48 protein-coding genes (1 of these 48 running past the window's edge) are annotated in these 57,671 nt (G+C 30.6%); 24 read left to right on the forward strand and 24 right to left on the reverse strand.

All coding sequences use genetic code 11. The annotated features are described in order from the left end of the window. From BVC87_RS14930 to BVC87_RS14940, 3 genes are all read left to right on the forward strand, one after another. Positions 1 to 1,829 (forward strand): gliding motility-associated C-terminal domain-containing protein (locus tag BVC87_RS14930; RefSeq protein WP_143569795.1); only part of this gene is annotated, 1,829 nt, incomplete at its 5' end. 10 nt (positions 1,830 to 1,839) lie between these two features. After that, a complete protein-coding gene (locus BVC87_RS14935) occupies positions 1,840 to 2,763 on the forward strand; it encodes a PorP/SprF family type IX secretion system membrane protein (protein WP_075343198.1) in 924 nt (307 codons plus the stop codon). 2 nt (positions 2,764 to 2,765) lie between these two features. After that, positions 2,766 to 4,640 carry an OmpA family protein gene (locus BVC87_RS14940; protein WP_075343199.1) on the forward strand — a complete coding sequence of 625 codons (1,875 nt, stop codon included), beginning with the start codon at positions 2,766 to 2,768 and terminating at the stop codon, positions 4,638 to 4,640. A 148-nt stretch (positions 4,641 to 4,788) separates the two neighbouring features. Here the strand turns inward: BVC87_RS14940 and BVC87_RS14945 are convergent, their stop codons facing one another. Continuing rightward, a complete protein-coding gene (locus tag BVC87_RS14945) occupies positions 4,789 to 5,274 on the reverse strand; it encodes a CAP domain-containing protein (RefSeq protein WP_075343200.1) in 486 nt (161 codons plus the stop codon). A 154-nt stretch (positions 5,275 to 5,428) separates the two neighbouring features. On the opposite strand from BVC87_RS14945, the gene BVC87_RS14950 reads away from it, so the two are divergent. Continuing rightward, positions 5,429 to 5,767, forward strand: coding sequence for a DUF4870 domain-containing protein (locus BVC87_RS14950; protein WP_075343201.1), 339 nt, complete (start codon positions 5,429 to 5,431; stop codon positions 5,765 to 5,767). A gap of 44 nt (positions 5,768 to 5,811) precedes the next feature. On the opposite strand, the gene BVC87_RS14955 is transcribed toward BVC87_RS14950, so the two are convergent. Beyond that, complete coding sequence (locus BVC87_RS14955; protein WP_075343202.1) at positions 5,812 to 6,447, reverse strand: TetR/AcrR family transcriptional regulator; 636 nt, start codon at positions 6,445 to 6,447, stop codon at positions 5,812 to 5,814. 94 nt (positions 6,448 to 6,541) lie between these two features. On the opposite strand from BVC87_RS14955, the gene BVC87_RS14960 reads away from it, so the two are divergent. Both BVC87_RS14960 and BVC87_RS14965 read left to right on the forward strand, forming a co-directional pair. Then, the gene (locus BVC87_RS14960) at positions 6,542 to 8,314 is read left to right on the forward strand and encodes an acyl-CoA dehydrogenase family protein (protein ID WP_075343203.1); all 1,773 of its coding nucleotides are present in this window, start codon (positions 6,542 to 6,544) and stop codon (positions 8,312 to 8,314) included. 9 nt (positions 8,315 to 8,323) lie between these two features. Then, entirely contained in the window at positions 8,324 to 9,070 is a 747-nt protein-coding gene (locus BVC87_RS14965; RefSeq protein WP_075343204.1) for a patatin-like phospholipase family protein, read from the forward strand. On the opposite strand, the gene BVC87_RS14970 is transcribed toward BVC87_RS14965, so the two are convergent. The 3 genes from BVC87_RS14970 to miaE all read right to left on the reverse strand — a co-directional run bounded on the left by BVC87_RS14970 (position 9,071) and on the right by miaE (position 10,658). After that, positions 9,071 to 9,559: a CAP domain-containing protein gene (locus BVC87_RS14970; protein ID WP_075343205.1), complete on the reverse strand. Its 489-nt coding sequence runs from the start codon at positions 9,557 to 9,559 to the stop codon at positions 9,071 to 9,073. It lies immediately after the preceding gene. A gap of 10 nt (positions 9,560 to 9,569) precedes the next feature. Beyond that, on the reverse strand, positions 9,570 to 10,007 hold the full coding sequence (locus BVC87_RS14975; RefSeq protein WP_075343206.1) for a DUF4268 domain-containing protein: 438 nt from the start codon (positions 10,005 to 10,007) through the stop codon (positions 9,570 to 9,572). Positions 10,008 to 10,076: 69 nt separating this feature from the next. Beyond that, on the reverse strand, positions 10,077 to 10,658 hold the full coding sequence (miaE, locus tag BVC87_RS14980; RefSeq protein WP_075343207.1) for a tRNA-(ms[2]io[6]A)-hydroxylase: 582 nt from the start codon (positions 10,656 to 10,658) through the stop codon (positions 10,077 to 10,079). Positions 10,659 to 10,801: 143 nt separating this feature from the next. On the opposite strand from miaE, the gene BVC87_RS14985 reads away from it, so the two are divergent. Both BVC87_RS14985 and BVC87_RS14990 read left to right on the forward strand, forming a co-directional pair. Then, positions 10,802 to 16,303: an alpha-2-macroglobulin family protein gene (locus BVC87_RS14985; protein ID WP_075343208.1), complete on the forward strand. Its 5,502-nt coding sequence runs from the start codon at positions 10,802 to 10,804 to the stop codon at positions 16,301 to 16,303. A 177-nt stretch (positions 16,304 to 16,480) separates the two neighbouring features. Beyond that, a complete protein-coding gene (locus BVC87_RS14990; RefSeq protein ID WP_075343209.1) occupies positions 16,481 to 17,794 on the forward strand; it encodes a short-chain dehydrogenase in 1,314 nt (437 codons plus the stop codon). 105 nt (positions 17,795 to 17,899) lie between these two features. On the opposite strand, the gene BVC87_RS14995 is transcribed toward BVC87_RS14990, so the two are convergent. The 3 genes from BVC87_RS14995 to BVC87_RS15005 form a co-directional block, all read right to left on the reverse strand. After that, positions 17,900 to 20,953 carry a GEVED domain-containing protein gene (locus BVC87_RS14995; protein WP_075343210.1) on the reverse strand — a complete coding sequence of 1,018 codons (3,054 nt, stop codon included), beginning with the start codon at positions 20,951 to 20,953 and terminating at the stop codon, positions 17,900 to 17,902. Between the two features lie 178 nt (positions 20,954 to 21,131). Continuing rightward, entirely contained in the window at positions 21,132 to 21,407 is a 276-nt protein-coding gene (locus tag BVC87_RS15000) for a hypothetical protein (protein ID WP_075343211.1), read from the reverse strand. A gap of 80 nt (positions 21,408 to 21,487) precedes the next feature. Beyond that, entirely contained in the window at positions 21,488 to 22,033 is a 546-nt protein-coding gene (locus tag BVC87_RS15005) for an RNase A-like domain-containing protein (RefSeq protein WP_075343212.1), read from the reverse strand. A gap of 360 nt (positions 22,034 to 22,393) precedes the next feature. Between BVC87_RS15005 and BVC87_RS15010 the strand changes: the two genes are divergently transcribed. From BVC87_RS15010 to BVC87_RS15025, 4 genes are all read left to right on the forward strand, one after another. Further along, a complete protein-coding gene (locus BVC87_RS15010; protein ID WP_075343213.1) occupies positions 22,394 to 23,506 on the forward strand; it encodes a hypothetical protein in 1,113 nt (370 codons plus the stop codon). A gap of 22 nt (positions 23,507 to 23,528) precedes the next feature. After that, positions 23,529 to 25,889 (forward strand): penicillin-binding protein 1C, encoded by a 2,361-nt coding sequence (gene pbpC, locus BVC87_RS15015; RefSeq protein WP_075343214.1) that lies wholly within the window; start codon positions 23,529 to 23,531, stop codon positions 25,887 to 25,889. Between the two features lie 506 nt (positions 25,890 to 26,395). Then, positions 26,396 to 26,998, forward strand: a complete 603-nt coding sequence (locus tag BVC87_RS15020; RefSeq protein WP_075343215.1) for an outer membrane beta-barrel protein — start codon at positions 26,396 to 26,398, stop codon at positions 26,996 to 26,998. Between the two features lie 161 nt (positions 26,999 to 27,159). Then, positions 27,160 to 27,357, forward strand: a complete 198-nt coding sequence (locus BVC87_RS15025; RefSeq protein ID WP_075343216.1) for a hypothetical protein — start codon at positions 27,160 to 27,162, stop codon at positions 27,355 to 27,357. 47 nt (positions 27,358 to 27,404) lie between these two features. Here BVC87_RS15025 and BVC87_RS15030 read toward each other — a convergent pair whose 3' ends face one another. Both BVC87_RS15030 and BVC87_RS15035 read right to left on the reverse strand, forming a co-directional pair. Beyond that, positions 27,405 to 28,112 (reverse strand): LytR/AlgR family response regulator transcription factor, encoded by a 708-nt coding sequence (locus BVC87_RS15030; RefSeq protein ID WP_075343217.1) that lies wholly within the window; start codon positions 28,110 to 28,112, stop codon positions 27,405 to 27,407. A 5-nt stretch (positions 28,113 to 28,117) separates the two neighbouring features. Continuing rightward, positions 28,118 to 28,864, reverse strand: a complete 747-nt coding sequence (locus BVC87_RS15035) for a sensor histidine kinase (RefSeq protein ID WP_159439366.1) — start codon at positions 28,862 to 28,864, stop codon at positions 28,118 to 28,120. Between the two features lie 506 nt (positions 28,865 to 29,370). Here BVC87_RS15035 and BVC87_RS15040 point away from each other — a divergent pair. Beyond that, positions 29,371 to 30,213 carry a DUF5694 domain-containing protein gene (locus BVC87_RS15040; RefSeq protein ID WP_234974680.1) on the forward strand — a complete coding sequence of 281 codons (843 nt, stop codon included), beginning with the start codon at positions 29,371 to 29,373 and terminating at the stop codon, positions 30,211 to 30,213. Between the two features lie 126 nt (positions 30,214 to 30,339). Then, the gene (locus BVC87_RS15045) at positions 30,340 to 30,537 is read left to right on the forward strand and encodes a hypothetical protein (RefSeq protein WP_075343219.1); all 198 of its coding nucleotides are present in this window, start codon (positions 30,340 to 30,342) and stop codon (positions 30,535 to 30,537) included. A gap of 155 nt (positions 30,538 to 30,692) precedes the next feature. Here BVC87_RS15045 and BVC87_RS15050 read toward each other — a convergent pair whose 3' ends face one another. From BVC87_RS15050 to argS, 3 genes are all read right to left on the reverse strand, one after another. Further along, complete coding sequence (locus tag BVC87_RS15050) at positions 30,693 to 31,295, reverse strand: hypothetical protein (RefSeq protein WP_075343220.1); 603 nt, start codon at positions 31,293 to 31,295, stop codon at positions 30,693 to 30,695. Between the two features lie 197 nt (positions 31,296 to 31,492). Beyond that, the gene (gene lpdA, locus BVC87_RS15055; RefSeq protein ID WP_075343221.1) at positions 31,493 to 32,881 is read right to left on the reverse strand and encodes a dihydrolipoyl dehydrogenase; all 1,389 of its coding nucleotides are present in this window, start codon (positions 32,879 to 32,881) and stop codon (positions 31,493 to 31,495) included. 110 nt (positions 32,882 to 32,991) lie between these two features. Then, positions 32,992 to 34,764 carry an arginine--tRNA ligase gene (argS, locus tag BVC87_RS15060; RefSeq protein WP_075343222.1) on the reverse strand — a complete coding sequence of 591 codons (1,773 nt, stop codon included), beginning with the start codon at positions 34,762 to 34,764 and terminating at the stop codon, positions 32,992 to 32,994. 95 nt (positions 34,765 to 34,859) lie between these two features. Here argS and BVC87_RS15065 point away from each other — a divergent pair, with 95 nt between their 5' ends. Together BVC87_RS15065 and BVC87_RS15070 are read left to right on the forward strand one after the other, a co-directional pair. After that, positions 34,860 to 35,360 (forward strand): YkgJ family cysteine cluster protein, encoded by a 501-nt coding sequence (locus tag BVC87_RS15065; RefSeq protein ID WP_075343223.1) that lies wholly within the window; start codon positions 34,860 to 34,862, stop codon positions 35,358 to 35,360. 76 nt (positions 35,361 to 35,436) lie between these two features. Then, positions 35,437 to 36,273 carry a sterol desaturase family protein gene (locus tag BVC87_RS15070; protein WP_075343224.1) on the forward strand — a complete coding sequence of 279 codons (837 nt, stop codon included), beginning with the start codon at positions 35,437 to 35,439 and terminating at the stop codon, positions 36,271 to 36,273. Between the two features lie 33 nt (positions 36,274 to 36,306). On the opposite strand, the gene BVC87_RS15075 is transcribed toward BVC87_RS15070, so the two are convergent. Then, complete coding sequence (locus BVC87_RS15075) at positions 36,307 to 36,537, reverse strand: hypothetical protein (protein WP_075343225.1); 231 nt, start codon at positions 36,535 to 36,537, stop codon at positions 36,307 to 36,309. 300 nt (positions 36,538 to 36,837) lie between these two features. Then, entirely contained in the window at positions 36,838 to 37,419 is a 582-nt protein-coding gene (locus BVC87_RS15080; protein ID WP_075343277.1) for a hypothetical protein, read from the reverse strand. Positions 37,420 to 37,483: 64 nt separating this feature from the next. On the opposite strand from BVC87_RS15080, the gene BVC87_RS15085 reads away from it, so the two are divergent. The 4 genes from BVC87_RS15085 (at position 37,484) to BVC87_RS15100 (ending at position 41,212) form a co-directional block, all read left to right on the forward strand. Then, positions 37,484 to 38,200 (forward strand): toxin-antitoxin system YwqK family antitoxin, encoded by a 717-nt coding sequence (locus BVC87_RS15085; protein WP_075343226.1) that lies wholly within the window; start codon positions 37,484 to 37,486, stop codon positions 38,198 to 38,200. 82 nt (positions 38,201 to 38,282) lie between these two features. After that, a complete protein-coding gene (gene mnmA / locus BVC87_RS15090; protein WP_075343227.1) occupies positions 38,283 to 39,470 on the forward strand; it encodes a tRNA 2-thiouridine(34) synthase MnmA in 1,188 nt (395 codons plus the stop codon). A gap of 15 nt (positions 39,471 to 39,485) precedes the next feature. Next, positions 39,486 to 40,256: a hypothetical protein gene (locus BVC87_RS15095; protein WP_075343228.1), complete on the forward strand. Its 771-nt coding sequence runs from the start codon at positions 39,486 to 39,488 to the stop codon at positions 40,254 to 40,256. Between the two features lie 11 nt (positions 40,257 to 40,267). Continuing rightward, a complete protein-coding gene (locus BVC87_RS15100) occupies positions 40,268 to 41,212 on the forward strand; it encodes an NAD(P)H-dependent flavin oxidoreductase (protein WP_075343229.1) in 945 nt (314 codons plus the stop codon). 99 nt (positions 41,213 to 41,311) lie between these two features. Here the strand turns inward: BVC87_RS15100 and BVC87_RS15105 are convergent, their stop codons facing one another. Continuing rightward, the gene (locus BVC87_RS15105; protein WP_075343230.1) at positions 41,312 to 43,765 is read right to left on the reverse strand and encodes a chondroitinase-B domain-containing protein; all 2,454 of its coding nucleotides are present in this window, start codon (positions 43,763 to 43,765) and stop codon (positions 41,312 to 41,314) included. A gap of 226 nt (positions 43,766 to 43,991) precedes the next feature. On the opposite strand from BVC87_RS15105, the gene BVC87_RS15110 reads away from it, so the two are divergent. After that, the gene (locus tag BVC87_RS15110; RefSeq protein WP_075343231.1) at positions 43,992 to 44,807 is read left to right on the forward strand and encodes a hypothetical protein; all 816 of its coding nucleotides are present in this window, start codon (positions 43,992 to 43,994) and stop codon (positions 44,805 to 44,807) included. A gap of 66 nt (positions 44,808 to 44,873) precedes the next feature. Here the strand turns inward: BVC87_RS15110 and ribB are convergent, their stop codons facing one another. From ribB to tpx, 6 genes are all read right to left on the reverse strand, one after another. Beyond that, positions 44,874 to 46,016, reverse strand: a complete 1,143-nt coding sequence (gene ribB / locus BVC87_RS15115) for a 3,4-dihydroxy-2-butanone-4-phosphate synthase (RefSeq protein WP_075343232.1) — start codon at positions 46,014 to 46,016, stop codon at positions 44,874 to 44,876. Between the two features lie 5 nt (positions 46,017 to 46,021). Beyond that, positions 46,022 to 47,494, reverse strand: a complete 1,473-nt coding sequence (locus tag BVC87_RS15120; RefSeq protein WP_234974681.1) for an LptF/LptG family permease — start codon at positions 47,492 to 47,494, stop codon at positions 46,022 to 46,024. 406 nt (positions 47,495 to 47,900) lie between these two features. Then, entirely contained in the window at positions 47,901 to 48,554 is a 654-nt protein-coding gene (locus BVC87_RS15125; protein WP_075343233.1) for a LolA family protein, read from the reverse strand. Between the two features lie 30 nt (positions 48,555 to 48,584). Further along, on the reverse strand, positions 48,585 to 51,059 hold the full coding sequence (locus tag BVC87_RS15130; protein ID WP_075343234.1) for an FtsK/SpoIIIE family DNA translocase: 2,475 nt from the start codon (positions 51,057 to 51,059) through the stop codon (positions 48,585 to 48,587). Positions 51,060 to 51,096: 37 nt separating this feature from the next. Further along, positions 51,097 to 51,480 carry a diacylglycerol kinase family protein gene (locus tag BVC87_RS15135; protein WP_075343235.1) on the reverse strand — a complete coding sequence of 128 codons (384 nt, stop codon included), beginning with the start codon at positions 51,478 to 51,480 and terminating at the stop codon, positions 51,097 to 51,099. Next, positions 51,480 to 51,977, reverse strand: a complete 498-nt coding sequence (gene tpx, locus BVC87_RS15140; RefSeq protein WP_075343236.1) for a thiol peroxidase — start codon at positions 51,975 to 51,977, stop codon at positions 51,480 to 51,482. The genes BVC87_RS15135 and tpx overlap by 1 nt, the downstream gene beginning before the upstream one ends. 90 nt (positions 51,978 to 52,067) lie before the next feature. Between tpx and BVC87_RS15145 the strand changes: the two genes are divergently transcribed. From BVC87_RS15145 to BVC87_RS15155, 3 genes are all read left to right on the forward strand, one after another. Then, the gene (locus BVC87_RS15145; RefSeq protein WP_075343237.1) at positions 52,068 to 53,456 is read left to right on the forward strand and encodes an MATE family efflux transporter; all 1,389 of its coding nucleotides are present in this window, start codon (positions 52,068 to 52,070) and stop codon (positions 53,454 to 53,456) included. Further along, positions 53,443 to 53,667, forward strand: a complete 225-nt coding sequence (locus BVC87_RS15150; protein WP_075343238.1) for a hypothetical protein — start codon at positions 53,443 to 53,445, stop codon at positions 53,665 to 53,667. The genes BVC87_RS15145 and BVC87_RS15150 overlap by 14 nt, the downstream gene beginning before the upstream one ends. A gap of 476 nt (positions 53,668 to 54,143) precedes the next feature. After that, positions 54,144 to 56,195: a carbohydrate-binding protein gene (locus BVC87_RS15155; RefSeq protein ID WP_075343239.1), complete on the forward strand. Its 2,052-nt coding sequence runs from the start codon at positions 54,144 to 54,146 to the stop codon at positions 56,193 to 56,195. Between the two features lie 31 nt (positions 56,196 to 56,226). On the opposite strand, the gene BVC87_RS15160 is transcribed toward BVC87_RS15155, so the two are convergent. Both BVC87_RS15160 and BVC87_RS15165 read right to left on the reverse strand, forming a co-directional pair. Next, complete coding sequence (locus BVC87_RS15160) at positions 56,227 to 57,288, reverse strand: flavin monoamine oxidase family protein (protein WP_075343240.1); 1,062 nt, start codon at positions 57,286 to 57,288, stop codon at positions 56,227 to 56,229. An 89-nt stretch (positions 57,289 to 57,377) separates the two neighbouring features. Then, positions 57,378 to 57,671, reverse strand: partial view of a carboxymuconolactone decarboxylase family protein gene (locus BVC87_RS15165; protein WP_075343241.1) — the 3' portion only. 15 nt of this gene lie beyond the right edge of the window; only the last 294 of its 309 coding nucleotides appear in the window; its start codon lies beyond the right edge, outside the window; the stop codon is at positions 57,378 to 57,380.

Here is a 57,671-nt window from a genome sequence, read left to right on the forward strand (position 1 = left end):
TAAGTCATACTCAATTGGTAAAAGTAAGTGATACCGAAGTTCCTGTTTTTGTTGAGGATTTACCTGCAAGTGAATTGGAAGTGAGTTGTGATGTGATTCCAGTTCCAATTGTTTTAACTGCTACGGATAATTGCGATACTAATATTACAGTGAACTACAGCGAAACAATTAAAAATCAAGAAACAGGATGTTCCTCAAACTATGTGATTGAAAGAATATGGGAAGTTTCAGACTGTTCAGGAAATAGCACAACTCATACTCAATTAGTAAAAGTAAATGATACCGAAGCTCCTGTTTTTGTTGAGGCTTTACCTGCTAGTGAATTGGAAGTGAGTTGTGATGCTATTCCTGTTCCAGTTGTTTTAACTGCTACGGATAATTGCGATACTAATATTACAGTGAACTACAGTGAAGCAATTAAAAATGAAGATGCAGGATGTTCTTCAAACTACGTGATTGAAAGAGTGTGGGAAGTTTCAGATTGTTCGGGAAATAGTAGTAGTCATACTCAATTGGTAAAAGTAAATGATACCGAAGCTCCTGTTTTTGTTGAGGCTTTACCTGCTAGTGAATTGGAAGTGAGTTGTGATGCCATTCCAGCTCCAGTTGTTTTAAATGCTACGGATAATTGCGATACTAATATTACAGTGAACTACAGTGAAGCAATTAAAAATGAAGATGCAGGATGTTCTTCAAACTACATGATTGAAAGAGTGTGGGAAGTTTCAGATTGTTCGGGAAATAGTAGTAGTTATACTCAATTGGTAAAAGTAAATGATACCGAAGCTCCTGTTTTTGTTGAGGCTTTACCTGCTAGTGAATTGGAAGTGAGTTGTGATGCCATTCCAGCTCCAGTTGTTTTAACTGCTACGGATAATTGCGATACTAATATTACAGTGAACTACAGTGAAGGAATTAAAAATCAAGATGCAGTATGTTCTTCAAACTACGTGATTGAAAGAGTTTGGGAAGTTTCAGATTGTTCGGGAAATAGTAGTAGTCATACTCAATTGGTAAAAGTAAGTGATACAGAAGCGCCTGAACTGGTCTCTAGTTTACAAGATATGACGATTACATGTAACGAAATTCTGGATGTTCCAGATTTAGTTTTTCAAGATAATTGCTCTCAAAATGTAACTCAAATCGACTTTACAGAAACGAATACTTTTGATGGAACAGGTTCAGATTATCAAATCATAAGAGAATGGACTGTTAAAGATGATTGTGATAATACAGCGGTTTTTACACAAAAGTTAACTGTTACTATTGAAGTAGTAAAAGAGGAGTTTGATGAAACAGTAGTGAAATGTATTACGGATGGTGATATTAATTTGAATGATTATCTCATCGATCAAAATACAAATGGAACTTGGGAAGTAACAGTTGGAGAAGCTATAATTACAAATGGAATATTTGATCCGTTAAATAGTGATTTGGGAGCGTATGAGTTTACGTATACCTCCGTGGATAATGGTTGTATCAAGGCATTTTCAGTTAACGTAGTTATAAATGAAGATTGTGGAGTATTTCCTTGCGGTAGAAATGATGTTAAAATTTCAAAAGTAGTAACGCCCAATCAAGACCAATGGAATGAATACTTTGAAGTGGTCGATGAATGTAGTTTCATAGCCGATGTACAATTGTTCAATAGGTGGGGAACAAAGATTTATGAGTCTAAAGACTATAAAAATAATTGGAATGGTTTAGCAACGAATACTTCTTTTGGGGGAAGTAAGTACTTACCAGCAGGAACCTATTACTACATAGTAGTTTTAAAAGATAGCGGATTAAAACCATTTACGGGAGCAATTTATTTAGGAACCAAATAATAAATCTAGGATGAAACTTTGTAAAAGCTTACTAATACTGTTAGTATACACAATCAATTCATATGCACAACAATTTCCACAGTTTACACAGTATATGTACAATACTATTTCTATTAATCCGGCATATGCAGGTAGTAGAAATGTACTAAGTGTTGTAGGTATTCATAGAAGTCAATGGGCAGGATTAGAAAATGGACCAGAAACGCAGACTTTATCTGCACATACGCCTTTAAGAAATGACAATTTAGGAATTGGAGCTACACTTATTAGAGATCAATTAGGGTATGAGAATTTTACATATGTGTATGGAGATTTTTCCTATACCATTAGTCTTAATTCTGAAACAAAATTAGCTTTGGGATTAAAAGCAGGCTTTACTCAATATAATTTAGATGAAGAATTATTAGTTTCTGAAGCAGCAGACCCCTTAATTGCTAATCTCACTAGTGGATGGAATCCAAATATTGGAGCAGGAATTTTAGCACATACAGATAAATGGTATGTAGGATTTTCTGCACCAAGATTAATTAATGTAGATCATAATCAATTTAAAATAGGGAATGTAGACTATGCAGTGGTTGATAGATTGGTTTACTTTTTAACAGGAGGCTATGTTTTTGATCTCAATTATACAGTTAAATTTAAACCTTCTTTTTTAGTAAAAGCAACTAATGGGGCACCACTTTCCTATGATATAACGGGTAATTTTTTATTCAATGAAAAGTTTTGGTTAGGAGGTTCTTATAGAATTAATAATAATACTGGAGCATTAGGAGCACTTGTTGATTTTCAAATTAACAAACAGATGAGAGTGGGGTATTCTTATGAGCATCCATTATCAGATATAAATACCTATTCTAACGGAACTCATGAGGTTCTATTAATGTTTGAGTTTAATAAAATTAATAGAGTTAAATCACCAAGATATTTTTAATAATGAAATCAAAAGTTGTTTTTTCAATAGCCTTATTTTTTACGATTACATTTTACGGTCAAAAAAGAGTTGCGGAAATCTTTTATAAAACGTATTCATATAACAAAGCAGCAGAGTTATATAGAGTAGTTTTAAAAAGAGGAGATACTAGTATTTCTGTACTAACAAGGTTAGGAGATTGTTATTATAATAATTCTAATGCTAAAGAAGCGCTGTATTGGTATAAGTTAGCTTCTAAAAATGAAAAGGAGTTTACGGATGAATATATCTATAAATATGTACAAGTTTTAAGGAGCATAGGGAAATATAAAGAGGCAGATACATGGTTTTTAAAACTGAAAAGAAAGTTTAGAAATTATGATCAAACAAATTATTATAACGAGTTAAAGGAATTAAATAAGAATACTATTAAAATTCAGAACTTAAATGTGAATACTAAATATTCTGATTTTGGAGGTTTTGTGTATAATAATCGTTTTTATTTTGCTTCAGCAATGAATGAAAAAAGGGAAAAGTATGACTGGAATGATCAACCATATCTCGATTTGTACGAAGCAAAGCTTATAAAAGACGAAGAATATATAAGTGTTGATAATACAATTCCCATTGTATCAAGCAAGGTAAATACTGATTTTCATGAGTCTAGTATTGCAATGACCAAAGACGGTAAAACACTATATTTTACTAGAAATAACTTAACAAAAAGAAAGAAATTAGATTACGATAAACAAGGAACTTCCAACTTAAAAATTTTTAAAGCTACTTTAATCAACGGAGTTTGGGATGCTATTGAAGAACTACCTTTCAATGATGAAGTATATTCAACAGGTCATCCAGCTTTAAGTCCAGATGAAAAAACGTTATACTTTACTTCTAATAAACCAGGAGGTTTTGGACTAACAGATTTATATAAAGTTACTATATATGAAGATGGAACCTATGGAAAACCAGAAAATTTAGGAAAACACATTAATACAGAAAAAAGAGAAATGTTTCCGTTTATAGCTAAAGATTCTACATTGTACTTTTCTTCCGATGGTTATAAAAATTTAGGACTATTAGATATATTCAAATCAAATTTTTTGAAAGACTCATTAGCTGAAGTAACCAATATTGGAGCGCCATTTAATAGTGGAGATGACGATTTTTCTTTTTTCATTGATTCAGATAATAAAACAGGATATTTTTCATCGAATAGAGAAGGAGGGAAAGGAGAAGATGATATTTATGGTTTTACTACTATCGAACAAAAACAATTCATAAGAGGACAAACATTTGATATACGCACAAAAGAAATTCTACCCAATACGTTGGTTTATTTGATAGGTTCAAGAGGTAAAGTCATAGATTCTTTAAAAACCAAAAAAGATGCTAAATATGAATTTGAAGTTGAGTACAATCAAAAATACGTAGTAAAAGCGAGTAAGAAGAATTATAAAGGAGCTTTAGAAACTGTATACACAAATACCAAAGAAGATATAGAGCAAGATTTGTATTTAACACCATTAATTGTTAATGAAGAAATAGTTGTAAACCCTATATTTTTTGATTTTAATAAATGGAATATTAGACCAGATGCAGCATACGAACTAGAAAAAGTTGTTGATGTACTTAGAAATAATCCTAAAATGATTATCAAAATAGAAGCACATACCGATAGTAGAGGTAATGATGCCTATAATATGAGGCTTTCTAATAAAAGAGTTAAATCTACTAGAGATTATATATTATCACGTAATATACAAACTCATCGAATAGTTAGCGCAATAGGGTATGGAGAAAGTATGTTGATTAATAAATGTGTAAATAATGTTGAATGTACAGAAGAAGAACACCAAGAAAACAGAAGATCTAAATTTATAATATTAAGTAGGTAACTTAAATACATCCCAAACACAAAAAGCGAATTATTTTATTAAATATTCGCTTTTTATTTTTGATAACTAAAACTTTTAAAGTTGATATTTGATAATCAATCAAATTATTAATATTGAAAAGAATAAATCGAATTCACGTTAAATAGTATTACTTCTTAATAAAAATATTTGTAAAATACCATTTTCCATCAGAACTAACTGCAGCAGATACTTCAAAGTAATTATAATCACCTTCAATATTTTCTTTGTGTTTATCACTTGTTAACCATGCTTTTACTACAGATTCAGCAGAAGTATAGCCATAAGCAACATTTTCGCCTACCTCAATAGCATCAACATTATGAACTAAAAACTCCTTTCTCTCATAAAAAAAATCATGTGAAATAGCATTTTTATCTACCATGTAATTAGTATGCTTATGGGTTTGGGTTTTTATAGCATTCAATACATTAAGTGTTGAAAAACCATTTTCAGACCTATACTCATTAATAAGTTGCAGAATTTTTTTCTCTATCGGTTTGTTATTAATAATTGTTTGCACAGATTGATCTATCACTATTTCATCAGAAGATGAGCAAGAAATAAATAATACGACACAAAAAATTACAAATAACTTATTGGGGAAGTTATTCATTTTTTTCGGGGATGTACATTACACAACTGCAAATGTATAGTATTTATTTTTCCTTTTTTCAGGAAAATAACTGTTTTTTAATATGATATGTGTTTTGAGATTGTAACAAAACGAAGAGATATCCGTCTAATATATGTAACCAACAACAAAAAAAATGCAAAAAAATAAAGAATTATTAGCAGTAACACACTTAAGTCAATTATTGGATTTAGTTACTGGTATAGGTGGATTTATAGTACCCTTAATTTTATGGGCAATAAAAAAAGATGAAATAGAAGGAATGGATGAACATGGAAAAGCGATCTTGAACTTTAGAATTACAATGTTTATTTACTTTTTAGTATGTATACCTTTAATTTTATTCTTTGGTCTAGGACTTTTAGGATTTTTAGTTTTAGGAGTTTCTTATATTATATTTCCAATTATAAACGCAATAAAAGCGACTAATGAAGAAGAACCAAACTATCCATTTAGTATACAATTTATACATTAAAAATAAACACATAAAAAAATCCTTCAGGAAACTGAAGGATTTTTTTATGTGTTACTAATTCTATCATATGCAGATGAAAAAGCTTTAATTCCCTTTTTAGTAAGTGATGTGCTAATCATAGAAAATAATAGTTGAATGTAATATTTTGTATGATCCGTTTTAATTCCTGAAGGTAACATGGCAAAAATAGTTTTATCTACTACCCATGAATTAAATATGATTAATAATCCATGGATTTTTAACTTCAACTGTTTTTCATGGATTTCATGCATGTAACCATTCTCAATTAAAAATTGTGAAATCTTTAAAATAATACTGCTGTAAACCTTAGAACGTTCAATAGTTTTAGTTTTTATATCAAGGTATTTTATAGTTACATCATATCCATTTAAAAGAAAAAAACGGTACTTGTAAGTCAAGTTCATCATGTTTTCTAAACTTCTTAACATAAAATCAAACTCAAAAATTTCGCCCTTTAAGTTTAATAACGACTCATCTAACTCATCCATAAAATTTTGATGTAACCTAATTACAATGTCATCTTTTTTAGGAAAGTGATAACACAAATTACCATAACTAATACCAATGTGTTCACTAATTGTTTTACTGGATGTATTAGCATAACCTTCTTCATTAAATAGTTGTAATGAAGCCTCCAAAATTCGCTCTTTAGTTGTCATAAAATCAAAATTAGGCTTTTTAGCCTATTTTTTAAAATTTTTTTATATTTTTGAATTAGGTATAAATGCCTAATTAATCGAAAATCGTATAAAAATGAATGACACTTTAGCAAGAAAACAGGGAGGAGCCTTTTTAATTCAAGATACTAATACAGAAGAATTCTATACCACAGAGTTAATTTCTGAAGAAACAAAAATGATGAAAGATGCTGGAGAATCTTTCTTGAATACAGAAATTGAAAGTCGTTTAGCTTTTTTAGAAACTAAAGAAGCAATAGCTGAATCACCAGCATTAATAGAAAAGTGTGGAGAACTTGGTTTTTTAGGGTTAGAAGTTTCAGAACAATATGGAGGTTTAGACTTATCTTTTAAAGATGTACTTCATTTTACGGTTACTATGAGTAGAGGATATTCTTTTACAGGAGCTTTAGGTGTGCAAACAAGTATAGGTATTGCACCAATTTTTTTGTACGGAACAGAGTATTTAAAAGAGAAATATTTAACGGAAATGATAGCAGGTAAACTCTTATCTGCATTTGCATTAACAGAACCCAACGCAGGTAGTGATGCTAATGCGGGTAAGACAAAAGCAACTATTAATGAGGAAGGGAATTATGTGATAAATGGACAAAAAGCATGGATTTCAAACGCAGGAATTGCTGATTTATTTATCGTTTTTGCTAAGATTGAAGATGATAAAAATTTGTCTGCGTTTGTAGTTGAGAAGGCTTTTGGAGGCATTACTATAGGGCCAGAAGAACAAAAGATGGGATTTTCAGGGTGGAGTACCTGTCAAGTATTTTTTGAAGACGTTGTTGTGCCTAAAGAACAATTACTAGGCGAACGTAATAAAGGTCTAAAAATAGCTTTGAATACTTTAAATACAGGAAGAATTAAACTAGGAGCATCTTGTATTGGTGTAGGAAAAAAGGCGTTAACACATGCAGTAGAGTATGCAAAACAACGTGAACAATTCGGAGTATCTATCAGTAGTTTTGGTGCCATTCAAGATAAAATAGCTAGAATGCAAGCATATATTTTTGCTAATGAAGCCATAGTTTTTAGACTAGGTAATGATATTGATCTATTGAGAGAACAAATGCAAAAGCAAGGCAACGATTTTTCTGAAGCAAAGATTAATTCGCTAAAGGAATTTAGTATAGAAAGTGCTATTATAAAAGTATACGGTTCAGAAGTACAAGATTATATTGTAGATCAGGCTGTTCAGATTTATGGAGGTATGGGATTCTCTGCAGAATCTCCGGTTGAAAAACTATACAGAGCCGTACGAATAAGTAGGATTTATGAAGGAACTAATGAAATCAATAGACTTGTAATCATTAAAGAATTTGTCAAGAAAGGAATGAAAGGCGAGTTAGATATTTTCACGCCATTCATAGAAATTTCAGAAAATTTAGAAGAAGAACTACCAGATTTTAATACGAATGTAATAGATCAATATCAAAGGTTTGTAAAGAGTTTAAAATCGATTTCAGCTTTTATATCTGGTGTTTGCTTTCAAAAGTTTATGAGTCAGCTAGAAAAGGAGCAGGAGATCGCAATGCATATTTCGGATTTATTAATTAATCTCTACGTTTTAGAAAGTACATTATTAAGAATTAAAAAGTTAAAACAACTGAATCTATTGCAAGAAGAATATCATGTAGCGGTTTTAAGAACTATTGGTTTTGATGTCTTTACAAAAGTGTCTAATACTATTAATGAGCTAGTAGTATCTTTTGATTCTGAAAAAGAAGTAGCTACAATTATTAAAGCTTGGGATAAATATATGAAGTTACCTCATGCAAATATTAAAGAAGAAAGAAGAAAAATAGCAAAACATGTTATCACAGAAGGTGTAAATTAATATAAAATAATGAAAGTAGGAGTTGTATTTTCAGGAGGAGGAGCTTTAGCTACAGCACATTTAGGATTATTAAAAGTATTAGAAGAACAAAACATAAAGCCCACTTTTTTTTCAGGAAACAGTGCTGGTGCATTAATTTCTGTATTATATGCTTACGGATTTTCTATTGAAGAAATTCTGGAGCTTATTATAAAAGAAGATTGGTTAGCTGTTCCTTTTCAAAAGTTAAAAGAAAAACGGATTTTAGAAGTAGATGATATGTTTGATAGTTTTAAAAAATACTTACCAGAAACGTTCAAATCAGATAATGTATTTATTTCAGCAACAGATATCGATTCAGGAGAAGTGGTTACGTATAATTCAGGAGATTTAAAAACTGTTTTAAAAGCTTCAGTAGCCTTGTCTTCCTTTTTTAAACCTGTTGAATATTTAGGCAAAAATCTAGTAGATAGCGCTTTGTTAGACAACTTCCACGTAGCACCATTACAAGATAAATGTGATGTAATTTATGGTAGTTATGCAATTCCAATGACACCATATACTTTTGAACAGGAAGCCAATACTCAACAGTTAATTAATCGATTATTTGCAATTAACGGATACCAAAGAGCAAAACAAAAATTTAATAAATGTGATTACATATTAGATCATCAACATCTAAATGAATTTAAGGTACTAGATAAAGACAAACTAAGAATAATTTATGAAAAAAGTTATCAATATTGTAAGCGTCAACTAGAACAAGTAAAGGTATAATTATTTTCGAATAAAAATATTAGTGTAATACCATCTACCATTACTGTTTTGTTTAGCAGTTAAATTGAAATGGGTAAAATTACCTTCAATATTTTTTCGATGTCCATCACTATTAATCCAACCTGTTACTACCGATTGTGCAGTATTATAACCAACGGCAACATTTTCCCCAATATTTTTTGCACCAGCATTATCAGACAAGTATTTACCACGATCGCTAAAATTAGCATGAGAAATAGCTCCGGCACTAATCATGTAATCTGTATGTTTATCGGTTTGTGATTTTATAATGTCCAATACTTCTAGTTTAGCTAAACCTTTGCTAGCTCTATGATTGTTTAATAATTGTAAAATTTGACCTTCATAACTAGCATCGGTTCCTACATTTGTATCTGGATTTTCATTTACTCCATCAATCTGGGGATCTTCAGATGTACAAGAAACCATTAAAAAAACTGAAAAAATAAATAGATATTTACGTAAAATCATAGTAAGGGTATTATATCGCTTGTTTTATAAAATCTTCATATTCATAAAAGAATAACTCAAATTGAGACATAGTATCTACAAAAAACTCATAGCAATCACGCCATGTATTTTTATTATGAATACTAAATTTCTTTTCATGTAAAACGTAGATTCTATGGATATATTTTCCACTTTCTAATTGAAATGCATTATCGAATATAACTTCAGGTAAATATTCAGTTTCTAATATTTTTTTTAGAGAGAGTAACTGATCATATAACAATTCATTAGCCACTTCTTCAGGATGTTCAAAATCTAAACACACAAAAGCCTTTTTTCGATCTGCTTGGAATTTGAATGAAAAACCTTTGATTTTAGTATTATATAATAACCATTTTCTAGGAAAAGACTTCCCAAAGCTGGTCCAAAATTCTTTTCGTAAACGAGCCGATTCTTCCTTACTAAACATATTTTTTCAGTTATCAATTATCAATAAACAATTAGACTTGCGATTGATAATTGTTTATTGATCATTGTACTATCCGTGTACTTTGGCAGAAGTTCCTCTATTTTTCATCATTTCAGCTTCAAAAGCTAACAAGTCATTCCACTTTTGATCTACAATTTCTCTATCCATATACTTTCTAGCATAGCCTAAAAATAAAGTATAGTGATTTGCTTCAGAAATCATTAAATCTTTGTAGAACTCTGATAATTGTTCATCTTCCATATTATCAGCAAACACCTTAAATCGTTCACAACTTCTAGCTTCAATCAAAGCAGCAACTAACAAACGATGTATTAAAGCTTCTGTTCTATCAGGAGTTTTAGGAAAAAAACCTTGTAATTTAAGCGCATAATCGTTTTTTGTAGCCTGACCTAAAACCATACCTCTGTCTACCATTAAATTATGAACCATTCTAAAATGCTCCATTTCTTCAATAGCAATATCGCTCATATCTTTAACTAAAGCGGTTTCTTCAGAGTAATTTATAATAATAGATACGGCATTACTTGCAGCTTTTTGTTCGGCAAAAGCATGATCCGTTAATAATTGTTGTAACCCGTTTTTAGCAACATCAACCCAAGAAGTTTCTGTGTCAAATTGAAGACCTAGCATGAAATTAAACTTTTAAAGTGCAAATTTAGCAAAAGCATAAACGAATATAGAACAGTCTCGGTCAAATTTTTGAAATGTAAAATTAATTGAACATATTTTATTAGCTTTGAATCTATTAATCACACTCAAAAACAATTAAAATTATGAAAAAGCTATGGTTCCTTTGTCTTATAATAATAGTGGTAGGATGTAAGAAGAAAGTAGTTACTGAAGAAAGCGATGTAAATGACTACAGTGAGTATATTAGTGTATATCCTGAAAAAGTAATTTCTGTAATACCAAAACTAGAATTTTATTTGAATAAAAAGGTAGAGACTGAAGAAGTCTCAGATGATGTGTTTACTGTTATACCGAGTGTGAAAGGAAAGGCGATTTTAACAAACAATATATTGACATTTATTCCTGAAGAAAAATTAGAGAATAACAAAGCATATGCGTTAACGCTACATTTAAATAAATTATACGGAACCGTAGAAAAAGAACTAAAAGATTTTACTATAAATCTTAAAACAAAACCATTACAGTTTAGAGTAGCCTTAGACGCACCCTCAATTTATGATAAAAATTGGTATTATGTAGAAGGATATTTTAATGCAAGTGATGTAATTGATAGTAAAAAGATAAAAGAGTTAATCAAGGCAAATTATAATGGTAAATCAGTAAAAATTAAGTTTGACGTTACAGAAGAGTATGCTAACAATATTCCTTTTAAAATAGATAGCTTAGAACGATTTGCAGATGATAAAATAGTAAATGTAAATTGGAACGGAGGAGGAGTGAACTCAGATTCAAAAGGAGAAAGAGAGATTGTTATTACTGGGAAATCAAATTTTAAAATATTATCCTTTGATATCGTAAATGATACTAAACAACGAATTGATATCAATTTTTCAGATCCGATTAATAAAAATCAAAATTTAAAAGGATTAATTCAATTTGTAAATACACAAAAACAGAATTTTACCACTAAAATTAATAATAATGTTATTAGCGTTTACCCTAAAGCTTCGTTTAGAGACAAAGTAGATATTGAGGTTTTTAAAGGAATAAAAAATACTGAAGGTTATACGTTAAAAAATAATGTGGAACAAACCCTTCATTTCAGACAGTTAAAACCGGAATTGAGCTTTATTAAAAGCGGAACTATTTTACCAAACTCGAGTAACTTAAAGGTGAATTTTAACGCAGTAAACTTAAAAGCTGTTGATGTTACGGTCTATAAAATTTATAAAAACAATGTACTTCAGTTTTTACAAAACAATAATTTAAATACTAATGGAAATCTACGTTATGTTGGTCGCCCCACAGCTAAATATACTGTAAATTTAACCAATCAAGGGGTAGACTTATCAGAACAAAATGCTTTTGCTGTGGATCTAGCTGATTTGGTAAAGGTAGAAAATGGAGCTATGTATAGAGTAGAGTTTTCTTACAATAAAGAATATTCTAATTATGTGTGTGATGGTGAGGTATCTTCAAGTACAATTGTATATGGAAAGAAAGAAGTGGATACTAGAGCGTACGATCAACAAAACAGAAGCAGAGGGTATTATTACGACGATGATTATGAATATTATAATTGGAATGAACGAGAAGATCCATGTAAAAGTTCTTTTTATACATATAAAAAAATTAGCACCAATTTATTAGCATCGAACTTAGGAGTAATTGTAAAAAAAGGAAATAACGATAAAACATTTGTAGCGGTTACAGATATTTTAAATACGAATCCAATAGCGAATGCTAAAGTAGAATTACTAAATTTACAACAGCAAGTAGTTTCCTCATCATCAACAAATAATGAAGGAATAGCGGTTTTTGAAGAAACGAAAGGAGGATTTTTTGCTAAGGTTTCTAATAATACAAGCACTACATATATGAAACTTAACGATGGAAATGCATTATCCATGAGTAAGTTTGATGTATCAGGAACAAAACTACAGAAAGGAATAAAAGGGTATATATATGGCGAACGAGGTGTTTGGAGACCAGGAGATCAATTGTTTTTAACCTTTGTTTTGAATGATAAAGCGAACCCAATTCCTGAAAAACACCCAATAAAATTTGAATTAATTAATCCACAAGGAAAAATTATAGATAGAAAAGTATTGCACAAGAACAGTCGAAATGTATACACTTATGCGCCAAAAACAGATGTAGAAGCCATTACAGGTGATTGGAAGTTACGTGTAAATGTTGGAGCAGCAAGATTTCATAAGAATTTAAAAATTGAAACCATCAAACCAAATCGATTAAAGATTAAGTTTACCACACCAGATCAGTTTGTAAAATCAGGAAAATCTATTGATGGAAACTTAGAAGTAAAATGGTTACATGGTGCTATAGCTAGAGGATTAGAATATGATGTAGAATCTAAAATTACACAAACAACAACTTCATTTCCAAAGTTTGGTAATTATACTTTTGATGATGTTACACGATATTTTAATACATCAAATACCAGTGTAGCTTCAGGAAAATTAAATAATGAAGGTAAAGTAAATTTTACTAAAAAATTGACTTTAGGTAGTAGGGCTCCTGGAATGTTGAAAGCTAATTTTATTACAAAAGTATATGAAAACGGAGGAGATTTTAGTACCGATGTTTTTTCAATGAAAGTCTCACCTTATACTTCGTATGTGGGATTAAACATGGCTGAAGAACAACAATCTAAAAACTATTTATTTACAGATCAAGAATACACATTCAATGTAGCTTCGGTAAATGAAGAAGGAAAAGGAATAGCTAATAATTTAGAGGTTAAAGTATATAAATTAAATTGGCGTTGGTGGTGGAGTTCATCAAATGATGGATTATCAAGTTATGATGGAACTACATTTCATGAATATCATACCAATAAAGATGTACAAACTGGAGCTAATGGTAAAGGAGCGTTCAATTTAAAAATAGATAAAAATGATTGGGGTAGATTCTTAATTAAAGTAAAAGATAAGAGAAGTAATCACGTATCTTCATCTGTAGTATATTTTGATTGGCCTTCATGGTACGGAACAAAGAGAGGAAGCCAGGATAAAACAAATGCTACTATGCTTGTGTTTACAAGTGATAAAGATGAATATAATGTAAATGAAAAAGCTACCGTTCGTTTTCCTTCTTCTTCAGATGGTAGAGCTTTGGTGACAGTAGAAAATGGTACGGAAGTTTTAGATCACTTTTGGGTAGATACTGAAGATAAACAGACCGAATTTAGTTTCCCGGTTTTAAAAACATATACACCAAATATCTTTTTGAATATCTCATTATTACAAAAGCATGCACAGACAGCTAATGACTTACCAATACGTATGTATGGTTCTATTCCAATTTTAGTAAAAGACCCTAAAACGAAATTAGAACCTGAAATTCAATTAGCTGATGAGTTAAAACCAGAAAGTACAGCTTCAATACGAGTAAAAGAAAAGAATGCAAAACCAATGACATACACCGTAGCATTGGTAGATGAAGGACTGCTAGATTTAACACGATTTAAAACACCAAACCCTTGGCAAACATTTTATGCAAAACAATCTCTAGGGGTAAAAACTTGGGATATTTATGATGATATTATTGGTGCTTATGGAGGAGAAGTGAATCAAATTTTAAGTATTGGAGGAGATGAAGCGGAAGCAGGAAGTAAGAATAAAAAAGCCAATCGCTTTAAGCCTATGGTTTCATTTTTAGGCCCCTTCACTTTGAAATCAGGAGAAGTGAAAACACATAAAATCAAGCTACCAAATTATGTAGGTTCAATTCGAGCCATGGTAGTGGCTTCAGATATTGTAAATGATGCATATGGTAGCGATCAAAAAGAAGCTTTTGTACGTAAACCTGTTATGGTATTAGCTTCATTACCACGTAAAATTACACCGCAGGAAACAGTTACTTTACCTGTTACTGTTTTTGCTATGAAACCTAATGTGAAAAATGTAAAAGTAACAGTACAACCAAACAAGGCATATAATATTATAGGGAATAATACACAAACTTTATCTTTTGATCAACCTGATGAGAAGATGGCATACTTCACATTAAAAGTGAATGATTTTAAAGGCATTGGAAAGGTCAGGGTAGAGGCAAATTCAGGTAGTGAAAAAGCATTTTATGAAGTAGAAATAGATGTGTTAAATCCTAACCCAATCAGTACTGAAATTAGTGAGATGGTATTAAAATCAGGAGAACAAAAAGTAGTTAATTTTGCTACTTTTGGAACGCAAGGAACGAATTCAGCTAGTGTTGAGTATTCTACAGTACCACCAATGAATTTTACGAGTCGATTAGAATATTTAGTTCAATACCCGCATGGTTGTGTAGAGCAAACTACGTCTAGTGTTTTTCCTCAATTGTATTTTCCAGAACTTTTTGAATTACCTCAAGAAAGAATAGCATCAATAGAAAGAAATATAAAAGCTGGTATTCAACGTTTATCTACTTTTCAACGAGGAGATGGAGGTTTATCGTATTGGCCAGGAGGTTCTGAGTCTAGTGCTTGGGGAACATCTTATGCAGGGCATTTTTTAATAGAAGCCGCTAAAAAAGGATATGCTTTACCTATTGGTTTTAGATCAAAATGGATTGGTTATCAAAAACGTCAGGCACGAAAATGGAGAAATAATAATACATATTATAATAATGCAGCATCTCAAGCATATCGTTTGTATACTTTATGTTTAGCGAATAGTCCAGATTTAGCTTCTATGAACCGATTAAGAGAAACCTCGAATATTTCTAATATAGCTAAAAGAAGATTAGCAGGGGCATATGGATTACTAGGGAAAAAATCAATAGCAAAGTCTATTTTAAATACATTGGGAGAAGATTCATACTCAAGTAGGTATTATTACAACTATGGTTCTGAAACTAGAAATAAAGCAATGGCATTGGAAACTTATACGTTAATTGGAGATGAACTAAAAGCAAGTAAGTTAGCAAAAAATATAGCTGAAATATTATCTAGTAATAAATGGATGAGCACACAAACCACATCTTATAGTTTATTAGCCATAGCGCAATTTGCATTGAAAAACGGTGCAAACGAAGGTTTGAGTTTGAAGTATTCTTGGAATGGAAAACAGAAGAATATAAATTCTTCAAAATCATTATTTGTAGAAGAATTATCATCCTTAAAAAAGGATAATAAAATTGAATTTAATAATACTTCAAAAGGTATTGTTTACATTCGATTATTCAATACAGGAATTTTACCTGTTGGAAAAGAAAAAATCATACAGAAAAACCTAGAAGTTACTACAGTTTACAGAGATAAAGAAAGTAATAGAATTGATATAAGTAGTTTATCACAAGGAACAAATTTTGTAGCTGAAGTTACCATACGAAATACTACCGATCAGAAAGTTGAAAATATTGCTTTAACTCAATATTTACCTTCAGGTTGGGAAGTAATTAATACACGTTTTACAGATTATGGAAGTAATACGAATTCTTCGAATGTAGATTATACAGACATTAGAGATGCGAGTATCAGTAACTATTTTACATTAGATAAATATAAATCTAAAACATTTAGAGTGTTGTTAAATGCATCATACCTAGGTGATTATTATTTGCCGGGCGTGCAAGCGGAAGCGATGTATGATAATGATTATTTCGTAAGAACAGAAGGACAATGGATAAAAGTGATTAAATAATTAATGAATCTTTTATTTTTAAAGGTCATGATTTCAAAGACTTTGAAGTTATTTAATTCCTACTAATTTATACAAAAGTAATGCGGAAATAAATCCAAAATACGTTAATACAGATTTAAGGGAGAATTACGTATGAGATAATTGTAGTTTTATAAGCATCAAATTGAAGTTATAATCATGAAAAAGGCAGTTTTTTTAATTATATTTTTTGGAGTATTTATTGCGTGTACTTCTAAAGAAAAAACAGATGCTGAATTATTAAATTTAGATAAAAGAAAGTTAGATAAAAGTTTAAATTCATATAAAGTATTTCCTTATAAGTTTGCAAAAATAGCGCTTCGATCTGCTGTAGTTAAGGACACAATTTCTGAAGAGTATCAAAAATTCAAAGTTACATTAGACAAAATTTCAAAACGTTTAATGAGTCATGATATAGAAAATCCAGATAAACTATCGATGTTAGATTATCTTAGGATCTACAGGGATTATAAAAAGATGGAAAGTTTTATCATGAAAACAGATGAAGATATTTTTCCAACGATCAGAGATGCACTACAAGTAGCTTACGGAGATTCTATAGCAAAAGCACAGCCGTTTTTTTCTGGGAAACAAAAAAAGATAATAGAAAGTTTTGAGCATTCTGTATTGAGTGCTATAGTAATATTGAGTAAAGATTTTGGCAAAGAAGTATCATTATATGAATGTTCTAAAACAGATCCTGATATACTACCAGATACAGAATTAAGAGCCTTGCTTAGTTTTTTTAGAGGTTTTTTATTTTTTGAAAAGAAACTGTACTATCTCTCTGAAAATGAGATTTCCAGAAACTTAACTTGGTTAGATGTTAATAAAGATGTCAACTTGTTTCATACGCGTGCTATGTTTCAATGGGGAGATTTAAATAATGAAGAAACACATATAGCGTTTCATGCAATTAATCATTTGTTTAGAGGTTTCGATAGGTTAATGATGAAGAGAGACATTGATGAAAAACGAGCTATAAAAGATTTTGAATCGTTTTTAAAAGATGCTAATAAAATTGGACTCAATAATGAGATTACTTGGTCAATAGAAACTTTTTTGTATTTGAAAACAGATGAAAAAGAAAAAGCGATAGCTTCACTAGAAAAACTAAGATCTAGCGTATTATTATCATCAATGGAAAAAGAAAAAATAAACGAATCTATTACCTATCTAAAGAATAGAGAATCAGGGAAGTTATTAAATGGTGTGTACGATAAGTTTTTCATAAGTAAAATAGCCACCAAGTATATGTTTTCGGTATTATCTAAAGTGGATTGGGAGAAACTATTTAAAGAAAACGATGTCCCTTACACAAAAGAGATGTTTATAGTGATTGATAACTTTAAAGAATTTATTGATAAACTAAATACATATGCATCTGCAGATGGATTAAAAGAAGCAGGAAAAGATTTAAAAGACAAAGGAAAAAATCTTTTAGAAAAGGCTAAAGGTTTAATAGAAGATTAAAAAATAAATTATTACAATTAGCGGAAACACATAACTTATAAGTTAATAGATAAAAAAAGCTGTCTAAAAATATTTTAGACAGCTTTCCTTTAATTTTATATTTAATTATCTCTTAATAAAACGCTTAGTTACCGCTTTTCCATTAGAAATAAACTTCACAAAATAAGATCCTGTAGCATATTCAGAAACGTCAATTGTTAATTTATCACTAACCTTTTTATTAGAAGTATACATTATTTGTCCTGTAATAGAGTAGATTGTTACTTCGCTGAAATCACCATTTAAAATCTCTATATTCAAGCTACTTAATGTTGGGTTTGGATATAGCTTAATATTTCTTAAAGATTCTTGAGTGAATTCTATTAATTCTTCATTAGGTGTAGAAACCACTTCTTCTTCTGCTCTTGAAGTACTAGTTACATTATCTCCACTTATAGTAATTAAATCAAAATATACTCTATCTGCATTACCACTAGCATCACAACGTAAACGGAATCTGTTACCAGAGTTGAAATTGTAATCTGCAGCATTTAACGTAATGGTGTCAGTGAAAAATTCTTCATTATTATAATCAACACCAACAACATAATTACCAATTACTTCATAAGATGAACCATTAAAGAATTCTACAAAGAAGTCTTCACCAGTTTCAAAACTATTAATGAATGCATGGAATTCAAAAGTTACAGTATTATTACCTGTAAGGTCTAATACAGGAGATACTGTGTTCGATGTACTTGTATCATCTCTAAGTCTTATAGAAAAACTTCCGTCAAATGATCTAGCAGCATTATTCACACGTGCACAGTCACTTCCAGGGTCACTCCAACCTTGAAGTCCAGTTTCAAAACTATATCCAGCAATTACACCTGGTGTTCCGCCACCACCGGTACTAGTTTCTAAATTGATAGTATAATCTTCAACTTCTCCATAAGTAAAGTTCTCACAAGAAGTAGGGATATCGTTATACTTCATAGAAACTCTCATTCTCACAGAAGTAGCCGAAGTACCAGAAGGAACAGTAAATGTACCACTATTGGTAGGATCTGAAGATGGAGCTTTAGACCAAACTAATTCACCACTATCAGTAAAATCACCATTATTATTATAATCTATCCAAACAGCATATCCTTCATTATAAACAGTTCCTGTCCAAGTTGGAGTTACAGTTATAGTATATTGTTGTCCTTCACTTAGATTTGTAGAAATACCTGAAAAATCCGAATAAAATTGCGCTCCAGAAGTATTATTTATAGTGTTTAAAGTTACATTACTAATAAACTCATCATTTACATTATTACTAGAAGAAGCACAATAAGTAACTTGAGCCACTAATGTTGTAAATGTTGTACTAATACTACCAGAAACATTTCCAGCAGCATCTTGTGCCACTATAGAAGCAGTATATTGTGTAGTTGGAGATAAACCTGTTACATTAAAAGAAGTTGTACCAGATGTACCAACTTGATTTCCATCAATAGAAATAAGGTATCTAGCAACAGCTACATTATCAGTTGCAGCTGTCCAAGTTAACGTAGCTCCAGTATCACTAATGTTTGAAGCAGCTAAGTTAGAAGGATCAGTAGGAGCTTCAGTATCTGGTGGCCCAGCAGGTTGCATTTCAAATGTACCAATAACTCCTTTTCTCCCGTTATTCATATACTCAGTGATGTACCAGAAAGTACTATTATTAGATGGATCTACATCTATTTTACTATAGTCTCCGTAACGTGTACCTGGAATATTTTGATTTCCATTAGCAATTAATCCTTCTATGGCAGTCATTGCACCTAATGGATCTCCATCAGATCTTCCTGTAAAATAAGAACTAACTCTAGTAGTAGTTGAACTTGATGAACTCGATAAAGAAGTATATCCCATACCAATATTTCCACTAGCATCCATTGCTAAACTAGCGTTCCAAGCATGTCTACCGTCAGGAGCATTATAAGTACCTTCTTGGTATAAAGACCAAGGTTGGTTATCACCAGTTTGACGGAATTCCATCCAACGTACACCTGCCAACTTACCTGAAGAAGCATCAGTATCTACCACAAAATTGAATACTGCTGAATTATGAGTAGCAAATTTTCTGAATTGTGCTTGATTCATAATTGTAGCTTGTAATGCATCAATAGTAGGTCCTCCATTAGGTTGAGGTAAATTAGAAAAACTTCCTCCATCAAATACACCAATAAAAGGCGTAACAGGAATTTCAGTTGGGCTAGAAACTGTTGAGTTAGAAGTATTATTCCAGTCAACATCTATTGTCCATACTTTTACATGATCAGTTGAAACACCAGCCCATGCATTGTCTTGCATATATACTACAGTAGCACCTCCAGTTGCTGGTAAATTATTGTCAGTAACATTTAATACTTGAGGACTATAAAAACCGCTAGTAGCAATGTTAGGTAAGTTAAAACCTAAAATACCTGCATTAGTATCACCATTTAACATAGCAGCTCTATCTAAAGCCCAAACTCTATTAGATCCTGAAGTATTATCAGTAATGTAATATCCATCACTCCAAACAGATAACTTTTGATAATCTTGTATTTGGGTAATATTATAGATATACCATCCAGAAGTTAATGGATCTGGGCCATCAGAAACAGCTATTTGTGCACCACCTCCTAAAAAAGATAGTACCCATCTGTCAGCTGCATTATCATAAGAAACAGTTAAGTCACAACATCCACCTGATGGGAAAATAGCTGGATTTGGAGCAGTTTCTCCTAATAATTCATTTCCTTGCTTGTCGTAAATCATAAAACCGGTGTTAAAAACAACCATAACATGGTTTGGTCCTACAGCTAAAGACGGATCTGTAGGTTGTGAGTTTGAAGAGTAAGTGTCAAACACCAAGCCTGCATTGGCCATTTTTACACTTTGCTCTCTTGGATGTCTATTTCTTCTAAAATAGTCATCTTGGGTCTGAGGGTCTTGACCAGGAATGATTACACTTCCCATAGACCTTTTGTCTTTTGCCTCTTTTTGGACGTTTACAAACGGAACTAAGTCTGCAGATCTAGTGGACATAGGAGTGACGTATTCCACTGAAGAAATCGTTCCGCGATAAAAAGGTTTGTTGTTGGTTTCTTGAGCTATGGCAATAATAGCCCATAAGAATAAAACAATGGATAATTGTTTTTTCATAATGATAGGGTTTTGGTTAATTAATTAACATAAAGTTAACTAAAAAAATCTAACAAAAAAAGGTTAATTTGTTGATTTTTAAACAATTGATATTTTAGAAGAATTTATTAGTGTGTGTATTAAAGAGCTACACTGCAATTGAAGAGATTATGATCACATTAAAAGTAGTCAAAAAAAATTACTTAAATGTATTTTTTATCATTTGAAGCCAATCTTTTATTTCATGTGTATTTTCAAAATAACGATTTGCTTCTTTAGCTATAGCTTGAAGTATATATTCATCATCATCTATTGTGTTCAATTTCTCAAGAGTTAGTGTATTGATTTCTTCAGAATTATCAGAAATATATTGTTGGACCACTTCGATATCAGATAAACCATCTAAATCGGCATCAGGAAAATAACCAGCAAAAAAATCAAAAAGTAAGGGATGAGTATCTTGTAATTGTATCATCAGGAAATTGAATTGTAAAAATGAACACTCTAAAAATAATAAACTTCTAGAGTGTTATAGGTATTCGAAGGATTAAAAAATTAATTTGGATAAGCAGTAAGTATTCTGTATCCATATCCAGAGCAATTTCTTCTGTCTAGAACAACTCTAAATCTTCTAGTACTATAAGGATAAGAAGATCCTCTTCTTAAAACTTTACCAATATTACGATGATGTGAATAATCTAATACTAATCTAGAGCCACCATTACCATTTAACCAACTATTAACTCTACTACTATTTCTACTTATCGCATTATAAATGACTTGTCCAGCTTGATTTAATTCATAAAAAGTACTCGCTGCACTAATACTTGATGTATTTAAACGATTACGTAGATAAGCATCAGATTTTTCTATGTGTCTTTCTATAGTATGTCCACCACAATTTTCATGTGTAATTAAAAAGCCAGATCCTCCTCTTGAAGCTACTGTTAAATTTTCAATAGAGTTTGTGTTTTCAATAGAAGTAATTACTTCATTATCATTAGAAATAATTTCTCCATCTTGACATGCACTAAAAGAAGTAGTAACAAGTAATCCTAATAGAAATAATTTGAAGTAATAATTCAGTTTTAAAAGTTTCATAAAATGTATTTTAATGGTTAATTAATGTAGCCAAATGTAACTTTGTAATGAAAAGAAATTATTAGGTATGCTTTAGGATTGTGTTAGTAAATTGTAAAATGAAAAAACATACATTAGGCAGGGAAAACCTTAATTTTGAAATGAAAGTCAGTGAAATAGAAAAAGCGGTTAATTTCTTTATTTATGAAAGAAATATAGATACATACGAAAATGAATGAACAACAATCAGAAATAGGTTGAATAGTAATCAAAAAATAGTAAGCTTTTTAAGTAGTTACTTTTAAATTATATTTTAGCATCAGTTTTAGAGTAAATAAATACGTATGAAAAGACTAATTTTAAAAGAAACCACTTACTAAAATGAAAAAGATTTTTTTTTATATCAGCATTACATTGTTTTCTATATCAATAAAAGCTCAAGTTTATAAAGGAAACATACAATTTAAAACTCAAGAAGAACTTGAAGAAGCTTTTAGTAGTTCAGGGGGTCTGTATAATAGTATAGATATAGATGGTTATATTATAATAGGGGATAGATCAAATAGAAGTAATATTACAAGTTTAAGCTTCTTCTCAAAGATCAGAAGAATAAAAGAAGGAGTCTATATTTTCAACAACCCAGAATTACAATCATTAAGAGGATTACAAGCGCTAAAGAGTGTGTCAGAAATAGAAATAACAGGGAATTCTGGCTTGAAAAATTTGAATGGACTCGAAAATTTAGAGCAAATAGAAAGTTTATGTAAAATCTCTCATAATACTGCTTTGGTTTCTTTGAAAGGATTACAAAGGTTAGAAAAAGTAGGAGAATTTGAGCTATTTTTGAATAAAAGCTTAAAAAGCTGTGAAGGTTTAGAAAAATTAACCACTGTAAAAACAAATTTCAGCATAGATGATAATGATGAGCTATTAAATATAGAAGCATTAAATATCAAAACTATAGGGAATGTGTTAAGTATTAAAAACAATAATAAGCTAGAAACATTAAAAGGCTTAGAGCATATAAAAATACTTAATAACCTCATTATATCGGGTAATAGTAATATCAGTACTCTGAAAGGATTAGATAATTTAAAACGAATAGTAAAAGGAGGAGCTTTACTAAGAGGAAATGATAAATTAATCACCATGGAAGGACTTCATAACTTGATTGAAGTTGATGAGTATTTAGATATTTGGTCTAATAAGAGTTTACAATCTCTATCAGCACTAAAGAATTTAAAAAAAGTGGGAGGAGAACTTCATATAGCAGAAAATCATATATTATACGACCTGCAAGGATTAGAAAACATAAATCAGATAGGAAGTTTGAGTATTCGTGAAAATAATGATCTACAAGATTTTTGTGCTTTGAGTATTTTTTTTAGAAGCATAGCAGTAGAAGATTTTAAAAAGAAGTTTGATATAAAATACAATAAATTCAATCCAAGTATGAGTGCTTTAAAAACGAATCATTGCATTTTGGGTAGATAATTAACTTTTCTTAATAATAGCTATGAGATCGTATTTAAAAACTTGCTTTAATTTTTTAAAAAAACACAAGAAGAAATCTATTGTAGTTATCATACTGTTGATTATATATTATTTTTCACTTCCTAAAGAATTATTTAAAACTCCAACATCTACTGTGGTAGTATCTAGTAATGAAGAATTATTGGGAGCTACTATTGCCAATGATGGTCAATGGAGATTTCCAGAATTAGATTCTGTTCCTTATAAATTTCAACAATGTATTATACAGTTTGAAGACGCATACTTTTACAAACATTTTGGGTTTAATCCAGTATCAATTGGTAAAGCTCTGGTAGAAAACAGTAAAGCTAAAAGAGTAGTTAGAGGAGGAAGTACTATAACACAACAAGTAATTCGATTGTCTAGAAAAAATAGAAAAAGATCTTATGTAGAGAAAATAAAAGAACTATTCCTAGCCACACGATTAGAGTTTAGACATACCAAAGAAAAAATTTTAAACCTGTATGCTTCTCATGCTCCATTTGGAGGTAATGTGGTAGGTTTAGAAATGGCTGCATGGAGATATTACGGTTTACAACCTTCTCAATTATCATGGGCAGAAAGTGCAACATTAGCTGTACTGCCTAATGCACCATCTTTAATTTATCCAGGAAAAAATCAGGAAAAGTTAAAGCGGAAAAGAAATGGATTGTTACATAAATTATATTCTAAACGTATTATTGATAGCTTAACGTATGGATTAGCTATCGAAGAAGAATTACCGCATAAACCTTATAGATTACCTCAAGTAGCTTCTCATTTTGTGCATGAAGTAAAAAAGAAACATAATGGAGAAAAAGTACATAGTTCAATAGATATTTTACTACAAAAACAAGTAAATAATCTTGCAAAGCATCATTATGAATTAATGAAGCAGAATGAAGTATATAATTTATCAGTTCTTGTTTTAGATGTAAAAACAAGAAAAGTATTAAGCTATGTAGGTAATGCTCCAACAGATGTTAAGCATCAAAAGGATGTGAATAATATAATATCTCCAAGAAGTACAGGAAGTACTCTAAAGCCTTTTTTGTATGCCCATATGCTACAATCAGGAGATTTATTACCCGCACAATTAATAGCAGACATACCAACTGAAATAGCTGGATACACACCTAAAAACTTTGATTTATCTTTTGATGGAGCGGTACCAGCTAATGAAGCATTAACACGTTCACTCAATATTCCTGCTGTACGTATGCTGAGAAGTTACGGATTAGAAAAGTTTAATGAAATTTTAAAAAGATATAAAATTAAACATATTAATAAATCTGCAGACTATTATGGTCTATCATTAATTTTAGGTGGTGCAGAAGCTAGTTTGTGGGATTTGTGTAAATTATTTGCAGGATATGCGGGTACAGTTACTCATTTTGAAGAGTTAAAGTATCAATACTATAGTAATGAATTTATAGAACCTATATATATAAATGATATACAAGTCAATTATGGAAATACAGAGGCAAATCCAAATTATATAGATGCAGGATCAGCCTATTTAACGTTAAATACGCTAACAGAAGTAAATAGACCATTAAGTGATCAAGCATGGAAGTATTATGATTCTTCACAGAAAATAGCATGGAAAACAGGAACTAGTTTTGGAAATAAAGATGCTTGGGCCATAGGAACAACAAAAGATTATGTTGTTGGGGTTTGGGTAGGAAATTCAGATGGAGAAGGTAGGGCAGATTTAACAGGAGTAGGAAGTGCAGCACCATTATTATTTAAAGTTTTTGATATTTTACCAAAATCGGATTGGTTTTTAGAGCCTTATGAAGATTTAATAGAACAAGAGATTTGTATAGAGAGTGGCTGTATAGCATTACCTATTTGCAGATCTACTACAAAAAGAGTATCTAAAAATGGAGTTAGAGCAAAATCATGTCCGTATCATAAAGAAGTTTTATTAGATGAAACAGAGACTTTTAGAGTTAATACAGGATGTGAATCTATTAGTAACATGGTAACAAAACCCTGGTTTGTATTACCTCCCTTAATGGCTTTTTATTATAAACAAAAGAATCCTAATTATAAGAAATTACCAGATATGAAGTTAGGATGCTCAACTATTGAAAATAATAAAATTGATTTTGTATACCCAACAAAACTAAAGTCTAGATTGTCTTTAACTAAAGATAGTGATGGAAATACGCAACCTATTATTTTAAAGCTAACCCATAGTAATGCTACAGCAAAAATTTATTGGTATTTAGATGATCAGTATATAGGTATTACAGAAGATTATCATGAATTACCTGTAGTTCCTGTACAGGGTAATCATATAATTACTGTAATAGATGATTTAGGAAACGAGCTAAAAAGATATATTGAGATATATTAAGTAATTATTAATCTTAAATAACGTGAGTTCGATTCAAGAATATATTTTTAAATATGTAAATCAGTCGATAACGTGTTTACGATGAATGAAACTCAGTGAAGTGAAGAAGTGATCTATTAATTTAATAACGAAAATATCATTTATAAGACAAAGATTGCTTCATCCGTTTCACTGCTTTGCAAAGACTTCTTTATTTACAAGGGATTCAAGGTAAAATTACATCGAACTCACGTTAAATAGCATAAAAAAACCGAAACTTATATGTTTCGGTCTTTAGTTTCTTAATCTTTTTTCTTAATTCTTTATAACAATCTCCCCATCAAAACTTAATGAATTAGTAATTGATAATTGCATAGTAATAGTTTTTCTGTTAAAATATGTTAACAAGAATGATGCCGAAATACTATTTTATTTAATTTTTTAGGATTATTACGTTAAAAAAATAAGATCAGCCGTATTAATAGAGGTAATTTGATAAATTCGTTAGCTTAAATTCAACATCTGAAATGAAAAAAAAACTATTCTTATTTAGTGTTCTAGTATTAAGTGTATTTACAATTACGGCTCAAGAGAAAGAAACTGAAAAAGGTTTTGCAGAGAAAGATATTTATATCTCCGGAACTTTGAATTATAGGAATTTTAGTGAGTCCAATACAAGTTCTGAATCAACAGTATTAAGTGTGAGCCCTTCATTAGGTTATTTTGTATCCGAGCATATTGCATTAGAATTGGGATTAACAGTTGGAACAAATGAAAATTTTGGAAACTTTGGAAATAGTGAAACTAGTACTTTTGGTATAGAAATAGGAGGAAAGTATTTTTTTACACCAAACAATAGATTTTCATTTACAGCAGGAGCAAATATTTTTTACAGAAGAACTAGTAATGAGAGTAGTGGAGTAGAACAACCAAGTATCAACTCTTATGGTTTTGAAATAGCTCCAGGATTAAATTATTTTATATCTAAGAAATTCGCATTAACAACTTCAATAGGCATGTTGTCTTACACAAACTCTAAATCAGAGCAAGATGGAGCAAACGCTTTTAATACTTTTGATATTAATTTAGACTTCTCTAATATAAACCTTGGAGTTTTATATAAGTTTTAGGTTTTTTACTGAAAACTTATTTTTATTGATTTATATTTAATTTAAATTGTATTTTATTGAATTAAAATCAATGATTTTTGACTTTTACTTTTGATATTTTTAATTTTAGCGATAAGTATCTTATTTTGATACCGAATAATTAATCTTAAAAAACTATTATCATGTTAGAAAACATTCAAAATTTAGGAAATGAATTAAGTAAAAATCAGCAAAAGAAAGTTAAAGGAGGTTTCGGTACTATACCATGTAGATCAAACAGAGATTGTTGGGATGCTTATGCTTTTTTAGGTCCTGGAGATGTTTCTTGTAGAGAGAATATACTTGGGTTTGGATTTGAAAGAGTATGCACGTTCAATTAAGAATTAATCACTTTTTTACAACCTCGCTTTTAGCGGGGTTTTGTTTTTTAAACCATAAATTTATTAATAGTCTCAAAAAAATCTTTTTTATACGTATCTCCTATAGGTAAGTTCTTAGAATTAGATAGATATACAGTCAAAGAATCTGTTTTAAGTATATGTGGTAATGCTACAATGTATGACTTATGAATTTTAATAAACTTCTTTTTCGATAACTCATTTTGAAAATGTTTTAATGTATTATACGTTATAATTTCATCGTTTTCTAGATGAATGGAAACATAGTTTTTCAAGCTTTCAATATAAATAATGTCTTTAGTATATACTTTTATAAAGTTATTTTTTCCATCTGTTTTTACAAAAATAAATTCATTAGTATCGGTTTGAATATTTTGAATTTCTTTAGGTTTTACTTTTAAAACAGCACTATAAAAACGTTCAAAATCAAAAGGTTTTAATAAATAGTCTACCGCATTAAGTTCATAACTTTCCAAAGCAAATTGAGGATAGGCCGTAGTAAAGATAACTTGTATTTTATCTTTTATAATTTTAGATAATTGGATGCCAGTAATAGTTGGCATTTGAATATCTAAAAAAATAACATCAAGTTCTTCTTTTTCTATAACTGCTAAAGCTTCTATTGGATTAGTTGTACTACCTATTAATTCTATGAAAGGAACTTTTTTTACATAAGATTCTAACAAACGAATTGCAGGTGCTTCATCATCAACAAGTAAACATTTTAATTTTTTCATAACACTCACTTTTTTAAAGGAATTTGTAAATACGTATTGTATTCAAAATCATTTTGATTTACTTCAAAAATATAATTATTATCAAATAGTAGCGATAAACGTTTTTTTAAATTCTCTTTACCAATTCCTTGAGTACTATAGTTCTTTACATGTGCAATCTTATTTTTTGCATTCAAAGTTAAATGCTCATCTGAAATGTCAATATGAATATGAGCAGGAGAGTTAGCTTCATTAACAATTCCATGTTTAAAAATATTTTCTACAAAGTGGATAAGCATTAAGGAAGGAATTTTATAGTCATTCACTTTTCCCTCAATAGTAAAATGAATAAATAGATTATTTTCAAACCGCTTTTCGTAGAAAAAGATATAGTCTTTAATAAATTTTAATTCTCTTTCTAAAGGCATATAATCTTTTTTAGCTTCATAAGTTAAGTATCGTAATAGTTCAGAGAGTTTATGAATTCCTTTTGCCGTTTCTGGTTGTTTTTCTGCTAATTCAGAATAAAATACATTTAGGGTATTAAATAAAAAATGTGGTTCAAGTTGGTTTTTTAATGCTCCAAGTTCTGCTTTTTGTTGTTCTACTTCTAAGAGTAAGATTTTACTTTTATTTTCTAAAAAGAGAAAAAGGAGGTAGATAAATGTACTGAGGAGAATAACTTTAAGACTATAATAAGAATTATCAAAAATATAAAACCAAAAGGTCCTACTTTCTGGAGCATAGTTATGAACTCCAGTAATACTATACATGATAATTTCTTCTAAAAAATAACGAATTGCAGGAAAAATAAAAAACAAAGAGAGTAGTCCTATAATGAAGTATATCAGGTTCTTATTACGTAAAGTTTTAGGGCATATAAATTTAATATTCAGTGCATACACAGAAAAAAATGTAATAAAATAAGTTATAGTTAAAATGACACCGAAAACGGTAAATTTTTTAACGAATTGGTCATGTCCCATAGTTACATATCTCCTGAAAATATTCATAAAGACAAGAATAAATCCTAAGCATAAATGAAACTTGATGTTATTTTTTATTTCCATGTTTCAAATGTAATTATTAATGTAAACAAGTACTCAAGCTTCAGTACTTGTTCTTACTTTCTTAGGACAAACAGGTGAAACTACACAACAAAATAGATCATATAAAGATTTCTTACAGTTGTAGGGTAAAAGTGGAGTTTCATATAATTTAGAACCAGCAGAAGGGTGATCTGGATAGTTTTGAAGTGTAAAACATAAAAATCTAGGTCATGAAATTAATAAAAACAATACTTATCAGTCAATTATTTTTTGGAGCGCTATCTTATGGACAACAATTAAATTTGGATAAAAATTTAGACGAACTAGAAAGTAAGAAGAAGAAAATAGAAATATTAAACTTTGGAACATTTCATATGGGAGCAACTTCTGATGCCAATACAACAGAGTTTGATGAACATGATACAAAAAATCAAAAAGCTGTACATAAAATAGCAGCTATGTTAGCTAAGTTTAAGCCTACTGTTATACTTGTAGAAACAGTACCTTCATACAACACAAAACTTCAAACATTATATAATAGCTATGTAAACAACCCAAAAACAAAATTTAAAAATCCTGATGAGGTAGAACTATTAGCTTATGAATTAGGTAGATTATCAGGAACAAAAAGAATCTATGGTATAGATCATAAAATGAGTTATAATTATTTAATAGGTGAGGAAATAAAGAATACAATTGATGCAAAATTACATGATGAATACTATAAAAACCCCGTTCCTTATCATACAACTGTTGAGGTAGATATGGATAAATTGAGTTTATTAGATCAATTAAAATTAACTAATCATAAATTATACTTAGACTTTTTAATTACAGTAAATGCAGATATGTTAACGCATGTTGGTAGTGAGAAAGGATTTGAAGGAGCAGATGAAGCTGCCAAATATTACCAGAGGAATTTAAGAATGTACTCTAACTTGAATAGAATAGAATTGAATGAAGACGATAGAGTATTCATTCTAATGGGAGCTAGTCATACTGCATTTTTTAGAGATTTTATAAGTAGAAGCCCTAAATATAAAATGATCAATACTTTCGATTATCTTAAATAATACAGAAATCCACAAAGTAGAATTATTTGAGCAACATAATAATGATGTTTGTCCTCTTTTGATGAATTGCCTGTTGAGAATTTAATTACTTTAATTGAAGAAAATCAATACATAAACAACTAAAAAATGGTAAAAAACATTCAAAATTTTGGAAAGTCATTAACAAAAAATCAACAAAAAGAAATTCATGGAGGTTTCGATAATCCAGGAGGTAGAATTTGTAATAGACATACAGATTGTTACGGAAGTCACCCATTTTTAGGTCCTGGTGATATCTCATGTAGATACAGCTTTGGTGGCGTTAAACGTTGTATTTTCAATTAGAAATACAATGTGAATTTATCTAATATGATTTTAGGATAGTCTATTTTAAGTATTTAAATTAAAATATTAGGTAATTTCAAAAAGAAACCTCGCAATTTGCGAGGTTTCTTTTCATTATAACTTTTTTCTTAAAATAGTATTTCATGTAAAAGTAATTAGAATCTGTAGGATAATGATAGCTGAGCCCCACCATTACCTAAACCAAAATTGTATATTGAAATATCTCCATTAACTACATCAGTATCTCTAGTGTTAGTAGAGTTTCCTGTTGTATAGCTAAATCTTGGTAATAATTCTACACCAAAGGCTAAATTATCATTGAAAACATAATTAACCCCTATAACACCTGCTAAAGAAGGCGTATAATACGTTCTTTTAGACTCAGAAAAAGTAATGCCGTCATCATTAGTGATTTTTGATTTACTATAAGCAAAAGCAACATCAAAACCATAACGGAATTCAAGGTTCTTAGTAATACCTTTTCTAAATTCTTTACCAACACTCACTTGTGCACCTATATTAAAGTTTTCATTATCTCCTTGAGTTGCTCCATTAGTTTCTGTTTTGGAATTACCTAAATTCAGAGCAAGAGTACTAAAGCGCCATAAGTTTGTTGAAGTTCCTGTTTTGTAGGTAAATCCAAAGGAGTTAAGAGAAGAGAAGTTGATGCTTACCTCTTTTCTTTTTTCTTTTTCTTGTCCAAATGATACGCTCATAGCACCGCATAAAAGCAATAAACTCAGTAAAGTTTTTTTCATAATTTTTAGTTTTAAATTTATTTAATAATTAGATCTAAAACTTACCAAGAATAATACCAAAAACAGGGATTTTACTTGAGTTGTAGAACTTTAACAATTATATAGCAATAACAAGTTTTATATCGTATTTATTCTGAATTGATTACAAAAAAAAGCCATCAAAAAATTGATGGCTTCTTATATGTATGTGAGTTTTTTTATAAGTGAATTACTTCATCATAAGCATCAGCTACAGCTTCCATAACTGCTTCACTCATCGTTGGGTGAGGGTGAATTGCTTTTAATACTTCATGACCAGTAGTTTCTAATTTTCTACCTAAAACAGCTTCAGCAATCATATCAGTAACGCCAGCTCCAATCATATGGCAACCTAGCCATTCACCATACTTAGCATCAAAAATAACTTTTACAAAACCTTCAGGAGTTCCAGCAGCTTTTGCTTTACCAGATGCAGTGAATGGGAATTTCCCTACTTTGATATCGTATCCAGCTTCTTTAGCCTTTTCTTCAGTTAAACCAACAGAAGCTATTTCTGGAGTAGCATATGTACACCCAGGAATGTTTCCATAGTCAATAGCTTCAGTATGTAATCCTGCAATTTTTTCTACACATGTAATTCCTTCAGCAGAAGCAACATGGGCTAGGGCAGGACCAGGAGTAACATCTCCAATGGCATAATATCCTGGAATATTAGTTTGGTACCAATCGTTAACTAAAATCTTATCTCTATCAGTAACAATACCAACATCTTCTAAACCAATGTTTTCAATATTGGTTTTAATACCTACAGCAGATAAAACAATATCCGCTTCTAAAACTTGTTCTCCTTTTTTAGTTTTTACAGTTGCTTTAACTCCATCTCCAGAAGTATCAACTGATTCTACAGAAGAGTTAGTCATTACTTTAATACCTGCTTTTTTGAAAGAACGTTCCATTTGTTTAGAAACATCCTTATCTTCTACAGGAACAATGTTAGGCATATACTCTACAATAGTTACTTCAGTACCCATTGAGTTATAAAAATGAGCAAACTCAACTCCAATTGCTCCAGAACCTACAACAATCATAGATTTTGGTTGAGAAGGTAAACTCATTGCTTCACGATATCCAATTACTTTATTACCGTCTTGAGGTAAGCTTGGTAATACACGAGAACGCGCTCCGGTAGCAATAATAATATGATCTGCTTCATATTCTGTTACCTTTCCATCTTCAGCAGTAACATCTATCTTTTTACCAGGCTTAATTTTTCCGTATCCTTCAATTACATCAATCTTGTTTTTCTTCATTAAGAACTGAACACCTTTGCTCATTCCTTCTGCAACACCACGACTACGCTTAACTACAGCTTCAAAATCTTTATCAATAGCTTCAGCCTTTAGTCCATATTGATCTACATGCTTTAAATAGTCATATACTTGAGCAGATTTTAATAAAGCTTTTGTAGGAATACATCCCCAGTTTAAGCAAATACCACCTAAACTTTCCTTTTCTACTACAGCTGTTTTAAAACCTAGTTGAGATGCTCTAATAGCGGCAACATAACCTCCAGGTCCTGTTCCTATTACTATTACGTCGTATTTCATATTTTACAGTGTTTTATTTTTAGTTGTTTTTATTTCTATGTTTTAAAGCCACAAAAACTTTACAGTAGCAAAGTTACAAAGTTTTATAGCTTTACCTGTCGATACATCAATTACATTCTTTCAGGAACATTAATCCCTAATAAACGGAATGCAGATTTAATAGTATCAGCTACTTTCTTTGATAGTTGAACTCTAAATATTTTTTTATTTTCATTTTCTTCACCTAAAATGGAAACATTTTGGTAAAAAGAATTGAATTCTTTTACTAAATCATATGTATAATTAGCAACAACTGCAGGTGAATAATTTTTAGCAGCCTGTTGAATTACTTCTGGATATAATTCTAATTGCTTGATTAATTCCTTTTCTTTTTCATGCAAGTCAATACCTGAAATAGTTGTAGAATAATCAAATGTAGTTTTTCTCAATATTGATTGCACTCTAGCGTAAGCCATTTGAATAAATGGTCCAGAATTTCCTTGGAAATCTACAGAAGCTTGAGGGTCAAACAAAATTCTCTTTTTAGGATCAACTTTTAAAATGAAATATTTTAAAGCACCTAACCCAATGATATTGTACAATACTTCCTTTTCTTCATTAGAATATCCTTCTAATTTTCCTAGTTCTTGAGAAATTTCACGAGCTGTATTGGTCATTTCATCCATTAAATCATCAGCATCTACAACCGTTCCTTCACGTGATTTCATTTTTCCAGAAGGTAAATCTACCATCCCATAACTTAAGTGATATAACTGCTCTGACCAGTTGTAACCTAACTTCTTTAAGATTAAGAACAATACTTTAAAGTGATAATCTTGTTCGTTACCTACAGTGTATACCATTCCATTTAAGTCTGTAAAGTCTTTAGCTCTTTGAATAGCCGTTCCAATATCTTGGGTCATATATACTGCAGTACCATCAGAACGCAAGACTAACTTTTCATCTAAACCATCTTCAGTTAAATCACACCAAACAGAACCATCTTCTTTTCTAAAGAATACACCATCTTTTAATCCTTGCTCAATAATATCTTTTCCTAATAAATAGGTATCACTTTCGTAATATAGTTTATCGAAATCTACTCCAATGTTTTTGTACGTTACATCAAATCCATCATATACCCAACCGTTCATTTTCTTCCAAAGTTCAACAGTTTCAGGATCTCCAGATTCCCACTTACGTAACATTTCTTGTGCTTCAATAAATATTGGAGCTTGCTTTTTAGCATCTTCTGCAGATAGCCCTGCTGCGACCATGTCGCCAATTTCCTTTTTGTATTCTTTATCGAACCTTACATAGTAATTACCAACCAGTTTGTCTCCTTTTAAGCCAGTAGAATCTGGAGTTTCTCCATTACCGAAACGCTTCCAAGCCAACATTGATTTACAAATGTGGATTCCACGATCGTTAATAATTTGTGTTTTATATACTTTATGACCAGCTGCTTTTAAGATTTCAGAAACGGAATATCCTAATAAAACATTACGAACATGACCTAAGTGTAAAGGCTTGTTGGTATTTGGAGAAGAATATTCAACCATTCTTGCATCCGAATCAGAAGTTACATAACCATACTGCTCATTAGTTGCAATGCTGGTAAAGAAGTTGATGTAAAAACTATCATCAATAACTAGGTTTAAAAATCCTTTAACTACATTGAATTTTGAAACTTCTTGAATATTTTCAACCAAGTAATTCCCTAATTCTTCACCAATTTGTACAGGATTTCCTTTTTTATATCGAAGTAGTGGAAAAATAACCACAGTAATGTCACCTTCAAAGTCTTTTCGAGTGGCTTGAAACTCTACAGATGGAATTTCAGTATCATATAGTTTTTTAAACCCTTCCTTAACGTTCGCTTCTAATAACGATTGTATGTTCATTGATTGAGTAAATTCGTTTAAATCGCCAACAAAATTACATAATTTTATTGGTTTATGTAATTCGTTTATTGGCTATATTACTGTAGTTTTGCAATATGGATAAAGACTTACCGAATCTTAAAGAATTAGCGCAGGAAAAACTACAAGAAAATAAGAAGTATTTTCAAAAGTTAAAAAAGCGTACACCTAAACGTTTAGACCTATTAATGCAGGATTTACATGAGGAAGAGTTTGAACGTACTGATTGTTTAACTTGCGGAAACTGCTGTAAAACTACTAGTCCAATGTTTACTTATAAAGACATTGAACGTATTGCTAAGCATCTAAAGATGAAAGTAGCTGATTTTGTAGCGCAGTATTTACGTATTGATGAGGATGATTTTCATGTGTTGAAAACTTCTCCATGCCCTTTTTTAGATTTAAATGATAATACATGTTTTATTTATGATGTTCGTCCGAAAGCATGTGCTGAATATCCACATACCAATCGCAAAAAGTTTATACAGTTAACCAATTTGACTATTAAAAACACAGAAATTTGTCCTGCTACATATAGAATTGTAGAAAAGTTAAAACAAAAATTACCAATTTCATAATTTTATTAACCTCGGTAAATTTTTAAGGATCCTTTTTTTAGTAACTTGTCGTTAAAAAATTAAAGGTAAATTTATTATGGAGGTCGTAAAGAATTATTTTGAAAATATGCCTACACTACATAGGAGTATGATATTAGTAGGTGGAATCGCTTTTTTCTGGTTAGTGGAAAGTGGTGTTCCTTTATTTAAGTTTAAATATAACAAATGGAAACACGCATGGCCAAACCTATTTTTTACAGGAACTACTGTAATTATCAACTTTATTTTAGCTTTTTTACTGCTACAAACCGCATTTTGGGTAGAAGAGAATAATTTTGGATTGATTAATTGGTTACCAGAAATGCCACTATGGGCTTATTTTTTACTGGGTATTTTGTTTTTAGACTTTTTTGGAGCCTACCTTGCTCACTTTACAGAGCATAAAATAAAACCATTATGGATGGTGCATCTGGTACATCATTCTGATCACAAAGTAGATACAACTACAGCTAATAGACATCATCCTATAGAAAGTGTTATTCGCTTCATATTTACCTTGATGGGAGTTTTCTTAGTAGGAACACCCTTTTATATTATCATGCTATATCAATCACTTTCGGTAGTGTTGTCTCAGTTTAATCATGCTAATTTTAAAATGCCAAAAAAATTAGACAAACTATTGAGTTATGTAATTGTATCTCCAGACATGCATAAAGTACACCATCATAACTTATTACCATATACTGATTCTAATTATGGAAATATTTTTTCTATTTGGGATCGTTTATTAGGTACTTACATGGAACTGGATCGAGAAAAAATAGTGTATGGAGTAGATACATTTCCTGATGAGGTTAAAAATTCAGATTTAGTAGAACTGTTAAAGCAGCCTTTTCAAGGATACCGAAAACCCACAAATTTGGAAGAATTATAAAACAAAAACGCGCCACAAAGGGCGCGTTTTTTATTATTTTCTAATACCGTCAGCTGGATATAAATATCCTTTTTCCTCTTCTTTTGGTGTTACTACAGCTATAGGTGCACAATGTACAACGCTTCCAGATAAATCGGTATCTGATACAAACATATGATTACCTTCACCCCAACATAAATATTCTTGGGTCCCTCCGTTGATTGTGGTTAACTTATTTTTTTCTAGTTTTTTTACTCCTTTTTGATTTAAAATATCTTTCAACATAATTTTTAAGTTATAGATTATCCCTACTCATACGCTTTTCGGTTTCCGCGATCACATTTTGTGATGTTAAACATATAGGGTGGCCGACCCTTTAAACAATTGTTTTTATGTTAAGGAGATATTTTAGCGTAAAAGGTTACCCAGTGAGAATAAATAATTGAATTTTTAGGTTATTGAAAATCTATTACTTCAGTTCTAATTTTTGTTTTTTTATAGTATTTTTTGTTTGAACTTTGGATTGTATATTTTGATAATTTTAAGTTTTTATTTCCCAAATTTTGATTAAAAACTTAGAAATAATTATACCTTTTTATTTTTCGCAATCAAATCTAAAATTTTCTTTCCTCTAGCTTTGCAACCTTTACTTTCATGAATTACACTTGTAGCAATAACGTGTTCCAATTCAGGATGCACCCAATCTCTATATTGTCCAAAAAGAAACAAAGTAGTCATTGTATAGGCTTTTACTGCAATTTTTTGATCTGTAATTAACCAGTCAAACCCTGTTTCAATAATAGCATCAATATGTACATTGGTAATCCATTGTTTAGCAATAGTATCTTCTTTAGAAGTATAGATAAAAGCCAAGTTTTCGCATATTTTAGCGCAGCAACGCAAAGCGCCGTCTATGGTTAAGTCTGGTAAACCTTTGGTAAATTTATCCATGTAAGGCGATAGATATATAATATCATAATGCGTACAAATCCATTCTAAAATCCAAGCCGCTTTGATTGATATTTTATCGTCAACTTTAAATGTTAAATCTACAAGATACTCTATTAAATAAGGCTGTTCTAATACAATAATTGCGGCTTTATTTCGATTTACTTTTTTAGGGTTTTCAATATCTTGTAGTACAGAAATTAAAAAATCAATACTCATATTGGTATGGTTTGTGTACATTTACAGAAATAAGTACTAAATATAAAAACAAAAAGAAGAATCCATGATTAAAGCAAGAGTAAATGTTGTCTTAAGTTTTGTATTTACCATGTTATTTTCTTTGGTAATATCAGCTCAAAAAGTGAATCAGGTTGATGCTGACGGAAAAAGAGACGGAATTTGGCGAAAGTATTATAGTAATGGAGATATCCGTTATGAAGGAGAGTTTAGAAATGGAAAAGAAATAGGACGATTTTTATTTTATAATAGAGGATCTTCGTATCCATCAATTGTTAAAGATTTTGCTGAAAATTCGGATATAGCTACTGTAAAATTTTACAATAAAAGTAGAGTAAAAACAGAAGGACAAATGAAAGGAAAACAGAGAATAGGGAAGTGGACGTATTACTTTACTGATGGAACTACTGTTTTTTCTGAAGAAAATTATGAAAATGGTCAATTACATGGAATGCTGAAGAATTACTATATGAATGGTAAACTTACGGAAGAGAGCGAATATAGTAATGGTAAAAAACATGGGGTTTCTAAAATCTATTCTGAAGATGGAGTACTTATAGAAGAAGTACATTTTGTAAATGGATTGTTAGATGGAGAAGCAAAATATTTTGATTTAAAAGGAGTCATAAAAGAAAAAGGAAAGTATAAAGATAATAAGCGAATTGGTAAATGGGAATATTATATTGATGGTGAAGTTTCTGATAAAGGAAAGCCAAGAAAAAATATGCTCAAAGGAGATAAACTTCAAAAAGAAGAAGAATAATAGCAAACTATACTTCTATAAAGTATAACAATACAACTATAGCTAACAATTTCGTAAATTTGCCGCCTAAATAAAGCAAAATATGAAACGAGTAGTTGTTGGTCTTTCAGGTGGAGTAGATAGTAGTGTTACAGCTTATTTACTTCAAAAAGAAGGCTATGATGTTATCGGTTTATTCATGAAAAACTGGCACGATGATTCTGTAACTATTTCTGACGAATGTCCTTGGTTAGAAGATAGTAATGATGCTATGATTGTTGCCGAAAAACTAGGAATTCCTTTTCAAACTGTGGATTTAAGTGAACAATACAAAGAGCGTATTGTAGATTATATGTTTGATGAATATGAAAAAGGACGTACTCCTAATCCTGATGTTTTATGTAATAGAGAAATTAAATTTGATGTATTTATGGATATTGCATTAAGTTTAGGTGCTGATTATGTAGCTACAGGTCATTATTGTAGAAAGGATGAAGAAGTAATTAATGGAGAAACGGTATACAAATTATTAGCAGGAAAAGATACCAATAAAGATCAATCGTACTTTTTATGTCAATTATCACAAGAGCAATTGTCTAAAGCCTTATTTCCAATAGGAGAGTTAACTAAACCAGAAGTACGAGCAATTGCAAAAGAAGCAGATTTAATTACAGCTGAAAAGAAAGACTCACAAGGATTATGTTTTATTGGTAAAGTACGCTTACCTGATTTTTTACAGCAAAAGTTACAACCAAAAGAAGGGGTAATTGTACAAGTACCAGATTCTTTTAACGATTATAATAAACCAGCTCCTAGTTTCGAAAATAAGGTAGCAGAATTAACCTATCGCTCTAAAAAGTATGTCTATACTTTAGAAGATGGAAAAGTAGTAGGAAAACATCAAGGAGCTCATTATTTTACAAAAGGTCAACGCAAAGGATTAGCAGTAGGAGGAACAAAAGAACCGTTATTTGTTATTGAAACTGATGTAGATGAAAATGTAATTTACACAGGAGAAGGTAAAAGCCACAAAGGATTATATAGAAACGTGTTATTTGTATCGAATGAAGAATTACATTGGGTGCGTGAAGATTTAGCTTTAGAAGTTGATCAAACTATGGAGGTTGAGGCAAGAATCCGTTACCGTCAGTCGTTAGAAAAAGTAACTTTATATCAAGTTGAAAATGGGATGTTTGTAGAGTTTGCAAACCCGCAATCGGCTATTCAAGAAGGACAGTTTGTAGCTTGGTATAGTAATGAAGAATTATTAGGTTCTGGGGTTATTTCTTAAAAGATAAATAGATCGATGAAACTAAGAACTAAAAAAGAGGTACTACAATTAAATGAAAAGATAAAGACCGAATTAGGAATTGATGTTAGTGAGTATAAGAATGAAGAGGTTGCTGAAAATTTTGCAGAACTCCTTGTTTTACCTAGCTATATTATTTCTTGGGTGATGCGACCTATTCTTTTTTGTTTAGTACTTTATGTTTTAGGTTTCTATTTTTTGGATTTGGTTCATATTGAATATCTCTTATATGGAGTAATAGGACTGGTTTTATTTTTGTTATCCGGAATTGCTTTTGGCTTTTTACTATTGTTATTTAAAATGAAAAATGATATTTGGGGAATAGCTGACTATTCACTCGATATCTTAAAACTTTCTGTAGAAGATGTATCCAACATAAATAATCAGATAGGAAAACAAAACAAAAAGGATGTATTATCTCTTTTATTTAAAGGAATAATACATATTGTTACTATTCCGTTATTTACAGAAGTAGTTTCTAATAAAGTACCTGTTCTTGGTTTTTTAACTAAAAGACCTGTTAAAAAAGTACTCACATTAGTATCTGATCGGTTAGAATTTGAAGAAGACAATATAGATGACTTTGTAGAAGATAGTGATGAAGGTAAAAGTAAAGTACTAACTTCTTACATTAGTATAATTACCAAAGCATCAGAAGGTTTAGAAAAGTTTATCAATTTTACATTTAAAATAGCAAGATCACCTTTTGTGATTTTATCTCTTTTTTCATTTGTACTATTGTTTCTATTCCTATATTTAATCCACTAAAAAAATCAATTTTGACAAATAAAATCAAAGAACTTTTTAATATACAATATCCAATTGTTCAAGGCGGAATGATTTGGGTTTCAGGTTGGAAATTAGCATCTGCAGTTTCTAATGCAGGAGGATTAGGGCTTATTGGAGCTGGCTCTATGTATCCAGATGTATTACGAGAACACATTCAAAAATGCAAAAAAGCAACTGATAAGCCTTTTGGGGTGAATGTCCCTATGCTATATCCTGATATTGAACAAATCATGGATATTATTGTGGAAGAGGGTGTTAAGATAGTATTTACTTCAGCCGGAAATCCAAAGACATGGACTAGTTTCTTAAAAGAAAAAGGAATTACAGTAGTACATGTAGTAAGTTCTGTAAGGTTTGCATTGAAAGCCGAAGCTGCTGGTGTAGATGCGGTAGTTTGTGAAGGTTTTGAAGCAGGCGGACATAATGGAAGAGAAGAAACTACAACATTTACTTTAATTCCTATGGTGAAAGAGCAGGTTAAAATTCCTGTAATTGCTGCTGGTGGAATTGGAACAGGTAGAGGTATGCTGGCTGCTATGGTTTTAGGAGCAGATGGAGTACAAATTGGAAGTAGATTTGCGGCTACTTTAGAATCTTCGGCGCATGATAGTTTTAAAGAAACTATAGTAAAAGTTAAAGATGGAGATACTTATCTTACTTTAAAAGAATTAGCACCTGTACGTTTGGTAAGAAATAAATTCTTTAATGATGTACAAGAATTATATCAGACTAACCCAACTCCAGAAGATTTAAAAATTCTATTAGGAAGAGCAAGGGCAAAAAGAGGAATGTTTGAAGGTGATTTAGAGGAAGGAGAACTTGAAATTGGTCAGGTAGCAGGATTAATACATGAAATAAAGCCAGCAAAAGAAGTTCTGGAAGAGATTGTTGAAGGGTATAATGAGTGTATTAACAATAGTTTCGTAGCCTTGTAGCTATTTAAGACTAAAAAGAATAACCCTTACGTTTAGTAGAAGTTTTAGTAAGTAAGGGTTAATTCCATAGATTAAAACAAAATTTAAAGGTATATCTATTTAATGTTTTAGTACTTTATGTAGTACGCTGAAGTTGTTGTTTGATAATTTTAGTATGTATAATCCACGAGATAATTTAGACATATCTACAGTTGAAAACTCATTACTCGTTAATAGAATCTTTCCATCAAATCCAAAAAGCTCAACTTTAGTAAATAGATTATTTTTGGTCGTGATGTTTAATATATTTTCTACAGGATTTGGATAAATTGAAATATCTTTATCTAATATAAATTCTTCATTTGAAAGTGTTGAATTACTTCTACCATAAATTTCCAATTCATTAAAGCTATTAAAATTATCATCATCCATATCACCGAAACGTCCACGAGCTATCAGTCTAACAAATCTTCCCGTTGTTGGAGGTGTTAAGGTATATTCTTCAAAGGTTAAAGCAGTGATAATTGCTATTGGAGCAATAACTTCTGTAAAATCAACACCGTTTGTTGAGATTTCTATTGAAAAGAAGTTATCACGAGCTTTTTTAGCTGCCAATCTAAATGAAGTGATTTCTTTGATTTCTCCTAGATCTAAAGTAACAGATTCAGTTCCCTGTGAAGCCCAAGTAGAATTGATGTCGCCATCATTTATGTTACTAGCCGGATTATTTTTAGTAGCAGTTACTTCTTCTTCTGTAAAGGCACTTACTGTAGTTGTTAATAATTGAGGTGCATTAGGATCTATTGCTGCATCTTGAGTAACAATGACATTTTTAATAATAGAGCCAGCTGTGAATGTAATTGTTCCTATTCTTTCTATAAAAGTTGGGTTTGCTGTTACTGTGACTTCTATGGTAGCATTGTTACTACCTGAATTTACGTTTGTCGTTATCCAATCTTTGTCATTAGTCACTGTCCAATCTTGATTGGATGTAATAGTAATGGTACTCAAACTTGAGGTAGCGGGTAATTTTTCAATTGATGATACCACCAATATGGGTACAATATCATTAACACAAATGGTTAAAAGTTGTCCTGCGGCATCTAAAAAACAAACACCAACAGTTTTACTAACATCATTATCAGTAATTGGTTTATAAATAGCTGTACCAGTGCCTCCAGATACTTCAAAAGCTCCAGCATCTCTTGAAGTCGTAAGCCTAGCTAAGCCTTCAATATCTTGTGTTACTTCAGTTATAAATTGATTGGTTCCAGTAACAGAATTAGCGACAGGTCCAGTAGAACTAGGTTTAAAAATTTCGTTACTTGCAGAAAATTGAGCATCAGCTATTGTAATTCCCGAATCTGTAATTCCTATTGCTGAACCACCAAAAATATTCCCATCATAAGTCATACCATCACCAATTTGTGAAATGCTACCTGATATAATATCTCCTAATTCACTATAAATTACATTATGGGCAATACTACCTGTAGGTTTTCTATTTCCCTTACTATTGTTGAAGTAAATAGGATCAACAGCATTATAAATAGTATTATAAGCTATAATTAAATTATCAGCGTATTGGTATCCATTACTTGTCCCCCCACTAGCTGCATTTCCACCCATTAAGGTAATACCATTATTAAAAGATCCGCTATTGTTTATGTTTTGAATGTAGTTGTTTATTACAATATGGTTACTGTCACTGATTCTAATACCTCCAGATTTAGCTTTGTTTTCTCCTAAAAAGAAATTACCTTCAACATGTGCATTAGCTCCATGTCTTAAGACTAGAGAGCCTCTACATCTTCTAAAGGTATTTCTCATAAATTTATTGTTAGCACTTTTGTTGGTTATGATCTCATTTTCCCCATCGGCTTCCACAAAATAATTATTTTCTACCAAAACATTAGCATTAGTAGTTTGTGATTCACTAGCACCTATTCTAATAGCTTCAGAATCTCCACTATTTGTTGTCAAATCATCTTTTGGAGTAATATTATAAAAGTGGTTATTTATAATAGCATGATTTACAGGATTAGTGATAGGAACATTAAATTCTAATTCTACTAAAATTCCAGCACCAGCTGTTTTTTTATTTAGAAAAGAGCAATTTTCAACAGTATTATTAGTTCCATACAATACAATCCATCTGTGTTTATTAAAGTTTTCATCTCCAGGAGCTAATGATAAATCATCAAAAGCACAGTTACGTATTTTACTATGATTTGCATAAGAAGATCCTTTTCTGAATTGAAAGTAATTGCTTTTTCCAATTCCTTTAAATGTAAAACCATCTATGATTACATAATCACTTGAAATTTCTACTCCAGATTCTCCATTAAAAATAACTCCACCAGGTGTTTCAGCAATAAGTGTTATAGGGTTGGAAACTGTACCATTTCCGTTAGTAAATTGAATGTTTTGATCAGAATATGTACCATTTTTCCATATTACTACATCACCAGGATTCAATGATAAAGCATTAAATTCAGATGCAGAACTTATCGTTATCTGTGAATTTATAAATATAGATGTGAATAAGAATAGGAAGTAAGTTATTTTTTTCATTCTATTTTGGTGATTTAATTGGTTCTCCAAATTGGTTAACCAGTTTAAATATAGTAATTAAATCAATTAAAACAACTTTTAATTTTTATTTCTTGGTATTCTTTTATTTAGAAAAGCAAAAAATAATAAGTAACGTCTTCTTATTTTTAGTTAGAAGTTACTATTTGTTTTTCAGTTGTTTATAGGTATTTTTAAAGTAATATTTAAACACCTAAAATAACCTTTTATGAAAGAATCAAATTATTCTAAAAAAACTTGGCTTGCCTTGTTATTGAGTGTATTATTAATAGCAAGTTGTTCAACAGAAAAGAAATTAACACCAGAAGCTGTTTTAATTGGTTTAGAACAAGAATCTAAGGAAGAGTTTTCTGGAAAAATGATAGTTGATGGAACTAAAATAGAGTATTCAGTGGTTGAAAATTCAACCTTAAATTTTACCGTTAGTATTAGTGTTAATGAACAAGAAATTAAAGCTGTAGTAGATTATAAAAAATCTACAATAGATATAGATGCTTCTGATATTCAGTTTTCTGATATGGAAAAAGTGGATCTGCTAATGTCTACAGCTACTATTGCAGAATATATTTTAGAAGAGAAAAATGCAGAAATAGACATTCATGAGTATGCTTTAATTAAGTTAATGGAATATGTTTCTCAAGCTCCTTCAAAACATGTTTTTCATAGTAGAAAAGTAATTTCTGATTTGGATGTAAAGCTGAAAAGTAGAAATGAAGGTGTTACATGTATTAGAAGAAATTCATATGTAAGAGCTCAGTATGATGATAAAAATGGGAGAAATTATTCTGACAATATAAGGGTAGGTAGTAAAGCTAGACAAAATTATGATTGTATGGGAAGATGTGGTTCTGATTGTGGCAGATGGTGGATACCAAGTGCTTGGACTAAAGATTGTTTAGATCATGATCAATGTAGTAATGTATTTTCAGCTTCTGGAGGTGCTTCAGATGCGAATTGTGGAGATGAATTTAATGAAGCTGCAGATGATTATGTTTTTGGAGTGCTGAGAGGGTGTAGAGGATAAAAAAAGATAAAAAAGCTTAGCATTTAATGCTAAGCTTTTTGTTTATATCGTATGAGGTTTCTATTTCTAGAAGTTTACGTAGTCAACAATTTCTAATCCGTAACCAATCATTCCTACTCTTTTTTCTTGTTTAGTATTCGATACTAATCGAAGTTTATGAATGTTCAAGTCGTGTAACATTTGTGCACCAATTCCAAAATCTTTATTATCTAAAGTAACTCTTGGTGCTTTTAGTTCTCCTTTAGCCTGATTTTCTTTTAACCCTCTTAATCTGTTTAATAAATTCAAGGATTGACTTTGTTGATTAATGAATAAAATAGCTCCTCTACCATCATCATTAATCACTTTAAACATACGATCTAATTTGTGATCAGCATCATTGGTTAAAGTTCCTAAAATATCATTATTAACTAATGTAGAGTTTACCCTAGTTAAAATAGGTTCATTTTTTGTCCAAGTTCCTCTAGTTAGAGCAATATGAATTTGATTATTAGTGGTTTGGTGGTAAGCTCGTAATCTAAAGTCTCCAAAACGAGTTTGAATCGTAAAATCTTCTTTTTTAACGATTAAAGAATCATGTTCCATTCTATAAGCAACAAGATCTTCTATAGATACGATTTTAAGATCGAATTTTTTAGCTACTTCCATTAATTGTGGAAGGCGGGCCATAGTTCCATCTTCATTCATTATTTCCACAATTACTCCTGCTGGTTGTAATCCGGCTAGTCTAGCAAAATCAATAGCAGCTTCAGTGTGCCCTGTTCTACGCAGTACACCACCTTCTTTTGCTTTTAAAGGAAAAATATGACCTGGTCTAGCTAAATCAAAGGGTTTGGTTTCCTCATTAATTAATGCATGAATAGTTTTTGCTCTATCAGATGCGGAAATTCCAGTGGTAACTCCATTTCCTCTTAAATCTACAGAAACAGTAAAGGCAGTTTCCATAGGATCAGTATTATTATTTACCATCATGCCTAATTCTAACTCTTTACATCTTTTCTCGGTAAGAGGGGTACATATTAATCCTCTACCGTGAGTAGCCATAAAGTTTACAATTTCTGGGGAAATTTTTTCAGCAGCTGCTACAAAATCACCTTCATTTTCTCTGTCTTCATCATCTACTACAATAATGACTTTTCCTTGTTTAATATCTTCTATTGCTTCTGCAATTGAATTTAACTGTATTTTTTGATTAGTCTCAGTTGTCATGTGGTTTAGTTTATCTTCTTGCTAGGAAGTAATTTTTTTAATGTATTAGTTATTTTAACAAATAAGCTTTTAATATCAAATAATCCTTTATCTTGAGTGGCCCTTGTTGTTAATACTATCGCTAAAGGAAGCATTATAGATATGGCTAACCATGATCCTGCTACAGCCGATATTGTACTTTCTTCAGCCATATTTCGTCCAAAAGTATTAGAGAAAAAATAAGAGACATAAATAGCAATAGCCAATATCATTGGTAATCCCATTCCACCTTTTCTAATTATTGAACCTAATGGAGCACCTATAAAGAATAGAAGTAAACAGGATAAAGAAAATGCAAATCGATTGTAAAATTCAATATCATAAAGGTTCATTACTTTTCTTCTATGTTTAAAAGAACCTTTATTTGCACTAAAATTATTAATACTTCTATCAATTTTTGAAATAGCCGAGTTGATAACACTTCTTTTTTGGTCTAAGTTAAAATTCTCAAGAATTGTATCTTTTAAATTTTCATGAATAAGAGAATCAGGATATTGATATAATTGATCGGCATTTATATTTAGGTATAAACTCCTAGATCTGGTTTTTACATAATCGTCATAATTTACTTTTAACACCGGTAAAGTATCTTTCAATTGTTTAGAACTTAGCATGTTAAAATTACTCTTATGTTTAATGTCATCTAGTTCATTATCACTAAAAGAAGAAATATCAATATTAATGGTATATTCTTTAAAATCAGCATAGGAAGCCTTCATTCTAAAACGATCCTTATATGAAGTATTATTGCTTACATGATGTTCAAAGAAATGTCCATTATTTAATTTTAAGGTCATGTATCTACTACCTTCTTCAGAAATTAACTCACCATCTTTAGCAGAAATAATTTTGTTATTTCCTTTTTTAGCAGACAAATCATAAATCAATACATTTTTAAGTAATGTATTTTCAGGTCCATATTTTTCATCAAATTTAATCTGATAGTTTGGAATTTCAGTATTAAAACTCCCTGGAATAAGAGCTAGAGCAGGTTGCTTTTTTCTAATATTTATCTTTAAGTTGATTTGCTTCATTATAGCATAGGGATACACATAATCTAAAAAAAGGAAATTTATACAACTCATCAAGATGGCAAATACCACTAGGGGTCTAACCATTCTTTGTAAAGAAACACCTGCGGATTTTGCAGCAGCAAATTCGTATTTTTCAGATAAACTTCCTAAAGTCATTATAGACGATAGAAGTATTCCAATAGGTAAAGCTTGAGGTGATACAATTAATGTAGTATACCATAGAAACTTTAGAATAATACCTACACTAATTCCTTTTCCAGCTAAATCGTCAAAAGCTAACCAAAGCGCCTGCATTACTAATACAAATAGTATAATAAAAAATGTAGCTAAAAAGGGAATAAGAAAGCTCTTAAGTATGTATTTATCTAAACGTTTCACTAATGCAAAGGTAGTAAGCTTAAGCATAATAAACAGAAAAAGTTTTGTTAATTGAAAAATTAATGAAGCTGTGCTATATCTAAGATCTTAAAAAGCTATAAATACTGTTAATTTTAAATATATTTCATTAACATTTTTAATGTTGTTTAAAGAAAAAATTTTTTAAAATACCCCTGTTTTCAGGGGGTAAAAGAATAGAGTAAAAAAATATATTTGAGCATTGCAAAATGTTATCAACTATGAATGAAGAGTTACTGAAGCTTTGATCTATCATTTAAATGTTTAGGTCTAAATTGAATAGAAGAGTATACTTTTTTGTTGTAGGAGAAACTATTTTTTAGTGTATCAAATAATAATTCCCAATTAGTTACTACTGCAATTAAAAAAGAGTCTCAATATTTTGAGACTCTTTTTATTAAATTTATATACTTACTTAATCTATTAAGTAACCTAATTTTTCATATTTAGCTTTGTCAAAAGAGAATAAGTTTTCAGAAATACTCTGATTACTCTTAAATTTAGTTATTGTAAATGTAGTTTCGGCACCGTTAGAACCAATTTGGACTAATTTATAAATGTGCTTTGTTTTTGCGTCTATACCTAATTGTACTTTTACAATATCTGAATTACTATCAATAGGAGTTAAATTTACAAACTGTACTTTTCTACCTTTGTTATTTTTAAGTGTTCCCATTTCGTAAGTATACCCTTCTTTGTAGAAAGTTAAAAGCTTAGAAGGGTAAATAAAACCATCTTCTTCTTCTAAATCACCTTCAGTAATACTTACTTCTTTTTCTTCAGTATTAATAACTACTAATTTTCTACCATTAAAAACAAAGTTGTTACCTAGGTAATTTAGATTATATTTTTCACCTGATAAGGTAATGGTTCCTCGAATAGGAGGGTCATTAGTTATGCCTGCTTCTTTATTAACTAGGGTAGAGGTGAAACCAATACTCATATTTTTGTAAGCTCCCATTTTTGTAGAAACTTCATCTAATAAAGTTTTAGCACTTTCAGAAGAACTTTGTGCTATTCCATTAAACGAAAAACATATTACTAGTATAAATAATCCTATTTTTTTCATGTTGATGTTTATATTGTCTTTTGTTTGTTATTAATTTTGTTCATTCTCTAATAATTGTTCTAAAGCAATAAGATCAGGTACTAAAACCTGCCTAGCTTTACTACCTTCAAAAGGTCCAACAATTCCCGCAGCTTCTAATTGATCAATTAATCTACCAGCTCTGTTGTACCCTAATTTTAATTTACGTTGCAATAAAGATGCCGAACCTTGTTGCGCAGTAACAATAACTTCAGCTGCTTCTTTGAACAATTTATCTCTATCTGCAATATTATTATCAATAGTTGTGCCACCTTCTTCACCTACATATTCTGGAAGTAGATGTGCTTCAGGATAAGCACGTTGCGATCCAATAAAATCAGTAATTTTTTCAACTTCAGGTGTGTCAACAAAGGCACACTGGATACGAGTAATATCGTTTCCTCCAGAATATAGCATGTCTCCACGTCCTATTAATTGATCTGCTCCAGGAGCATCTAATATGGTTCTACTATCTATTTTAGAAGTTACTCTAAATGCTATTCTAGAAGGGAAATTTGCTTTTATAATACCTGTAATTACATTTACAGATGGACGCTGTGTTGCCACAATTAAATGAATTCCAATAGCTCTGGCTAACTGAGCTAAACGCGCAATAGGAGTTTCTACTTCTTTTCCTGCCGTCATAATTAAATCTGCAAACTCGTCAATTACCAATACAATATACGGTAAAAATTGATGTCCATTTTCAGGGTTTAATTTTCTAGCCTTAAATTTTGCATTGTATTCTTTAATATTTCGAACCATTGCATTTTTCAATAAATCATAACGATTATCCATTTCAATACATAATGAATTCAGTGTATTGACCACCTTTGATGTATCAGTAATAATCGCTTCTTCACTATCAGGAAGTTTAGCTAAGTAATGACGTTCTATTTTATTGAATAAAGTAAGTTCTACTTTTTTAGGATCGACCAGTACAAATTTAACTTCTGCAGGGTGCTTTCTGTATAGTAAAGAAGTTAGAATTGCATTTAAACCAACCGATTTACCCTGACCTGTTGCCCCAGCCATAAGTAAGTGAGGCATTTTAGCTAAATCTACAACCAAAGTTTCATTAGAAATAGTTTTACCTAAAGCTAAAGGTAATTCCATTGGGCTTTCTTGAAACTTCTTAGAAGTGATTACCGAATGCATAGAAACGATTGTAGCTTTTTTATTCGGGACTTCAATACCTATGGTCCCTTTACCAGGTATTGGCGCGATAATACGAATACCTAGAGCTGATAATGATAAGGCAATATCATCTTCTAAATTCTTAATTTTCGAAATTCGAACTCCTGCTTCAGGAACTATTTCATATAATGTAATTGTAGGTCCAACGGTAGCTTTAATTTGTGCGATACCAATCTTATAATTTTTTAATGTCTCTACAATTTGATTTTTGTTGGCTTCTAATTCATTTGGATCTATAGAAATACTTTCGTTGTATTCTTTTAATAGATTGAAAGTAGGGAACTTATATTGACCTAATTCTAGTGTAGGATCAAATTCACCGAAATCTTGTACCAATTGATCAGAAAGGTTTTGAGTAACACTTTTTTCTTCAGCAACTTTTTCTATGGCAATTTCTACTTCAGTTTTAGAATCAGATATATCTGTTCCTTTATTCTGAGTTGCAGCATAACTATCATTAACAGTAATAGGTGTAGAGGTAACTTCTAAATTAATATTATTATCCTCTTTTGATATACTTGAGTGGTTACTAATGGTAGGCTCTAAATTTTTAACGGAAAGTTCAAAATCAGATTTGGCTTCAGATCCAATCTCGTTCTCATTATTTTGAATTTGATTGTTTGGAGTTTCAGGTGTTGACTCAGATTTTTCAGCTTCAGCTTTAGCAGCCCTTTCTTGTCTATTTTCTTGTCTTCTTTTTAGTAATTCCCCAATACTTTCAGGTGTTATTTTAAATCGAACTACGATATAACTTAATAAAAAGAATATTAGTACTATAGCTAAACCAGTTCTACCAATAAAAGCGCTTAAAAAATCATTCAATTCATAGCCGATAGTACCTGATAATAATGCAAATTTTTGATCAACAAATCCTAAAGCAATAGATACCCAAAGCATATTAAATAGTCCCCAATTCCATCTCGATACCATACTTTGTATACGAGTCTGTAATAAAAAACTAATTCCAGTTAACAGTATTAAAAAAGGTAAAATGAAGGAAGCTAAACCAAAACCGTTGTAGACCAAAACATGACTTAAGCTAGAACCTATTTTTCCTAATAAATTTTTCGCTTTCAATTGTTTGTTCTGAAATTCACCTATAATACTATGGTCTTCTTCCCAAGAAAAGAAAAAAGAGATAAAAGCTACAAACAAAAAGAGTGCGAATAGTACTAAAAAAACACCAATTATAGTTTGTGTTTGTCTATTTTTAAAAAACTCGGATACTTGATTGAAAGTAGGAGTTTTTTCTACTTTTTTTGTTTTTTTTGAAGCTGTTTTTTTTGCCATTTACTAGTAAAAATTTGGACCTGTAAATATAGAAATATTACAATAATAAGCTAGTTATTTTCGGAATGTATATTATACAACCTATAATTATTGAAATTATTGCAGCCATTCCAGCTGCTCCAGCTGCAACATCTTTAATTGTTCCGATTTTATTATGGAACTCAGGATGAATGAAATCAGCTACTTTTTCAACTGCAGTATTTAATGCCTCTGCTACTAATACCAAACCTGATACAGTTAGCTGTATCATCCATTCAGTGGCAGAAATATTAAAAATTATTCCTAAAATAACAGCAAAAAGCCCAATAAATAATTGAGCTTTTATACTATCTTCAGTGGTTGCAAGAATAAAGATTCCTTTTAAGGCATAGTTAATACCTTTTAACCTTCTTTTTACAAAACCATTTTTTGTATCATTCATTATAAAGCTTTTAAAGCTTCAGTATAATTAGGTTCATCAACTATTTCAGGTACTTGCTCAGTGTAAGCTACTTCACCGTTTTCATTAATTACAACAATACAACGAGAGTGTAATGCATTTAATGGACCATTGGTAAACTCTAAACCATAATCTTTACCGAAGTCACCAGTAGCGAAATCTGATAACATTTCAACATTTTCAATACCTTCAGCACCGCAAAAACGTCCTTGAGCAAAAGGCAAATCTCTAGATATACATAATACTTTGGTATTGTCTAATTGTGCTGCTTTTGTATTGAAATTTCTTACCGAGGTAGCACATGTACCTGTATCTACACTAGGAAAAATATTTAAAATAAGTTTTTTCCCTTTATAGTCTTCAAGAGATTTAACAGATAAATCTGTTGCTACTAATTTAAAATCAGGAGCTTTTGAATTGATTGCAGGTAAAGTACCGTTTGTTTGAATTTCGTTTCCTTTTAGAGTTACTGTGGCCATTGGTTTTAATTTTTTATTGTAATCAAAAATAGTCAAAATCTATCAATTTGAAGTATCTTCGTTCACTAATTAGATTGTAAGATTTAACTGGTGAAATTAGCAAACTATACATCTGAATTTACATACAATTGGAAGTTAGCAGCTCCAGTAATGTTGGGTATGTTAGGGCACACATTTGTGAGCTTTATAGATAATATTATGGTAGGACAACTGGGTACTGCAGAATTAGCAGCAGTTTCCTTAGGTAATAGTTTTATGTTTATAGCTATGTCTTTAGGTATAGGTTTTTCTACAGCCATAACTCCATTAATTGCAGAAGCAGATTCATCTGAAAATTTTGATAAAGCAAAGTCTACATTTAAACATGGTCTGTTTTTATGCACCACCTTAGGAATATTAATGTTTCTAATGATTTTCTTCTCAAAACCATTATTGTATTATATGAAGCAGCCTGATGTGGTTGTAGAACTAGCTATGCCGTATCTAAATCTAGTAGCTTTTTCGCTAATTCCTTTAATTGTTTTCCAGGCTTTTAAACAGTTTAGTGATGGAATGTCTATGACTCGTTATCCGATGTATGCTACTATAATTGCCAATGTTGCTAATGTAATATTAAACTATATTTTAATTTTTGGAAAGTTTGGTGTTCCTGAAATGGGAATCATTGGGGCAGCATATGGTACCTTATTATCTCGTATCATCATGGTATTATACTTATGGTGGTTATTAACTCAAAAAGAACGTACAAAACAGTTAGTTACCAATATAAAACTGTTTGTATTAGATAGTCTAATGCTCAAGAAAATTATAAATTTAGGTGCTCCTAGTGCTATGCAAATGTTTTTTGAGGTGGCTATTTTTACAGCTGCGATTTGGTTAAGTGGATTATTAGGAAAAAATCCACAAGCAGCCAATCAAATAGCTTTAAATCTGTCTTCAATGACATTCATGGTAGCTATGGGGTTAAGTGTAGCTGCTATGGTAAGAGTTGGGAATCAAAAAGGATTGCAAAATTATATTGAATTACGAAGAATAGCATTCTCTATTTTCCTATTGGGAGTTTTATTGGCCATTTGTTTCGCTTTGCTTTTCTTTATTTTTCATAAGAGCTTACCTAATATTTATGTGGATTTGAATGATGCAAAAAATTATGAAGATAATATTGAAGTGATTAAAATAGCCTCTACTTTATTAATAGCAGCAGCATTTTTTCAAATTAGTGACAGTATACAAGTAATGGTTTTAGGCGCATTACGTGGGTTACAAGATGTTGCAATTCCGACAGTAATAACTTTTATATCATATTGGTTAATAGGTTTTCCTGTAAGTTATTTCTTAGGAAAAGAAGACGCTTATGGAAGCTTTGGAATTTGGCTAGGACTTTTAGCAGGATTAACTTCTGCTTCAATATTATTATTTTTACGGTTTAATTATCTAACTCAAAAATTGATACAAACAAAACATCATGAACTTACCTAAATTTTTATTAGCAGATAACAGTGATTTTGAAGAAGATATATTTGTATTACATACAGAATATCCAAGATTCTTAATTAACTTAAAAGATGATTCAATAGAATGGTTTGAAGACATTGCTGATGAAAATGAGCAAGAATTAGCCAATGAATTGGAAAGTTTAATAGAACAAGCAAGCACTTTTTACGACAAAGAAATGGAACAATACGAATAAAGAATTCCATAAAACTTAGTATCAGAAAGTTAATATTTATGAATAAATTGATTTAAAATTTACCAAATAAATAGAGATATTATTTATTTGGTACGTTTTAGATTTATGTACAGTTGAAATCAGGAATTTCTATCAGTAAATGAATACTAGACAAAATATTGACTATTAGCATATCACTTGGTTTTATTACCAAGATTTTAATTGAAGTTTCTCTAGAATTTAAGGTTAATTCAGAGAAATTTTTGATTTAATGATATTCATTTTTTATCGTATCATTTTTAAAAAAACATTGCATATTTATTTGTAAAAAATGTTAAGTCTTTATCAGATATTTACTTGATTTGTTTGACTTTATAAAAACTAAACACTCTTCTTTTGTTGGTTTATTCGTAAAATTTTAGGTTTAAATTTGTGTAAAACTTAATTTTTTAGCTATAAAATTACTTTTTTCTTATTTTATTAAAACCCTATATATAATGTTTAAATCAACCAAAATTAACTGCTTATTTTTATTACAAATCATTTTAATTACTATAACAAGTAATGCACAATTAGATTTTGATAATACCCCTTTACCTTCTAGATTAGGGAATATTAATAATTGGAATTTAATAGAAAGTTCTTCTGATGATTTTAATTATTCATTTAATCCTACCAATAATAATGCTGATTTTGGCCCACCAGGCAAATCAGCAAAATGGAATAATTTTTATCATAATGCTTGGGATGGACCAGGTGCAACCAAATGGCAAAGAAACCATGTTGCTGTGTCTGGTGGAAATCTAAATATTTGGGCTAGTAGACGATTTTTTGATGCTGCAAAAACTAACCCTTATACGAAAACCTTTGAGTTTAATGGAGCAAATGTTACACGACCAGAAACTATATCAGGTTGTATAACTTCTAAAACAAGAGTGAAATATCCTGTTTTTGTAGAAGCAGAGTTAAGGGTGATGAATTCTTCTTTAGCAACAGATATCTGGTTATTAAGTCCTGATGATACTCAAGAAATAGATATCATTGAAGCCTATGGAGGAGGTGGAAATGATGGACGAAATAATTTCTTTGCAGAACGAATTCATTTAAGTCATCATGTATTTACAAGATCTCCATTTAGAGATTACCAACCTAGTGATTGGAATAGTTGGTACAGACAAGATGGAGTAAATAAATGGGGCGGACGTAATGTAAGAATTGGAATTTATTGGAAATCTCCAACAGTTTTAGAGTATTATATTGATGGACAATTGGTAAGAGTTTTAGATAATGATGCTATTGCTTCTAGATTACCTAATGGTACTTGGGAGTATACATATCCTGGAGGCGTTACTAGTACAGGAGTAAATGGACAGTTGGTTCGAGAAACGTCAGGTTTTCAGAGTGGTTTTCAAAAAATGACTGTAAGTTCAACATCGAGTAATTTTAATCAAAATAATTTAAATACAGCTAAAAATCAATCAAATATTAGTGTTCTTGATCCTTTCAACTATTTAAGCAATGGCCGTAGATTTACTAAAGAGTTAGATATTATTATTAATGTAGAAGATCAAACTTGGCAAACTGCCGCTAATCGTTCACCTAACAATACAGAAATTCAGAATTTTGACAATAATTTAATGTTGGTAGATTGGATTCGTGTGTATAAACCTAAAAATAATTCTGGAGGAGGAGATAATGATGGTGGAAATAATGGAGGTGGAAATAATAATACGGCTTCAATTCCAGGAACTATTCAAGCTGAAAATTATAACAATATGAATGGAGTTAGAACAGAAAATACAAGTGATGCAGGAGGAGGACAAAATGTAGGGTATATTGATAATGGAGATTGGATGGATTATAATGTAAATGTTGCAACTGCTGGTACATATACGGTTAATTTTAGAGTAGCAGCAAGAACTAACAATATTCTATTTAATGTAAGATCTGGAAATTCAGTGTTAACTTCTGTTAATAGTAGTGCTACCGGTGGATGGCAAAACTGGAAAACAGTATCTGCTACGGTAAATCTTCCTGCTGGTTCACAAACACTAAGAGTACAAGCTACTGGAGGAGGATGGAATATCAATTGGATGCAATTTGTAGGTGGTGGAAACTCTGGCGGTGGAGTATTAACGTGTGCTAACGCTCCTCAGTTTAATGGAAATTCTAACAGTTATTCAACTGGCGATCGAGTGATCAATGGCGGTATATTGTATGAAAAACGAGCTGACGGACAGTGGAATCTTATTGAAAACTGTGGATCAAATAGAGGAGCTATTTCATCATCTACAGCAACAAAAATAGTAGCAACACTTGAGAATGAAAACATATTTTCTATATATCCAAATCCGGTTAGTATCGGAGAGAAAGTAACTATAAAAGGAGTGTATAATGACATCGTTCTTTTTGATTTTTCAGGGAAAGAAATTATAAATAAAGCTACTATTTATAAAGATGAAGTATTAATAGATACTGCTAATCTAGCTGCAGGTATTTACTTTATTCATCTCGATGGTAAAAAGACACATAAATTAATTGTGAAGTAAGATGTGGAGTTAAAAGATTGGTTTAGATAATTTAACTAAGCCAATCTTTTTTTATTTGATTACAAGTTTCTTGGGCTCTCCGTATAGCGCCTTCCATATATCCGCCATAAACTTTTGAGGTTTCTGTGCCAGATATATATAGTTTATTATCCATAAAAAGATTTTGATATATCTCATGACCATTATTTTGATGAGGGAAAATAAATTTATGATCAGCTATGGTGGTTAATGATTCTTTTCGCCATACCTTCTCTTCATAAGAAATATATGCTAAAGCTTTTTCTCCAAAGAATTTTTGCAATTGAGTAACTACTTTTTCTTCTCTTTGTTGATGATTTAATTCAGCTAAAGCTCCATTCAAAAATCCCATTAGGGCAAATTTATCTTCTTGTATAGTACAATGATCGTATAATTCTGTAAAAGGTCCGACGTTACTAAATCCAACACCAGAAAGTCCCTCTTTTCTCCAAAAAGGAGAGGAATATATTACAGCAAATTTTATTGAATCTTTCATCCAGGTGTGAGTTTCATTGGCTGTATTGACTAGATCTTTAGATAATTCAGGAATAAATTTTACAGAATTTACTAACAATCTAGGAGGGATAGTTGAAATCACACCATCAGCAATAAACTCATTGGTCTCTGTTTTTACAAATAATTTTGTTTGTTGGTCTTGTATTTCATGTACTTTTTCATTTAAAAGAATGAAATCATGGCCAATGTTATCAGCTAGTTTTTCAATAAGTGCAGAAGTACCATTGGCTATTCTATAGCTAATTTCTTGATTTGGAGGTAGATTAAATCGTTGTGGAGGATGTGCACTCATTGCTTCAAACAATGCATCACCGTCCATTTTTTGTTCAAACAATTCGATGTCTAATTCATTACATAATTTGATTAAACCCGTATTGTATTTCCATAACCAAGTAGCGCCGAGTTCCACAGGAGTTTTGTGGTTAACTTTTGTGAAAATACGTCCACCAATTCTAGAATTAGCCTCTAGTATTTGTACTGAAGCTCCTTGTTTTTTCAATAAATACCCTGTAACTAAGCCAGATAATCCAGCACCAATAATGATTATTTTTTTGTCCATATTTGAAAAATAGAAAACGCCATTCCGAAACTTTTAAATTATAAAACTTCCCCCAAATTAAAGTTTTTCGAAATGACGTTTACAAATTACTAATCTATAATATGTGTGCCATGGGTTACGGCTGCACCTGCTCTTAATGCAGCAGCTACAAAAGTAACTTCAGCGATTTCTTCTTGAGTTGCACCAGCTTTTTTTGCTTTTTCTTTATGAATTTCAAGACAGTAAACACACTGTGTAGTTAATGCAACACCTAATGCAATAAGTTCTTTATACTTTGCAGGTATAGCGCCATCTTCCATGGCAACTTTATCAAATTGTTGAAAAGCATCCATAGATTTTGGAGCTTTTTTCCCTAAACTTCCTAGTTTAGAAAAAAGTTCTTT

This window comes from Tenacibaculum agarivorans, from assembly GCF_001936575.1.
Lineage (GTDB): Bacteria > Bacteroidota > Bacteroidia > Flavobacteriales > Flavobacteriaceae > Polaribacter > Polaribacter agarivorans.

Bases quoted from the DNA above. Each gene is read 5' to 3' on its own strand.
- BVC87_RS15095 (WP_075343228.1), top strand. From the start codon at position 39,486: ATGAAACTAAGAACTAAAAAAGAGGTACTACAATTAAATGAAAAGATA.
- BVC87_RS15110 (WP_075343231.1), top strand. From the start codon at position 43,992: ATGAAAGAATCAAATTATTCTAAAAAAACTTGGCTTGCCTTGTTATTG.
- miaE (WP_075343207.1), bottom strand. From the start codon at position 10,658: ATGCTAGGTCTTCAATTTGACACAGAAACTTCTTGGGTTGATGTTGCT.
- BVC87_RS15000 (WP_075343211.1), bottom strand. From the start codon at position 21,407: ATGATACAATTACAAGATACTCATCCCTTACTTTTTGATTTTTTTGCT.
- BVC87_RS15135 (WP_075343235.1), bottom strand. From the start codon at position 51,480: ATGAATGATACAAAAAATGGTTTTGTAAAAAGAAGGTTAAAAGGTATT.
- BVC87_RS14945 (WP_075343200.1), bottom strand. From the start codon at position 5,274: ATGAATAACTTCCCCAATAAGTTATTTGTAATTTTTTGTGTCGTATTA.
- BVC87_RS15010 (WP_075343213.1), top strand. From the start codon at position 22,394: ATGAAAAAGATTTTTTTTTATATCAGCATTACATTGTTTTCTATATCA.
- BVC87_RS15020 (WP_075343215.1), top strand. From the start codon at position 26,396: ATGAAAAAAAAACTATTCTTATTTAGTGTTCTAGTATTAAGTGTATTT.
- BVC87_RS15070 (WP_075343224.1), top strand. From the start codon at position 35,437: ATGGAGGTCGTAAAGAATTATTTTGAAAATATGCCTACACTACATAGG.
- BVC87_RS14995 (WP_075343210.1), bottom strand. From the start codon at position 20,953: ATGAAAAAACAATTATCCATTGTTTTATTCTTATGGGCTATTATTGCC.
- ribB (WP_075343232.1), bottom strand. From the start codon at position 46,016: ATGACAACTGAGACTAATCAAAAAATACAGTTAAATTCAATTGCAGAA.
- BVC87_RS15080 (WP_075343277.1), bottom strand. From the start codon at position 37,419: ATGAGTATTGATTTTTTAATTTCTGTACTACAAGATATTGAAAACCCT.
- BVC87_RS15130 (WP_075343234.1), bottom strand. From the start codon at position 51,059: ATGGCAAAAAAAACAGCTTCAAAAAAAACAAAAAAAGTAGAAAAAACT.
- BVC87_RS15120 (WP_234974681.1), bottom strand. From the start codon at position 47,494: ATGCTTAAGCTTACTACCTTTGCATTAGTGAAACGTTTAGATAAATAC.
- BVC87_RS15125 (WP_075343233.1), bottom strand. From the start codon at position 48,554: ATGAAAAAAATAGGATTATTTATACTAGTAATATGTTTTTCGTTTAAT.
- BVC87_RS14970 (WP_075343205.1), bottom strand. From the start codon at position 9,559: ATGATTTTACGTAAATATCTATTTATTTTTTCAGTTTTTTTAATGGTT.
- BVC87_RS15050 (WP_075343220.1), bottom strand. From the start codon at position 31,295: ATGAAAAAAACTTTACTGAGTTTATTGCTTTTATGCGGTGCTATGAGC.
- tpx (WP_075343236.1), bottom strand. From the start codon at position 51,977: ATGGCCACAGTAACTCTAAAAGGAAACGAAATTCAAACAAACGGTACT.
- BVC87_RS14935 (WP_075343198.1), top strand. From the start codon at position 1,840: ATGAAACTTTGTAAAAGCTTACTAATACTGTTAGTATACACAATCAAT.
- BVC87_RS14965 (WP_075343204.1), top strand. From the start codon at position 8,324: ATGAAAGTAGGAGTTGTATTTTCAGGAGGAGGAGCTTTAGCTACAGCA.
- BVC87_RS15025 (WP_075343216.1), top strand. From the start codon at position 27,160: ATGTTAGAAAACATTCAAAATTTAGGAAATGAATTAAGTAAAAATCAG.
- BVC87_RS15040 (WP_234974680.1), top strand. From the start codon at position 29,371: ATGAAATTAATAAAAACAATACTTATCAGTCAATTATTTTTTGGAGCG.
- BVC87_RS14940 (WP_075343199.1), top strand. From the start codon at position 2,766: ATGAAATCAAAAGTTGTTTTTTCAATAGCCTTATTTTTTACGATTACA.
- BVC87_RS14975 (WP_075343206.1), bottom strand. From the start codon at position 10,007: ATGTTTAGTAAGGAAGAATCGGCTCGTTTACGAAAAGAATTTTGGACC.
- BVC87_RS15105 (WP_075343230.1), bottom strand. From the start codon at position 43,765: ATGAAAAAAATAACTTACTTCCTATTCTTATTCACATCTATATTTATA.
- BVC87_RS15155 (WP_075343239.1), top strand. From the start codon at position 54,144: ATGTTTAAATCAACCAAAATTAACTGCTTATTTTTATTACAAATCATT.
- argS (WP_075343222.1), bottom strand. From the start codon at position 34,764: ATGAACATACAATCGTTATTAGAAGCGAACGTTAAGGAAGGGTTTAAA.
- BVC87_RS15085 (WP_075343226.1), top strand. From the start codon at position 37,484: ATGATTAAAGCAAGAGTAAATGTTGTCTTAAGTTTTGTATTTACCATG.
- BVC87_RS14985 (WP_075343208.1), top strand. From the start codon at position 10,802: ATGAAAAAGCTATGGTTCCTTTGTCTTATAATAATAGTGGTAGGATGT.
- BVC87_RS14990 (WP_075343209.1), top strand. From the start codon at position 16,481: ATGAAAAAGGCAGTTTTTTTAATTATATTTTTTGGAGTATTTATTGCG.
- BVC87_RS15045 (WP_075343219.1), top strand. From the start codon at position 30,340: ATGGTAAAAAACATTCAAAATTTTGGAAAGTCATTAACAAAAAATCAA.
- lpdA (WP_075343221.1), bottom strand. From the start codon at position 32,881: ATGAAATACGACGTAATAGTAATAGGAACAGGACCTGGAGGTTATGTT.
- BVC87_RS15075 (WP_075343225.1), bottom strand. From the start codon at position 36,537: ATGTTGAAAGATATTTTAAATCAAAAAGGAGTAAAAAAACTAGAAAAA.
- BVC87_RS15150 (WP_075343238.1), top strand. From the start codon at position 53,443: ATGAACTTACCTAAATTTTTATTAGCAGATAACAGTGATTTTGAAGAA.
- pbpC (WP_075343214.1), top strand. From the start codon at position 23,529: ATGAGATCGTATTTAAAAACTTGCTTTAATTTTTTAAAAAAACACAAG.
- BVC87_RS15160 (WP_075343240.1), bottom strand. From the start codon at position 57,288: ATGGACAAAAAAATAATCATTATTGGTGCTGGATTATCTGGCTTAGTT.
- BVC87_RS14950 (WP_075343201.1), top strand. From the start codon at position 5,429: ATGCAAAAAAATAAAGAATTATTAGCAGTAACACACTTAAGTCAATTA.
- BVC87_RS14955 (WP_075343202.1), bottom strand. From the start codon at position 6,447: ATGACAACTAAAGAGCGAATTTTGGAGGCTTCATTACAACTATTTAAT.
- BVC87_RS15005 (WP_075343212.1), bottom strand. From the start codon at position 22,033: ATGAAACTTTTAAAACTGAATTATTACTTCAAATTATTTCTATTAGGA.
- BVC87_RS14960 (WP_075343203.1), top strand. From the start codon at position 6,542: ATGAATGACACTTTAGCAAGAAAACAGGGAGGAGCCTTTTTAATTCAA.
- BVC87_RS15065 (WP_075343223.1), top strand. From the start codon at position 34,860: ATGGATAAAGACTTACCGAATCTTAAAGAATTAGCGCAGGAAAAACTA.
- mnmA (WP_075343227.1), top strand. From the start codon at position 38,283: ATGAAACGAGTAGTTGTTGGTCTTTCAGGTGGAGTAGATAGTAGTGTT.
- BVC87_RS15030 (WP_075343217.1), bottom strand. From the start codon at position 28,112: ATGAAAAAATTAAAATGTTTACTTGTTGATGATGAAGCACCTGCAATT.
- BVC87_RS15035 (WP_159439366.1), bottom strand. From the start codon at position 28,864: ATGTATAGTATTACTGGAGTTCATAACTATGCTCCAGAAAGTAGGACC.